Raw genomic sequence first — 55,084 nt, 5'->3', positions numbered from 1 at the left:
CTGTCTACCATGTCGATCTGTTCGATCGAGGATGTGCGCGAAAATACGAAGGCTCCGTTCTGGTTCCAGCTCTATGTCATGCGTGACGAGGAGTTCGTGGACAACATCATCCAGCGCGCCAAGAATGCAGGCGTCGATGCGCTGGTAATTACGCTGGATTTGCAGATCCTCGGGCAGCGTCACAAGGACCTGAAGAACGGTCTGTCCGCTCCGCCCAAGCTGACGGCGAAGTCGATCATCGACATGGGATGGCGCGTGCAGTGGGGGCTGGAGATGCTCCAGACCAAACGGCGCACGTTCCGCAATATCGTCGGCCACGCGAAGAGTGCCTCGGATATGTCGAGCCTGTCGGCGTGGACCGCCGAGCAATTTGAGCCGCGGCTCGATTGGTCGATGATAGCGCGGCTGAAGGAAAAGTGGGGCGGCAAGGTTATCCTCAAGGGCGTTCTGGACGTCGAGGACGCGAAGAAGGCCGTCGAGGTTGGCTGTGATGCCATCGTCGTGTCGAACCACGGTGGTCGCCAGCTGGACGGTGCGCTGTCGTCGATCCGCGTTCTTCCGTCGATTGTCGAAGCGGTCGGCGACCAGACCGAAGTTTGGCTCGATAGCGGCATCCGTTCGGGTCAGGACGTGCTGAAGGCGCTCTGCCTCGGCGCCAAGGGCGTCATGATCGGACGGGCCTATATTCACGGGCTCGGCGCGATGGGTGAGGCCGGTGTCACCAAGGCGCTCGAGGTCATCCACAAGGAGCTCGACATCTCCATGGCGCTCTGTGGTCGCCGTGATATCAACACCTTCGACCGCGATATGGTGCTGGTACCCGACGACTTCGAGGGCCGCTGGGCGTAACGCCATATAAAACAGGGCCACGGGCCGTTTTGGTCTTTCCAAAATAGGGATTCGCGTGTATGTGCGCGGCTTCATCGGGCCGCACACCCTTGGAGGGCGGCCCCACCTATATTGGAGATTATCAAGATGGCACGTGAGATTCCTGATCTTATCGCCACGGAACGTACGGGGACAGGCAAGGGGGCCGCTCGTCAAGCTCGCCGTGAAGGCAAAGTTCCGGGTATCGTTTACGGTGGTGGCGCAGAGCCCCTCGCAATCAACCTCGACTTCAACAAGCTACTGCAAAAGCTGAAAGCTGGCCGCTTCATGTCGACCCTCTTCAACCTCAAGGTTGAAGGTCAGGAAGACGTCCGCGTCATCTGCCGCGGCGTTCAGCGCGACGTGGTCAAGGACCTTCCGACCCACATCGACCTGATGCGTCTGAAGCGTACCTCGCGCGTGAACCTCTTCGTTCACGTCGAATTCGAGAACGCAAAAGCTGCTCCGGGCCTCAAGCGTGGCGGCGTTCTGACCGTCGTACGTCCGGAAGTCGAACTCAACGTTGTTGCCGGTGACATTCCGGAACAGATCGTTGTCGACCTGACCGGCAAGCAAATCGGTGACACCATCCACATTTCGGAAGTCACCCTTCCGGAAGGCGTCAAGACTGTCATCGACCGCGACTTCGTCCTCGCCAACATCCAGGCTCCGTCGGGCCTCGTGTCGGCTGACAACGCTGAAGAAGACGCTGCTGAAGAGGGCGGCGAAGAGTAATCTTTGCCCCTTTTCGGGACTGAATGAAACGGAGCCTTCGGGCTCCGTTTTTTATTGGCCGGACGCCAGCTGAAGAGCCAAAGAAAAAGGGGCCCGAAGGCCCCTTCCTGAATTACTTGCCGCGCTTGGGCTTTCCGCCAGCGGGCGAACCCTTGCGATGCGGACGGGCATCTGCGCCGCGATCCATACGCTTGCTGGTGTCCATCGCGTTGCGGCGTTTCTTGTCGTCACCGTTCCAGCGCTTCTTGCCGTCGCCGTCCGACTTAGGCGCCGGCTTCCCACCGCGATCTTCACGCGGCCTCCAGTCGCCCTTCGGCTTGCGGTCCTTGAAGTCGCCCTTGGGTTTGCGATCCTCGCGCGGCTTCCAATCGCCTTTCGGCTTATCGTTGTCGCGAGGCTTCCAGTCACCCTTCGGCTTGTCTTCGCGCGGTTTCCAGTCACCCTTGGGCTTGCGGTCTTCGCGCGGTTTGAAATCGCCGCGATCTTCGCGGGGCTTCCAGTCGCCTTTGGGCTTACGGTCTTCGCGCGGCTTGAAATCGCCACGGTCTTCGCGGGGTTTCCAGTCGCCGCGATTTTCACGCGGCTTGCGGTCACCACGGTCGAACGACTTCTTGCCGCCGCCTTTTGGGCCGCCACGGAACGAGAAATCAGGCGCAGAGGTCATGCGCTCGGCGGTGATGCCCTGCTCCAGACCATCGGCGGTCATGGTCGCGAAACTATCGGCGCTCTTCTCCGCGATTTCGACGTAGGTGACGTCGTCCTGAATGCGGATCGCACCGATCTCGTCCTTGCTGATACCGCCGCTCTTGGCGAGCATCGGGAGCATCCAGCGCGGGTCCGCGCGGCCTTCGCGACCGATCGACAGCGAGAACCAGACAGCGGGGCCGAATTCTTCGCGGCGCCTGGCCTTTGCTTGGTCACGGTCGTCGTCACGCGGCGACGGCGCGCCGAGGTCTTCTGGAGCCGAACGGCGCGCCTGATAGAGGCGCAGGTAAGCGGCAGCGATGGTTTCGGCGCTGTAACGCTCGAGCAGACGCTCTGCGAATGCGGCTTGGGTATCGGTCGGGGTCTCGTTCCACGCGTCGTCGTTCAGCAGACGCTCTTCTTCGCGCGACTGGACTTCTTCTGCGGACGGGGCTTCGGTCCATTCAGCCTCGACCTTCGCGCCTTTCAGAAGGCGGGTCGCTTTGCCTTTGGCCTTCGGGGGCACGATCAGAGCCGAGATACCTTTCTTACCAGCGCGGCCAGTACGGCCCGAACGGTGCAGAAGGGTTTCGGAGTTCGACGGCAGTTCGGCGTGGATCACCAGTTCCAGACCCGGAAGGTCGATACCGCGCGCCGCAACGTCGGTCGCCACACAAACGCGCGCACGGCCATCGCGCATCGCTTGCAGCGCGTGGGTACGTTCGGCTTGGCTCAGTTCGCCCGAAAGCGACACAACTTGGAAACCACGGTTCGACAGACGCGCGGTCAGGCGGGCCACAACGGCGCGGGTGTTCGCGAAGACGATGGCGTTTTCGGCATCGTGGAACAGCAGCGTGTTGATGATCGCGTTTTCCGCATCGCGCGGGCCGACGTTCATCATCTGATAGGTAATGTCGGTGTGCTGGCGCGCCTCGCCTGCGGTCTGAAGGCGCATCGCGTCGCGCTGGTAGCTCTTCGCCAGTTTGGCGATGCCAGCGGGAACGGTGGCCGAGAACAGCAGCGTGCGGCGTTCTTCGGGCGCTTCGCCCAGCAGGTATTCGAGGTCTTCGCGGAAACCGAGGTCCAGCATCTCGTCAGCTTCGTCGAGGACGATCGCTTTGACTTCGGACATGTCGAGCGCGCCGCGCTGGGTGTGGTCACGCAGACGGCCTGGCGTGCCGACAACGATATGCACACCGCGGTCGAGCTTGCGGCGTTCGTCGCGCGGGTCCATGCCGCCGACAGCCGAGCCAATCACGGCACCGGTCTGGCCGTAGAGCCATGTCAGTTCGCGCTGGACCTGAAGCGCCAGTTCGCGGGTCGGCGCAACGATAACCGCCAGCGGCAGACCGGCAGGTCCGACGCGGCCGTCGTCGTTGACGATCTGGGGTGCGATAGCAAGACCGAAGCCGACAGTTTTGCCCGACCCGGTTTGCGCCGACACCAGAAGGTCACGGCCGTCCACTTCGGGATCGAGCACGGCCTTCTGGACGGCGGTCAAGTTTTCATAGCCGCGTGCAGCCAGAGCATCGGCAAGGGTCGGGATCATGTCGGGGGACTTTCACAAAGAGAATAGCAGAAGGCGCGCCAATAGCTTCTTTTAAAGGACATGTATATGGCCTTTTTCGATGGTGCATGACTGAGTGCGCGATTAGTTTGCTATTATGAAACTTTTTGTCGGACTTGGAAACCCTGGCGCGAAATATGCGCGCAATCGTCACAACATCGGCTTTCTGGCCGTCGAGCGGATTGCCGAGGACCACGGATTTTCCCCGTGGCGCGCGAAATTTCAGGGACAGATTAGCGAAGGGCGGCTCGGCTCCGAGAAGGTGCTGCTGCTGAAACCCGAGACGTTCATGAACCTCTCCGGCCAGTCGGTCGGCGAGGCGATGCGCTTTCACAAACTCGATCCTGCCGACGTCGTGGTGTTCCACGACGAGCTCGATCTTGCCCCCGGAAAGTGTCGTTTGAAGACCGGCGGCGGCCACGCTGGCCACAATGGTTTGCGGTCAATTCACCAGCACATCGGGGCCGAATATGACCGCGTAAGGCTCGGAATCGGCCATCCAGGGCACAAAGATCGCGTTGCGGGCTATGTTTTGGCCGATTTCGCGAAGGTAGAGCAGGATTGGCTTGATGACCTGATGCGCGGCATTTCGGACGGTGCCTCTGCCCTCGCGGGGGGTGAGGGGCCGAAGTTCATGAATGCCGTTGCGCTGCGTGTTGCACCCCCGCGCTCGTCCACCACGACACCCAAAGCGGCCAAGCCCGCGAAGGTCGAGGCGGAACCCGAAGCCGTAGACAATCGTTCGCCTTTGCAGAAACTGGCGGACAAATTCAAATGACGGACAGGCTTCCTGAAGCGTTCAGAACCCAAGCCAAAGCGTGCGGCGACCTCGGCTCGCCGTTCATGCAGCGCCTGATGAATCTGATCGCCGATAGGCTGCAACCCGACCGTCCCGTCACGCGGAAGATGTTTAACTGGCCCGGAGACCTCGGTCCGTCGGGCGAATCGATTCCCCTCCGCTTTGCCTCCGCGCTTCACGCGCTGGCGCTGCTGGAACGCTGCGGAATGCAGGACGTGTTTCCGCCGCACGAACAGGATGACGAAACCATCTGGGGCGCGGTCGAGTGGGCGCTGACCGATGAGGCCGCGTTTATCTCGACGTGGATCGACAGCCCGCCGCAAACGAACGAGGTCCGCAGATCGGCCGCGTTGATCGCCGCAGGTCAGTGGATTTCGGAGCGCTACAAACTGCCCTTGGTCCTGCGCGAAATCGGGTCGAGCGCGGGCCTCAACCTGCATTTTGATCACTACGGGCTGGAGGTCGGGGAGACGGTCTTCGGCAACCCTGACAGCCCCGTCGTTTTCACTCCCGAGTGGACAGGTAATCCGCCGCCCCAAGCCGACATGCAGGTCATCGACCGCCAAGGCATCGACCTCATGCCCATCGACCCACGCAGTCCCGTCGATGCGACCCGCCTGCTGTCTTATCTGTGGGCCGACCAGACTTACCGGATGGAGCTAACCCGCTCGGCGATCACGCTCTGCGACACGCCCGTTCTTCAGGGCGATGCGGTTGACTGGCTGGACAGCCTGTCGCTGACCCAAGGCGCGATGACGATGATCTATTCGACCGTCGCGTGGCAGTACCTCAGCGGCCCGCAGCAGGAACGCGGCCGCGCTGCCATCGAAACACTGGGCAAGGCGGCGACAAAGAAAGCGCCGCTCGCGTGGTTCCGCATGGAGGCCGACGAGAAAGGAAAAGGCGCAGCTTTGACGCTACGCCTCTGGCCCGGAGACCTGTCACTGAAGATGGGCCGCGCCGATTTCCACGGGCGCTGGATCAGCTGGAAAGTACCGTATTAAAAAAGGCTCCTCGCGGAGCCTTTTGTTTTAGTCAGCGTCGCGACCGATTTTGGTGTCCGACATATCCACGCCCAGATGGCGGGCGACGGTGAAGATGTCTTTGTCACCGCGGCCACACATATTCATGACGATGATGTGGTCCTTCGGCAGGGTCGGCGCGATTTTCATTACATGTGCCAGCGCGTGCGATGGTTCGAGCGCCGGAATGATGCCTTCGGTGCGGCACGAGAACTGGAACGCTTCGAGCGCCTCTTTGTCGGTGATCGACACGTACTGCGCGCGGCCGATGTCGTGTAGCCATGCGTGCTCCGGACCGATACCCGGATAGTCGAGGCCAGCCGAGATCGAGAAGCCTTCGAGGATCTGACCGTCGTCGTCCTGAAGCAGATAGGTGCGGTTGCCGTGCAGAACGCCAGGACGGCCGCCGGTCAGCGACGCGCAGTGCTCCATCTTTTCGTTCACGCCTTTACCGCCGGCTTCGACGCCGATGATGTTGACCGACTTGTCGTCGAGGAACGGGTAAAACAGGCCCATCGCATTGGAGCCGCCACCGATCGCCGCGATCACCGTGTCGGGCAGACGGCCTTCGCCTTCCTGCTCGGGCAGCTGCCAGCGGACTTCCTTGCCGATGATCGACTGGAAATCGCGGACCATGGCCGGATAAGGGTGCGGACCGGCGACGGTGCCGATGCAGTAGAAGGTGTCGTCGATGTTGGTGACCCAGTCACGCAGCGCATCGTTCATCGCGTCCTTGAGCGTACCGCGACCCGAAGTCACCGGGACAACCTCGGCGCCCAGCAGGCGCATACGGAACACGTTCGGCGCCTGACGTTCGACGTCGTGGGCACCCATGTAGACCACGCACTTGAGGCCGAATTTCGCGCAAACGGTCGCGGTCGCAACGCCGTGCTGACCAGCGCCGGTTTCCGCAATGATGCGGGTCTTGCCCATGCGGCGCGCCAGAATGATCTGGCCGAGCACGTTGTTCACCTTGTGCGCGCCGGTGTGGTTCAACTCGTCACGCTTGAGGTAGATCTTCGCACCCCCGAGCTCTTCGGTCATGCGGGATGCGTAGTACAGCGGCGACGGACGGCCGACGTAGTGCTTCCACAGGTCGTCCATTTCAGCCCAGAAAGTGGGATCGTCCTTGGCTTTTTCGTACTCTTTCTGAAGTTCCAGAACGAGCGGCATCAACGTTTCGGCAACGAAACGTCCGCCGTAGTTGCCAAAGCGGCCTTGCTCGTCAGGTCCGTTCATGAAGCTGTTAAAAAGATCGTCTGCCATGACCCTACCTCCCTATACGGATTCGCCTTCGGACTTAGCGCCCGCAAGGTCTAGGGTAAATAGCAGGTCACGACACAAAGGTAATCCGATATGTTGAAGACGGTTGGTTTCGTCGCACTTGCCACTTTCTGCGCCACCATTGCCAGAGCGGACGTCCGCCTCCCCGACCAAGAAAGGTTGGCGAACAACGCCGACACCTACGCCGAAGCGTTGGCGAGTGCCGTCAGCGCCGCCAGCCAGTCGGAGCTCCGGCTTCTAGAGCAGATCGTGAACCCGCCCGAGATCGAACTGAGCAACGTAGAGGGCAACTGGAACTGCCGCACGGCGAAACTCGGCGGGCGCTTTCTGGAGATCGTCATTTATCAGGACTTCCGTTGCCGCATCACCAAGGTCGACGACGGCACCTACAATCTGGAGAAGCTGACAGGGTCGCAGCGGACCTCCGGCCAGTTCAGCAAGATCGAAGGCGGGAAGTGGCTCTACCTCGGTGTCGGCTACGTCGATGGTGGTCCTGCGGTGAGCTATGACGAACTGCCGACGGATACCAACACGCCCGTCGATCCCGGTTCGACCCATTCGGTTGTCGGCTATTTCGAAATGACGGGCGAGAACACGGCGCGCCTAATGCAGCCCTCGCCGCAGTACGAAAGCCAGTACGACATCCTCTATCTTACGAGGTAAGCGCTTTCTTGAAGCCAGCGTGGCTCTGTTTATAGCCAAGCCGGATGTAGAAACGGTGAGCCGCCTCGCGCTTTGCGTTCGAGGTCAGATTCATCACCGTGGCCCCTCCCCGCTTGGCACGCTCTTCGGCGTCGGCCACTAGCTGTTCCCCGATCTTCTGTCCTCGCAAATGCGAGGCCACGCGCACGCCTTCAAGGATCGCACGGCACGGGGCGGAGAGCGAAATCAGGTGGTTAATGGAAATCTGGTAGGTGGCGATGATTTCGCCATCCATCTCTCCGACGATCAGCTCGGTGCCTTGAAGCGCATCGAACATCGCCTCGCCGTCGAGGTCGGTGCGGGCCGTCCCGATCCAGTCCTCGGCCAGTAACTCCAGAATGGCAGGCACATCCGCCCGTGTTGCAGGGCGGAAGGCCAATGTCATGCTTGGACGGCTTTCATAAACGCGCGGATCATGTCGGGGTCTTTCACCCCCGGTGCGCTTTCAACGCCAGAGGACAGGTCCACCTGACGCGCGCCCGTGTAATCCACCGCCTGCGCCACGTTGCCCGCGTTCAGGCCGCCAGCCAGCATCCACGGACGGGTCCAGTATTTGCGGCGGGCCAGCGACCAGTCGAGCGTCACGCCATTGCCGCCCGGACGGTCAGAGCCCTTCGGCGCCTTCGGTTCGATCAGCAGTTGGTCGGCGACCTTGGCGTAGATGTCGATCTGCGGGGTGTCCTCGGGACCGGACAGGCCGATCGCCTTCATCACAGGCAGACCGTAGCGGCTGCGCACTTCGGCCACGCGCTCGGGCGTTTCCGTTCCGTGCAGCTGGATCATATCGAGCGGCACATTGCCCGTGATCTGGTCGAGCAGCTCGTCCGTCGGATCGACGACCAGCGCGACCTTGGCCACGCCGAGCTTCGTCGCGAGCGCCAGATCGGCGGCTTCGTCGATGGTCACATTGCGCGGGCTTTTGGGAAAGAAAACGAAGCCGACATAGGCGACTCCGGCTTCACATGCGGCATCGAGATTGGTGCGGTCCCGAAGGCCGCAAATCTTTACGCGAACATCAGACATCTTGTTTAGGACCGTTCGACCAGAGCCAGAACGTCGTCCTTGCTGTGACCGGTGCCATCGCTACGCGTGGCAAGTTCCTGACGCAGCTTTTTGGCTTCTTTGCCTTGGCGACGCGCCTGTTTGCGGACCGGATGCTCGCGCATCCATTCCCACAGGAATCCGATCAGCAGGCCGATGCCGACGCCAGCAAAGATCGCCACGAAGAGCGGCAGCTGAATGTCAGGTGAAATGTGAAGAAGGTCGGCCATAGCCTGAGGCATGGCGCGCAGGGTAACGATATCGCGGTTGGCGAGGCCAACCAGCACAAGAACCAGCGCCACCAGACCCCAGAATGCGTAACGGATTGTTTTCATAAATCTCTCTTACTCGTCGTCTTCGGTCCCTTCCAGACCGTTCAGGCGATCGCGCAAGAGCTTGCCTGTCTTGAAGAAAGGGACGTGCTTTTCCTCTACATCAACGGGTTCACCCGTGCGAGGGTTCCGTCCCATTCTTGCATCGCGCTTCTTGACTGAAAACGCGCCGAAACCGCGCAGTTCGACACGATTGCCTTCGGCCATGGCGTCGGTGACGGTTTCAAATACGGTATTCACGATCTTTTCGACGTCCCGCTGATAGAGATGCGGGTTCTCGTCTGCGATCTTCTGGATCAGTTCGGACCTGATCATGCTGTAGCTCCCCCCGAATAATCGGCTCAGAGTTAATCCCTGTCATAGAGAAAACTATACGTATTCAGTCCAACGCGGCAAAGGTTTCTCACAGGGCCTATGAAGAAATTCGCAGATGTTACGGGTGTTTGGCACCCTTTTACCGGCTCGACGCCGCACAATGTAGGCGCAGATGCACACGCGACCACCACTTAACGAAATTTGATTCGGCAAAGAAAAAGCCCCGCTACCGGCTGGTAGCGGGGCCTGATCTTGCGATCCGAAGGGAACGATTACTCGTCGCCGCCCTTCAGAGCTGCGCCGAGGATGTCGCCCAGCGAAGCGCCCGATTCGGACGAACCGTACTGTTCGACAGCTTCTTTTTCTTCAGCGATTTCACGAGCTTTGATCGACAGACCCAGCTTGCGCGACTTCGAGTCGACGTTGGTGACGCGAACGTCGACCTTGTCGCCTACGCCGAAGCGCTCAGGACGCTGGTCAGCACGGTCACGCGAGAGGTCCGAACGACGGATGAACGACTTCATGCCTTCGTATTCGACCTCGATGCCGCCGTCTTCGATAGCGGTCACGTTGACGGTGATGATCGAACCACGCTTCACGCCGCCGATAGCTTCAGCGAACGGGTCGCCTGCCAGCTGCTTGATCGAGAGCGAGATGCGCTCCTTATCAACGTCGACTTCGGTGACAACGGCTTTGACAACGTCGCCCTTGCGGTAGTTCTGGATGGCGTCTTCACCGCGCTCGTCCCACGACAGGTCCGAAAGGTGAACCATGCCGTCGATGTCGCCCGGCAGGCCGATGAACAGACCGAATTCGGTGATGTTCTTGACTTCGCCTTCGACCTGGGTGCCTTCCGGGTGGGTCTCAGCAAAGACTTCCCACGGGTTACGCTGGGTCTGCTTGAGGCCGAGCGAAACGCGACGCTTGGCCGAGTCGATTTCCAGAACCATGACTTCGACTTCCTGCGAGGTCGAAACGATCTTGCCCGGGTGGACGTTCTTCTTGGTCCAGGACATTTCCGAAACGTGTACCAGACCTTCGACGCCCGGCTCCAGCTCCACGAAGGCGCCGTAGTCGGTGATGTTGGTCACGCGGCCGGTGTGAACCGACTCGAGCGGGTACTTGTTTTCGACCGAATCCCACGGGTCGGCCTGAAGCTGCTTCATGCCGAGCGAGATGCGGTGGGTTTCCTTGTTGATCTTGATGACCTGAACTTTGATGGTCTCGCCGATCGACAGGATTTCCGACGGGTGGTTTACACGGCGCCATGCCATGTCGGTGACGTGCAGCAGGCCGTCAACACCGCCGAGGTCAACGAACGCACCGTATTCGGTGATGTTCTTGACGACGCCTTCGACGGTCTGGCCTTCAGCCAGGTTGCCGATGACTTCGGCGCGCTGTTCGGCACGCGATTCTTCGAGGATAGCGCGACGCGAAACAACGATGTTGCCACGACGACGGTCCATCTTGAGGATCTGGAACGGCTGCTTGAGACCCATGAGCGGGCCAGCATCGCGAACCGGACGTACGTCGACCTGCGAACCCGGCAGGAACGCAACTGCGCCGCCCAGATCCACGGTGAAACCGCCCTTGACGCGACCGAAGATTGCGCCTTCGACGCGCTCTTCTGCTGCGTATGCCTTTTCCAGACGATCCCAGGCTTCTTCGCGGCGAGCCATTTCACGCGAGATGACGGCTTCGCCACGTGCGTTTTCGGCAGCGCGCAGGAACACTTCAACTTCGTCGCCGACGTTGATGTTCGGAGCTTCGCCCGGGTTTGCGAATTCTTTAAGATCGACGCGGCCTTCCATTTTGTAGCCTACGTCAATGATGGCTTGGCCAGCTTCAACAGCGATGACTTTGCCTTTGACAACCGAACCTTCGCTCGGGGTGTCGATTTCGAAGCTTTCGTTAAGGAGGGCTTCGAATTCCTCCATCGATGCGTTAGCGCTCATCAGCGTACAGTTTCCTTTACAAGTGCTTTTCACGGGCCAGGCGGTTGGTTCCGCCGGTCTTAGTTTCGTTCATCCACGGACGCCTTGATTCGCAAAACAATGAGGGCCAGAGGTATGCCTCGGGCCCTGCTCATCTGTCTTGCGGCTCTTGAACGGCCTGCGGACGTGCGTGCGTTTAGCGAATGAAACCCAAGTTTGCAAGGCTAAAACGGCTGCCGCACATCCCTTCGGCCCGATCAGGCCGACACCGGCTTACTTGATCTCGGTGACGAACTGATCGCGCGGACGGCGGACCTTCTTCATCGGAGCGAGCCAGTCAGCGGTTTCGTCGCGGTAACCGACCGGAAGGATACAGACCGACTTGAGGCCCTTTTCGGTCAGACCGAGGATCTCGTCGAACTTGGCGTTGTCGAAGCCTTCCATCGGGGTCGCGTCGACTTCTTCCTCGGCGGCGGCCATGATCGAGAAGCCCAGACCGATATACGCCTGACGTGCGGCGTGCTGGAAGTTTACGTCGGCTTCGCGCGGCAGGTACATGCCTTTCAGGCGGTCGAAGTATTCCTTCAGGCCGTCCGAGCTACCGCGGACTTCGGCGGTCAGGTCGACGAATTCGTCGATACGCGCGTCGGAGTAGTTGTCCCAAGCCGCGAAGACCAGAACAGCGGTGCCGTCGACGATCTGACGTTGACCGAAAGCGGCTTCGGACAGTTGGGCGCGGATGCCGTCGTTATAGACAACGAAAATTTCGAACGGCTGGAGGCCCGAGGAGGTCGGCGCCATACGCGCAGCTTCGACGATGCGGTCGATCTTTTCAGCCGGAACCTGTTTCGCGGGATCCATAGCTTTGGTTGCGTAGCGCCAGTTCAGTTTCTCGTAGAACATTATAGTACCTTAAGGATTGGTATAAGAAAGATACTGGTATATATTGGGAACCGGAAACGAGCCGCAAGAAGGCACATTTCTGATACCCGGTATCATGGAGGGAACCGTGAAAGACATCGGCCATTGCCCCACACAATGCAGCAAAATCAACGGGTTACTGTCCCGCGTGGGTGACCGCTGGAGCATTCTGGTGATCATCTCTTTGGCGAGTCGCGATGTGATGCGTTTCAATGAGTTGAAACGGCATCTCGGAATCACGCAGCGCATGTTGTCGCGCACCCTGCGAGAACTGGAGCGTGACGGACTGGTGCTTCGGACCGCCTACGCAACCGTGCCGCCGACCGTCGAATACCGACTGACGGACCTCGGACGGTCGTTCGGGCGCGCGGCGGAAGTCATGGGAGAGTGGGCGGTCGAAAACGTCGCGGCCGTGGATCAGGCCCGCGCGGCTTTCGACGCAAAGGAAGTGGAGAAGGCTTAAGCCATCTTCGCCTTGATCGCGGCCACGGCGGCCGCGACGGCCTCTTCGATGCTCAAATCGCTAGTATCGACCAGAACGGCATCATCCGCCGGTTTGAGCGGTGCATCGGCGCGGTTCATATCGCGGTCGTCGCGCTCTTTGACTTCGGCCAGCACCTGAGCCTCGTCGCCGCCCACTTCGAGCCAACGGCGATGCGCGCGCACTTCGGCGGAGGCGGTTACGAAGAGCTTCACCTCGGCATCAGGACAAATCACGGTGCCGATGTCGCGGCCATCCAGAACAGCGCCGCCAGCCTGAGCCGCGAAACGGCGCTGGAAATCGACAAGAGCCGCGCGGACTTCGGGGATCACGGCGACCTTCGACGCCGCCTGCCCCGCTTCCATCGTGCGCAGATCGGTGCGCTTGAGGTCTTCGGGCGTCAGACCTTCGGCAGCGGCAATCGCTTCGGAACCATCGGTGACTTTGGCGCCGACAGCACGATAAAGAAGTCCGGTATCGAGGTGGGCAAAGCCGAAATCGGCAGCCACCGCCTTGGAGATTGTTCCTTTGCCGGCCGCTGCGGGACCGTCGATTGCTACCGTGAACTTCATATCGCTCTCCTAGTTCAGTCTACCGCCACCCTGCACCCACATCTCGAACAGGCGCATTCCGCCGAAAATCACCAGCAGGCCCGTCACGAAGATGGCCCGCCAGTTTCTTTTCGGCTTTTCGTCGCTCACTGGTTCGACCGCGAAACCGCTGCGCCCAGTTCGGCCATCAACGGCTCGAATATCGGGAACGAGGTCGCAATGGGCGAGCCGTCATCGACAGACATAGGCTTTTCGGTCGCCATGCCCATCACCATGAACGACATGGCAATGCGGTGGTCGAGGCGCGATTCAACGGTCGCACCGCCTGGCACGTTACCGAAACCTCGGCCCTTGACGATCCACCAATCATCGCCTTCGTCAACTTCGACGCCAGCGGCGCGCAGGCCCTTGGCCATTGCGTCGATACGGTCGGATTCCTTGACGCGGAGCTCCTTAACGCCCTTCATCACTGTGTCGCCCTCGGCAAAGGCCGCGACGACCGACAGCACCGGATATTCGTCGATCATCGACGCGGCGCGGGCGGGCGGGACTTCGATGCCCTTGAGGTTCGGGCTGTATTTCGCACGCAGGTCGGCAACAGGCTCGCCGCCCTCTTCGCGCATGTTTTCGTATTCGAGGTCCGCACCCATTTCGCGCAGCGTGGTGAACAGGCCGGCGCGGGTGTCGTTCAGACCGATGTTCGGCACCAGAACGTCAGAGCCTTCGGCGATGATAGCGGCACAGACAGGGAAAGCAGCCGAGGACGGATCGCGCGGAACGACGATGGTCTGGGCTTTCAGTTCGGGCTGACCGGTGAGGGTGATCTTGCGGCCCTCGTCGGTGTCCTCAACCGTGATCTCGGCACCGAAACCGGCAAGCATACGCTCGGTGTGGTCGCGGGTGGCTTCTTTCTCGATGACAACAGTCTGGCCCGGAGCGTTCAGACCAGCCAGCAGCACAGCCGATTTGACCTGAGCCGACGGAACCGGCGTAGTGTAGGTAACAGGCACGGGGTTCGCAGCGCCGACGATGGTCAGCGGCAGGCGGCCACCCTCGCGGCCGTAGGACTTCGCGCCAAACAGCGCCAGCGGATCGGTCACGCGGCCCATCGGGCGCGAACGCAGCGAGGCATCGCCGGTGAACGTGGCCGAAATCGGCGAGGTTGCCATGCAGCCCATGATCAGGCGCACGCCGGTGCCAGAGTTGCCGCAGTCGATCACGTCCTCAGGCTCTGCAAAGCCGCCGACGCCGACGCCTTCGACGGTCCAGTTGCCTTCGCCGTGGTCGGTGACGGTGGCGCCGAATGCGCGCATGGCCTTGGCGGTATCCAGAACGTCCTCACCCAGCAGCAGGCCCGAAATCTCGGTCTTGCCGACGGACAGCGCGCCGAGGATCAGCGAGCGGTGCGAGATGGATTTGTCGCCCGGAACATTGGCAACACCCGTCAGCGGGCCGCACTTGCGGGACGTCATTGGAATCGGGGTACCGTGGCCGGACATTCAAACCTCCTGAAGCTTCGGCAGCGTCTTAGCGCAACCCATTGTTAGCGTCCATCACCGCAGAGGCCCTTTGCACATTTGTATGTGATGGAACCCATCTGCGGCGGAGGCGATTGGTCTGGCAACACGTTTCCCGAAAGGAGGGCACGATGCCCAAGAACCAATACGACGCGACCGACCCGCGCGATTCCTACCCCCGCCCGCCGTTCCCTTCGCAGCCGCAGGACAGCACCGGCAGCATCTTCGACATGAAACCGCAGCCCGACCACGGCGAGGAAAGCTACAAGGGCTTCGGCCGCATGAAGGGCCGCAAGGCGCTCGTCACGGGCGGCGACAGCGGCATTGGACGCGCAGCGGCGATTGCTTTCGCCCGCGAAGGCGCCGACGTTGCAATCTCCTGTCTTCACGCCGATAGCGAGGACGCGAAGTCCACACTGGAGCTGCTGAAATCCGAAGGCGTCAACGCGCAGCTTTACGGCGCGGACAACAGCGACGAACAGGCGTGCATCCAGTTAATCGCGGACGTGGTGCGCGACCTCGGCGGGATCGACGTGCTGGTGAATAACGCAGGGATGCAGAAACAACAGCCAAAGATCGAAGACCTCGACAGCGATCAGTTCGTGAAGACATTCCAGACGAACGTTTTCGGCACGTTCTGGCTCTGCAAATCGGCGTTGAAGTACATGGAGGCAGGTGACGCGATCATCAACGTGACCTCGTCGCAGGCATACGATCCGTCGCCGCAGCTGCTGGACTACGCCTCAACCAAGTTCGCGCTGCGCGGATTTACCCAAGCGCTCGCCGCTCAGGTGATCGAACGCGGTATTCGCGTGAACGCCATCGCGCCGGGTCCGTTCTGGACGGCACTTCAACCGTCGGGCGGTCAGACCGACGAAAAGGTTCAGCATTTCGGGGAAGGTGCGGCGCTTGGCCGTCCGGGCCAGCCCGCGGAAATCGGGCCGGCGTTTGTTTTTCTCGCCACCAACGAGTCGTCCTACATGACGGGCGAAACCATCGGTCAGACCGGCGGCAAGCCCATCGCGTAAACGATCAGGGCCGGATGAACGTCAGGTAGTGCGGCGTCCGGCCCTCTTTCAGGGCCTTCTGCTCGTAACGAGTGGAGTGCCAGTCATCCCACGGGGTGCTCATGTCCTCGGGGCCTTTGCCCTGCCAGACAAAACCGGCCTTCGGCACCTCTTCGAGCGTCTGGCGCACGTAGTCGGGGATGTCGGTCGCCACACGGAATTCCGAACCCGGCTTCAGGACGCGGAATAGCGGCTCAAGGTGTTCTTGGGTCACGAACCGGCGACGGTGGTGGCGCTTTTTCGGCCACGGGTCGGGATAGTTCAGGAACGCCTTGGAAATCGAATGATCCGGTAGCACGTCGAACACATCACGCGCATCGCCCGGATGGACCGCCACGTTCTGCGTGCCCAGCTTGCGGATTTTACCCAGCAGCATCGCAACACCGTTCATGAACGGCTCGCACCCGATGATCTCGATCTCGGGGTAGGTTTCGCCCATGTGGACGAGGTGCTCACCGCCGCCGAACCCGATTTCCAGCCAGACGGGCTTGCCTTTGAAACGCGCTTCCATGTCGAGCGGTTTGCGGTCCGGGTTGGTTTCCCAGCTCACATCACCCGGAGACAGCGCCTCCAGATCTTCGTCGAGATAGTCCTTCTGCGCCTGATTCAGGGTCTTACCATGAATACGGCCATAGAAATTGCGCCAAGGCGCGTCGGGATGTTTGTTCGATGCGGTCATGGCGCGCCCCTTACAAAGAAAAAAGCGGCAGGTCGAGACCTACCGCTTCATCTTAGCCGCGTCCGCGATACGGCGGAACGCCCTGTTCGGGGATCCAGATGCCCTCGGGCTCCGGACCAGTGGCCCAGAACACGTCGATCGGGATACCGCCGCGCGGGTACCAGTAGGCACCAATGCGCAGCCATTCGGGATCGAGCAGATCGGCAATGCGCTTGCCGATCATGACCGAACAGTCTTCGTGGAAAGCACCGTGATTGCGGAACGAACCGAGGAACAGCTTGAGCGACTTGCTCTCGACCAGCCACTTGCGCGGCACGTAGTCGATCATGAGGTGAGCAAAGTCGGGCTGTCCCGTCAGCGGGCACAGCGAAGTGAACTCGGGCGAGGTAAACCGCACCACATAACGTTCGCCTTCGTGCGTATGGGGCACACGTTCGAGTTTTGCCTCCTCGGGCGAGGTGGGCAGATCGACGTGCGATCCAAGCTGGGTCAGTCCGGAAACATCGGTATTTGCCATCAGACGGCTCCTTTGAGTGCCTCTGCCAGATCGGTGCGCTCCCACGAGAAACCACCGTCGGTTTCCGGTGCGCGACCGAAGTGACCGTAGGCGGCAGTGCGAGCGTAGATCGGCTTGTTGAGGCCCAGATGGGTACGGATACCCCGCGGCGTCAAGTCCATGGCCTGCGAAACGGCACGTTCGATCGCAGCCTCGTCCACGGTATTGGTGCCGTAGGTGTTGGCGTAGATCGACAGCGGCTTGGCCACGCCGATGGCGTAGGACAGCTGGATCGTGCACTTGTCCGCGAGGCCCGCAGCAACAACGTTCTTGGCCAGATAGCGCGAGGCATAGGCTGCCGAACGGTCAACCTTGGTCGGGTCTTTGCCCGAGAACGCACCGCCGCCGTGAGGGGCCGCGCCGCCGTAGGTGTCCACGATGATCTTGCGGCCGGTCAGGCCAGCGTCGCCGTCAGGGCCGCCGATGACGAACTTGCCGGTGGGGTTGATCCACCATTCGGTCGCGTCCGACAGCCAGCCTTCGGGCAGGACTTCGCGGATGTAGGGTTCGACGATGGCGCGGACGTCTTCCGAGGTCAGCGATTCATCGAGGTGCTGGGTCGACAGAACCAGCGAGGATACGCCAACCGGCTTGCCGTCGCGGTACTGGATCGACAGCTGCGATTTCGCGTCGGGGCCCAGCGCGGGCTCGGTGCCGTTTTTACGCACTTCGGCCAGACGACGCAGGATCGCGTGGCTGTAGTGGATCGGCGCGGGCATGAGCGCATCGGTTTCGCGGGTCGCGTGACCGAACATGATGCCCTGATCGCCAGCGCCTTCGTCCTTGTCTTCGGACGCGTCGACGCCTTGGGCGATGTGCGCAGACTGTTCGTGCAGGAGGTTGGTGATCTCAACCGTTTCCCAGTGGAACTTGTCCTGCTCGTAGCCGATGTCCTTGATCGCGCCGCGCACGAGGTCCGGCACGCTGTTCATATATTCGGTCAGCTTGGACTGATCCGAAAGGCCAACCTCGCCGCCGATGACCACACGGTTCGTGGTGGCGAAAGTTTCGCAAGCAACGCGGGCTTCGGGCTCTTCGGCCAGAAATGCGTCGAGAATAGTATCCGAGATACGGTCGCAGACCTTATCGGGGTGTCCTTCGGAAACGGACTCCGAAGTAAAGATGTAGTCCAGTCGTGACATGAAGTGCTCCATTAGATTTGGCCCGCCACGCCAGGAAGCCGTTGTGGGGGCACGAATTAGGAACGGCTAAACCTACTGGCGTGTTAGGTCAACGCCGTTTTTCGCCTTGCGAGAACAGCGATACCCGCGGTCAAAACAATCAGGATAACTAACGGAATATTGGTTAATTTGCTGTAAACAGTGGGGGCGGAGGCCACCGGCAAGGGTGCGTCAATATAGCCCTCTTCGCCCATACCCATCGAAGCCGTGATCACCCCGCGCGAGTCGATCATTGCCGTCACACCGGTATTCGCGACGCGGATGAGGGGAAGACCTTGCTCGATCGCCCTGAGCCTTGCCTGCGCCAGATGCTGCATTGGACCGGCATCGGGGCCGAACCATCCGTCGTTGGTAATCAGCATGAGCGCGCGGGGGCGTTCACCGGAATGCGAGAGCGACGGGAAGATGCCCTCATAGCAGATTAGCGGAAGCACCTTACCGATATTGGCGAAGTCGATCAGGTGCGAACCCGTGCCTTCGCTGAAGCCCGACCCTTCGTTTGCCGCAAGTCCGTGGATGCCGAAATCGGCCAGCAGATTGCCGAACGGCACGTATTCCCCGAATGGCACGAGGTGGCGTTTGTCGTAAGAGTCCAGCAACTCTCCCCCCCGCCCCACGACGACCATGCTGTTGTAATAGCGCATGTCCTCTTCGCGGTTGATGCCGATGACTACGGGCGCACCGCGCGCGACGTCGGACACCTGCTCGATCACGTCGCCAGCGTAGTTCAGCAGATACGGCACCGAGGTTTCGGGCCAGACGACCAGATCGGGCGCCTCTCCCGCCATCGTCGACTGGATCAGGCGGCGATAGAACACCTGCATCTTGTCAGGGTCCCACTTGTCCTCTTGTCGCGCGTTGGGCTGGACAAGGCGCACGATAGGGTCGTCGCCGATGGTTGGCTCGGGGCTGTAAGGCAGCGCAATCGCTCCGCCAATCAGAACCGCAAGCAGCGCCGAAAAACGATGGCGAATAATCAGCGACGCCAGTGCCGCTGCGAGCATGATAATGAGGACCGTCAGCCCGTACGCGCCGACGAACGGCACCGCATGGATGGCGAAGGTGTCGAGGTAAGACTGCGCGAACTGCCCCCACGGGAAGCCTGTGAACAGATACGCCCGCCCCATCTCGCCGAGGATCAGGCCCAGCGCCCAAGCCGCCCTGCCCCGCCCGAGCCTGACCGCAATCCACATGCCGACCGCCCAGAATAACGCGAGGCCCATCGGCAGCAGAGCCGCCGCAAAGGGCGCCATCCAGCCGTAGATGTCGGCCTCCACGCGGAATGGGTATTCGATCCAGCGGAGCATCGGGCCAAAGTAAGCCACGCCCACCAGCCACGCCTGAAACGCGGCGACCTTCGGCACTTTGGACGAAACAACTGCCCAAAGCACCAGTGCAGGCACGATAAGATAGGCAAAATTCAGAGGCTCCTGACCGAGCATCATCAGGAGGCCGGCGAGAACCGGCGCTCCGAAAGTCATCAGATGCCTCATGAAGTGTTAAGCCTCGGCAGGTTTATTGACGCGCACGCGCAGACGCTTGATCCGGCGCGGATCGGCTTCGATCACCTCGAACTCCGGCCCGTCGGGGTGTTTGATCACCTCGCCGCGCGCAGGAACGTGGCCTGCCAGCATGAAGACAAGACCGCCAAGCGTGTCGATTTCCTCGTCGTCGATCTCTTCGTGCGCACCGAGATCGAGACCGATCTCCTGCTCGAAATCATCCAGATCGGTCTTCGCATAGACGAGGTAGACGCCCGGTCCTTCGCTCACAAAGGATGCGGCCTCTTCTTCGTCGTGCTCGTCCTCGATCTCGCCCACGACCTGCTCGATCAGATCCTCGATCGTCACGAGGCCATCGGTCCCGCCGTATTCGTCGATCACCAGCGCCATGTGGGTCCGCTCTGCCTGCATCTTCTGCAGCAGCACATGCAGCGGCATGGACGGCGGCACGTAGATCAGCGGGCGCAGCATCTGGTTGAGGTCATAGGTGTCTTCGTCGCAGTCGAAACCGAACTTCAAGGCAAAGTCCTTGAGGTTCACCAGACCCATCGGGCTGTCGAGCGTGTTGTCGTAGACAGGGATACGGGTCAGCCCGCTTTCGCGGAATGTCTGGACCAGCTCCTCTTTGGTGCTGGTAATCGGAACCGCCACGATATCCGTTTTGGGGATTGAGACGTCTTCGACACGCATCCTGCGCAGGTTGGATAGTCCCAACACCGGCTGCATGGGAACGACGTTCCCGTTGTGATGCATTTCCTCATCCTCTTCGGACGGGTTGAAAGCGTCGAATATGCGGCTGAGAAAACCGCTCTTGTTGCCGTCTATGGTGTCCGCTTGCGCGCTCTGCGCTGCGATAGAAGGACCCTCGTTGGTGTCGCCCATTGTCTCCAAACCTATAGCCCAGGCAGCGTTGCCGGACTTTCCAACTACGAATATGGGTCAGCCATACCCATTTTGCCAAGTATTTCGGTCTCAATTCCTTCCATCAGCGCAGCATCGCCGTCCCTGATGTGATCAAAACCCAACAAATGAAGAACGCCGTGGATCATCAGATGCATAGCGTGTTCGCGCAGCGGCTTGCCTGCGTCGGTGGCTTCGCGCTCGCACGTCTCGTAGGAAATCGCGATATCGCCGAGCTCAATGGTGCCGAAGACATCCGCTTCGGGCTCCTCGGGCATGTCGCCGTCACCCTCTGCGCCGCGCTCGTCGGCGGGCCAGGAAAGGACGTTCGTCGCTTTATCCTTCTCGCGGAAACCGGCGTTCAGTTCGCGGATGCGCGCATCATCGCAGCCCAGCACCGACAGCTCGCATTCCTCGGCATCGATACCCAACCGTTCGAGGACAGCATGCGCAGCCGTTTCGATGATGTCCTCAAGCCCGAGGTCCACCCAACGATCGTCGGTAATTTCAATGTCGATTTGCACGGGAACCGTCCTGATATTGTCGCGCGGCCCTTAACAGGCCGCGTGACAGGCTACCAGCGAATTACCTTTTCACGTCGTCGGCGTCGTATGCCTCGATAATCGCGGCAACGAGCGGGTGACGCACCACGTCCTTGGACGTGAAGTAGTTGAAGCTGATTTTCTTGATGCCCTTGAGCAGACGCTCCGCATCGACAAGACCGGAGTCCATGCCGCGCGGAAGGTCGATCTGGCTGCGGTCACCGGTAATGACCATGCGCGAGCCTTCGCCCAGACGGGTCAGGAACATCTTCATCTGCATGGACGTGGCGTTCTGCGCTTCGTCGAGGACGATGAACGCGCGGGACAGCGTACGGCCACGCATGAAAGCGAGCGGAGCGATCTCGATCTTCTTTTCTTCCATTAGCTTCTGCACTTGCTTGCTGGGAAGGAAATCGTTCAGCGCGTCGTAAAGCGGCTGCATGTAAGGATCGACTTTGTCCTTCATGTCACCCGGCAGGAAGCCGAGCTTTTCGCCCGCTTCGACAGCGGGGCGCGACAGGATGATCTTGTCGACCTGACCAGTGATGAACATCGACACCCCGACAGCGACCGCGAGGTACGTTTTACCGGTACCAGCAGGACCGATGCCGAAGGCCAGTTCGTTCTTGAACAGGTTCTTGACGTATTCCTTCTGCGCGTCGGTGCGCGGCTCGACCATTTTCTTGCGGGTCTTGATTTCGACCGCGCCGCCTTTGAACATCTCCATCTGGTCGCCGGCTTGCGTACCGGTTTCCTTTTCGGAGTGCCCCATGCGGAGCTCGCGATCAACGTCCGCCGGTTCTACCTGACGGCCCGATTCGAGACGGGCATAAAGAGCGTTGAGCACCTCTGCTGCTTTTTCGCGGGAGCCTTCCTCGCCGATCAGGATCAAGTGGTTCCCTCGTCGCGCAATCTGTATACCCAGGATTTCCTCGATTTTCGCAAGGTTGCGATCATATTCACCGCAGAGATCGATTAGCAGGAAGTTATCCGGGAATTCGATCACCAGCTCAGAGGGCGGGGTCAAGATGTCGACTGGCAAGCACGTCTCCTAACTAGAGGTGGTATAATTGGATGGTGGCAAGTTGCGGGCCATCTGGCAAGCGCTTCGTAACATCACCCTATATGCGCAACGTAACAGGCCGCGGAAAGTTCCGCGGCCTGCTGCAAATTTAGACGTTCTTTGAACTCAGAGAGTGTCGGGGATCGGCGTGCCAGCCTTGAACGGACCGACAGCCTGCTCCGGCGCACCAACGCCCGAACATACGGGAAGTCCATCCGGCGTCAGACGCGGCGACAGGTACCCTTCGACACCGTCGTCGATGATCCAGTGGTCGCAACCGTTCGGATCGATCCAGACACCCGCGACGAGGGTCGACAGGTGGTGGGAGTTGATGCCGCGGTCAATGCTCTTGTCGGGACCGTAGGAGCCCATTTCGAGGCCCTCAGTACATGCCGAAACAGTAGCAGCACCAGCGAGGAGGACGGCGACTTTAACGATGTTCATATCCATCTCTCCTTAGCGCAGGCAGTAAATGTCGACGCGGCGGTTCTCTGCCATGCCGGCAGCGGTCGCGTTCGATGCTTTCGGGTTACGCTCGCCAAAGCCGCGCACGTCAACGACGCGGGCACCGACGGTGCCGCCGATGTTCGCAACGGCGGTCGCACGGTTCTGCGAAAGCGTCATGTTGTATTCGTCCGAAGCGCGGCTATCGGTGTGACCGTAGATCAGGAAGCCGAAGACGCCATTCGCCATGCTGTCGCTGAAGAAACCTTCGAGACGCTGACGGCCCTGCGCGTTGATCGAGTATTTGTCGGTGTCGAAGTACTGGTCGGTCGGCACAACGCCGCAGATTTCGCTGCGGTGGCAGACAGCCGAGCCGTCGCGGCGACGGTTGGCGTCCATGTAACCTTCGGCACCGTCGTCCATGACCCAGTGCTCGCAACCATCGGGGTCGATCCAGATGGTCGGAATATATCGTTCGGAATCGACTGCACCGATGCCCTGCGCCATCGCCGCGCCGCCCATTGCCGTCGAGATAATCAAGATGGCTGCACCAACGCCCCCAAACGCTTTAGCAACCAGCGATCCCCATTTAGTCATCACAAATAAGCCCTTCATCCTGGGCAGGGGTTAGGCAGTTAACCCCCACAATATAATTAAGCTCTTGTGATGTTAGGGCGAGTTGTCAACAAGGGAAGCTGCTTTAAGGCAGAAATGTGGCACCAATTATCAGCAAAATAAACACAATCCCCCAAGGTCAGGGGATTGGTTCCGATCTGCGAATTAATTGGACTTCAGACCAACACGCCAGCCAGCGAATTCGGACCGCTTTCAACGATCTTCACGCGGCGGATCTGACCGATATCAGACTCAGGGCCGACCGCGTGGACAGCGTGCAGGTAGTTCGACTTGCCCACGATCTGACCCGGAAGGCGGCCTTTCTTCTCGAACAGCACCTCGACCTCGCGGCCGACCATGCTGTCCTGCGCAGCGCGCTGCTGCTTGGTGATGAGGGCCTGTAGCGCGTAAAGGCGCTCGTTCGCCACGTCGTCGGGCAGCTGCGGCTTCTCAGCGGCGGGCGTACCGGGACGGGTCGAATATTTGAAGGTAAAGGAAGCGCCGAATTCCACACGGCGGACGAGGTCCATCGTGTCCTCGAAGTCCTGATCGGTCTCACCGGGGAAGCCGACGATAAAGTCACTGGTCAGCAGCAGGTCCGGACGCTTTGCACGGATGCGGTCGATCAGATGGAAGTACTGATCGCGGGTGTGCTTGCGGTTCATCGCCTTAAGGATCTTGTCGCTGCCCGACTGCACGGGCAGGTGCAGGTACGGCATCAGCTTTTCACAAGTTCCGAAGGCATCGACCAGCGCGTCATCCATGTCGTTCGGGTGCGAGGTGGTGAAGCGGATACGGTCAAGGCCGTCGATCTCTGCCAGCTCCCAGATCAGACCTGCGAGGCCCTTCTCGTGGCCGTGATAGGCGTTGACGTTCTGGCCGAGCAGCGTGATCTCGCGGACACCTGCGTCCACCAGTTCCTGCGCCTCGCGGACGATGCGATCCTTGGGACGGCTGACCTCTGCGCCGCGGGTATAGGGCACCACGCAGAACGCACAGAATTTGTCGCAACCTTCCTGCACGGTGAGAAACGCAGTCGGGCCGCGCAGGGTGCGGGCACGCTTGTTCAGGTGCTCGAACTTGTCCTCTTCGGGGAAATCGGTGTCCACGGGCTTCTCGCCCTTCTGGATCGCTTTCTCCATCTCGGGCAGACGGTGGTAGCTCTGCGGACCGACGACGAGGTCGACAACAGGCGCACGCGCCATGATCTCCTGCCCTTCGGCCTGCGCAACGCAGCCCGCCACGCCGATTTTCAGGTCGGGACGCTCGTCCTTGATCAGCTTCAGGCGGCCAAGTTCGGAATAGACTTTCTCTGCTGCTTTTTCGCGGATGTGACAGGTGTTCAGCAGCACCATGTCGGCCTGTTCGGGCGAGTCCACTTCCACGTAACCGTTTCCGCCCAGCGCCTCCACCATCCGCTCGGAGTCGTAGACGTTCATCTGGCAGCCGTATGTTTTGATAAACAGTTTCTTCGGCTCTGACATGGCGCGTTTCCGGTATGCAGCAGTTTATGGAATGGCGCTAACTACCGTTTTGCCGCTCGTCTTGCAATGGTAGGCAAATTGATCGACTTTACCGGCGGAACAAGGGACGCCCGATGCGATTTGCCAGCCTCGACCAATACCTTCAAAAAGCGCCGGAAATTCTGTCTAAGGGTCCGATCTGCCTCATGCTGGCGGAGGACGAGACCGAAGTCGTGGCCACCATCCGGCACCACCTCGATCTGGGGTTCAAACACCTCGTGATGTTCGGCGCGACCGACATTGCCCTGCCCGAGGCGGTCGAGGCCAAGATCATCCGCGTCGACCACGACATGTTCCGCGACAATGCGCTGACAGATGCGGTGAACGGCACGATCGAGGCGGCGGCGGGTCAGTGGCTCTACTACTGCTATAACGCCGAATTCCTGTTCTATCCGTTCTGCGAAAACCGCGCGGTCGGAGAGATGCTGGCCTTCCATACCGAGGAACGCCGCGAGTCGATGCTGACCTATGTGGTCGACCTCTATGCCAGCGACCTCAAGAATGCTCGGAATGGAGTTTCGATCGAGGACGCCTGTCTGGACAAATCGGGCTACTATGCCCTCGCGCGCCTTGATGCGGCGAACCACAACCATCCGTTCGAACGGCAGCTCGATTTCTTCGGCGGCCTGCGTTGGCGCTTTGAGGAATACATCCCGCAGGAACGCCGCCGCATCGACCGTATCGCGATCTTCCGCGCGGCGAAGGGTCTGCGCCTGCGTCCCGACCACACGTTCAACATCGACGAGTACAACACCTACGCCTGCCCGTGGCACCACAACCTGACGGCGGCAATCTGTTCGTTCCGCACGGCAAAGGCGCTCTGCCGCAATCCGGGCTCGGCGTCCAAGATCAACACGTTCACGTGGTACAACTCGACCCCGTTTACGTGGCACTCTCAGCAATTGCTCGATTTCGGCCTGATGGAACCCGGCCAGTGGTTCTGATCCGATTCGCGGGTTAGTCGCGGCGGAGGCGGATCACCACGTCCACAGACGCCACGCGGGCACCGCTCGGTGCGGAGGGCAGACCTTCGATGCGAAGCTGGTCTGCCGGAGCATCCGTCAAAGTGCCGTCATCTTCCCAATAGAAGTGCGGGTGGTCGGTCATGTTGGTGTCGAAGTAGCTGCGCGATCCGTCCACGGTGATCTCACGCAGCAAACCGGCGTCGCAGAATGCTTTGAGCGTGTTGTAAACGGTGGCGAGCGAAACGCCCGCGCCTGCTTCCGAAGCGGCTTCGTAGAGCCATTCTGCGGTGACATGGCGGTCGCAACCGTCGCCGACCAGCAGAGCCGCCAGCGCGACTCTTTGACGTGTCGGGCGCAGTCCCGCCGAGGCGAGCCAGTCAGTTCCGCGATTTGTCAGGTCGTCGAGCATTCTACCGTCCTTTGGATTCTGGCAAGAATATCGTGGCAACTAAGGTTTTTTCAATGACAATCTGATAACGTGCTGTTGTCCGAAGCCCCGCCGCACTTGCTCTTGCAAAGGTCGGAGTGTTAGACGACCCCGAATTAATTGTGAGCCAACTGGAGAGAAAGAGACCCGATGGGCCAATATCCGAACAGCTTCGACAAAGAAGATCTTCTGAAATGCGCCCGTGGCGAACTCTTCGGTCCGGGCAATGCCCAGCTTCCGGCTCCGCCGATGCTGATGATGGACCGCATCACCGAAATCTCGGATGACGGCGGCGCGCACGGTAAAGGTCACGTTCTGGCAGAGTTCGATATCACGCCCGACCTGTGGTTCTTCGACTGCCACTTCCCCGGCAACCCGATCATGCCCGGCTGCCTTGGCCTCGATGGTCTGTGGCAGCTGACCGGCTTCAACCTCGGCTGGCGCGGCTGGCTGGGTCGCGGCTATGCGCTCGGCGTCGGCGAGGTCAAACTGACCGGCATGGTCCGTCCCGACCGCAAAATGCTCACCTACAAAATCGACTTCACCAAGGCCATTCAAACCCGCCGCCTGACCATGGGCGTTGCTGACGGTATTGTAGAGGCGGACGGTGAGGTTATCTATCAGGTTAAAGACATGAAAGTCGCTCTCTCGGAATCCTGAGAGCGACCGTTCCAACAGAATTAAGGGAGGCCCACCATGCGCCGTGTCGTCGTCACTGGTCTCGGAATTGTATCGCCTATCGGCAACAACGCCGCCGAAGTCGAAGCCTCGCTCCGTGCGGGCAAATCGGGTATCGAAGCCAGCCCTGAAATGGCAGAACGCGGATTCCGCAGCCAGATTGCGGGCACCGTCAAAATCGATGTCACCGAACACGTGGACAAGCGCGCGCTGCGCTTCATGGGTCCGGGTGCGGCTTATGCCTACATCTCCATGAAGCAGGCGATCGAGGACTCCGGTCTGACCGAAGATCAGGTCTCGAACGTGCGCACCGGCCTCGTTGCCGGCTCGGGCGGTCCGTCGACCAGCGCCATGTATGCCGCACACCAGATCGTCGATAAAAACGGCTCGCCCAAGCGGATCGGGCCGTTCGCTGTGCCGAAGTGCATGTCCTCGACCATCTCGGCGAACCTGTCGACCCAGTTCAAGATCAAGGGCATCAACTACTCGATCACCTCGGCTTGCTCGACCTCGCTGCACTGCATCGGCAACGCCGCAGAGCAGATCATGATGGGCAAGCAGGACGTGATGTTCGCTGGCGGCGGCGAAGAACTGGACTGGACCCTGTCCTGCCTGTTCGACGCGATGGGCGCTATGTCGTCCAAGTTCAACGACACTCCCGAAAAAGCCTCGCGCGCGTTCGACAAGGACCGTGACGGCTTCGTCATCGCGGGTGGCGGCGGCATCGTTGTCCTCGAAGACCTTGAACACGCCAAGGCGCGCGGCGCGAAAATCTACGCCGAAGTTACCGGCTTTGCCGCGACCTCGGACGGTCACGACATGGTTGCCCCGTCGGGTGAAGGCGGCGAGCGCGCGATGCGCCTTGCGCTGCAAACCCTGCCGGAAGGCCGCAAGGTCAGCTACATCAATGCGCACGGCACCTCGACTCCGGTCGGCGACGTGGGCGAGATCGAAGCCGTCCGCCGCGTCTTCGGCGATGGCAGCACCCCGCCGGTGTCCTCGACCAAGTCGATGACCGGTCACAGCCAGGGTGCGACGGGCGCGTCCGAAGCCATCTACTGCCTGCTGATGCTTCAGGGCGATTTCATCGCACCGTCGATCAACGTCGAAAACCTCGCCCCCGAACTGAAGCCCGAAGAGATCGCGACCTCGCTGGTCGAAAACGCGGGCCTCGATTCCGTGATGACCAACAGCTTCGGCTTTGGCGGCACCAACGGGTCGATGATCCTGTCGAAATACCGCGACTGATCCGATCAAAAATTTACGAAGCGGGCGCCCATCGCGGCGCCCGCTTTCGTTTCGCCCTCGGCCATTTACCTTTTTCGAGAGGTATTAACCTCGCATTAACCTACTTCATTTACATTCCGTGGAATGGTAGACACGCCCCACGGAATTGACGTTAGGACATCGAAAATGGCCTCCCCCAGCGTAGGCGAACTGATGACCCGCTTCGGGATGGCTGCGCAGCTTTTTCAGACAAAGCTCGAAGCCGGCCTCGCACCTTACGGGCTAACCATTCCGCAAATGTCCGTTCTTTCGCATCTTGTGGCATTGGCCAAACCGCTGCGCGTGACCGAAATCGCCCGCGCGGTCGAGGTTGGCCAACCTGCCGTGACGAAGATGTTGACGAAGTTCGAACATGCCGGATGGGTTGGTTTCATCACCAGCGCCGAAGACCGCCGCAGCAAAGCGGTCGTGGCAACAGACAACGGGCGCGAGCTCCTCGCGGAAGTCCAGCAGAGTATTTTTCCAACGCTGGGCGGCTTTTTTTCCGAATGGAAATCCGAGGACTTGGCCAATTTTAGCGAGTACCTTAAAAAGGTAATACAACTTATGGATGATCGGCCGCAGACCAACATCTGACTGCGCAAACATCCGGAAGAAACGAGGGAACACCATGCAATCAATGACAGGCAAGCGCGGCTTGATTATGGGCGTCGCGAACGAGCGCTCCATCGCTTGGGGCATCGCGAAAGCTCTGGCAGACGCAGGCGCGGAACTGGCCTTTACCTATCAGGGCGACGCTTTTGGCAAGCGCGTCGAACCGCTCGCCGCTTCGGTCGGCTCGAACACGCTGATCGACGTCGACGTGACCAATGACGAGAGCATGGACCTCGCCTTCAACACGGTTAAGGACAAGTGGGGCTCGCTCGATTTCGTCGTCCACGCCATCGCCTATTCGGACAAGAACGAACTTACCGGCCGTTTCATCAACACCACCCGCGCCAACTTCGGCCACTCGCTGGGGATCAGCTGCTATTCGTTCATTGACGTCGCCAAGCGCGCGTCCGAACTAATGCCGAACGGCGGCTCTTTGATCACGCTGACGTACGGCGGCTCCAACCGCGTGACCCCGAATTACAACGTGATGGGCGTTGCGAAAGCCGCGCTGGAAAGCTCTGTCCGCTATCTGGCGAATGACCTCGGCCCGCAGGGCATCCGCGTGAACGCGATCTCCCCCGGCCCGATGAAGACCCTTGCCGGTGCGGCCATCGGCGGTGCGCGCAAGACCTACCGTCACACCGAAGAGAACGCCCCGCTGCGCTCCAACGCGACGCTCGAAGCTGTCGGCGGCACCGCCGTTTACCTCGCTTCGGACGCGGGCGCGTTCACCTCGGGCGAGATCATCCACGTTGACGGCGGCTTCCACGTGCTGGGCATGCCGCAGCAGGAACACCTCTGATCAGATGCTGCTGACGGCGTTTGCGATAGCTCTCGCCGCCGCGCTCTGGTCGGCGACAAAGGGCGGATGGGCCGGACTGCAACCGCAGTTTCCGGCCCCTCGCTATTTGGCAACGGGCGTTCTGGGCTTCGCCGTGCTGATCTACATCTTCGGCGCGCTGGTCGCGGGGCCGCTGGTGTTCTGTTTCTACCTTTACGAACTGGGCACCGTGACGGCCCGCCGCGCGATGGGGCAAAACGCGGAATTCAGGGTGATCCCCGTCTTTGGCGAGAAGCCCGCAGTCATCGGCCAAGAGGTCCGCGCTCACACGGCGTACGCGCTGCTCATCGGGCCGTTCTTCCTGATCCTCGGCTCGATTTCTTCGAGCCTGCTGTCGATGTGGGTCACGCCCTATAGCATCCACCTCGCGAACTTCCTCGCGCTCCTCAGTATCATCGCGCCGATGTACGGGCTGATGCGGCTTCTGCCCTTCGACAAACTGGGCGGCGATGTCATCCTCGACACCGTATCGAATGCGATCTGGCCGATCCTCGGTCTGTTCCTGACAGGCCTAGCTTCGGCGATCGTCATGGTCGGAGCTATCGGCCTGAAGTCCCTCGGCCTCGGTTTTCTAGCGCTCTATGGCGTGAAAACTGCGGTCTACGGCCCGTCGATTCCGCCCGATCCCACCCGCCTGACGAAGCCTGCGGGCTGGCTGATGTTTGTATGTTATCTTGCTACCATTGGAGTTCTGGGCGTGCTCGGCTCTCCGTTGTTGATGGCGATGCTCCGGCCGTTTTAGACGGCACACCTTCCATATCTTGCATGGCTGCCTTGCGTTTCGCTCAATTGTAACAGCGGCCCTTAACGTGCATCCTGCACGGCAGGATGGGAGGAATCCGTTTGATCAATACTTGCATTTTCGATGCCTATGGCACCCTTTTCGATGTCAGCGCCGCCGCTCGCGAAGCCGCTGCCGAACCGGGGAACGAGGCACTCGCAGAGATTTGGCCGCAACTCGCGGCCGATTGGCGCTTCAAGCAACTACAGTACAGCTGGCTGCGCGCCGTTGCCCGCAAACATGAAGACTTCTGGCAGCTGACCAAGGACTCGCTCGATTGGGCACTCGAAGCGGCAAAGCTGGACGATCCGAAACTGCGCGAGCGACTGCTGAACCTCTACTGGGAACTGTCGCCCTACCCCGAGGTGGTCGAGGTTCTGACCTACCTCAAAGAGCGCGGCATCCAGACCGGCATTCTGTCGAACGGTACCCAGGAGATGCTGAACGGTGCGGTGAAACGCGCTGGCGTCGGCCATCTGCTCGACGCGGTGATGTCGGTCGAAACCGTGAAGGTCTTCAAACCCCACGACCTCGTTTACGAAATGGTCGAAAGCCGCTTCATCTGCGAGCGCAACGAAGTTCTCTTCGTGTCCTCGAACGGCTGGGACGCCGCAGGTGCCTCGAACTTCGGGTATCAGACCCTGTGGGTGAACCGCCAAAACGAGCCGGTTGACCGCCTTTACGCGCAGCCCCAGCAGATCGCGCCTGACCTGCGCGCCGTGCTCGACCTCGTCTGAGAATTCAACTGTACCAGCGCGAATTTCACCTTTGGCCCGCTTGCATCCTGCGGGCCAAAGCCTGATCCTCGGCCACCAGACAAATGGCGAGGACGACCGATGCGCGAACATTATATCCAACGCGATGATGTGACCCTTTACGCCCGCGAAGACGGCGTGATGGGCGACAGCGCACCGACCATCGTGTTCGCCAACTCGCTCGGCACGGCTATGAGCCTTTGGGACGACCTGCTGCCGCTGCTGCCCAAAGGACTGCGCATCGTCCGCATGGACAAACGCGGCCACGGCAAATCCTCCTGCCCCGATGCGCCTTACGCGATGGGCGCGCTGGTGAAGGATGCCGAGGCGGTTTGCGATCACCTCAACGTCCGCGACGCGATGTTCGTCGGCCTGTCGATCGGCGGCATGATTGCGCAGGGGCTGGCGGTCAAACGGCTCGACATCATCCGCACGCTGGTTCTGTCGAACACCGCCGCCAAGATCGGCATCCAGAAGCTCTGGGACGAACGGATCAACGCGGTCCGCACCAAGGGCCTCGACGCGATTGCTGATGGCGTGATGGAGCGGTGGTTCGCCAAGGATTTTGCCAATTCCCCCGCTGTGAAGAAATGGCGCGACCTGCTGTGCGCAACGCCGGTCGAAGGCTATACCGGTTGCTGTGCCGCGATCTCGGGCACCGATTTCTACACGCCGACCAGCGGTCTACGCCTGCCGACGATGGGTATCGTGGGTTCCGAAGACGGCTCCACCCCGCCGGATCTGGTGCGCGAAACGGTCGAACTGATCCCCGGCTCCACCTTCCACATCATTCGCAAGACAGGCCACCTGCCCTGCGTGGAGAAACCGCAGGAATATGCGGATCTGCTGAACCAGTTCATCAAGGACACCGGCCACATCTGAGGCTGGCCCCGCCCGCGTCCCGCCGTTAGTAAGGCGCAAACCAGACACCGGAGCTGACCCATGGCCGCTACGCTTTTCGACAGCACGATCTACCGTGACCTGATCCTCGACCGTGAATTCGGTGCGCTTTTCACTGACAGCGCCGAGGTTCGCGCGATGATGATCGTTGAAGGCGCACTGGCCAAAGCGCAAGGCACCGTCGGCGTCATCCCCGAGATCGCGGCCAAGGCGATCCACCGCGCCTCGCTGGAGCTTCAGATCGACCCCGCGGGCCTGTCGCCCGAAACGGGGAAAAACGCAGTGGTCGTGCCTGCGCTGGTGTCGTCGTTTCGCACACTGATGCAGGCGCCCGAATACGCGCAGTACGTCCACTTCGGCGCGACCTCGCAGGACATCATGGACACCGCGCTCGCGCTGCGTCTGCGCCAGATGCTGACGCTGACCGAAACGCGCCTGAAGCGTGTCGTCGCGGGCCTCGCGGCATTGGCTGAAGAACACGCCGAGACCCCGATGGCAGGCCGCACCTACGGTCAGGTCGCAACCCCCACCTCGTTCGGCGCAATGGCCGCAAGCTGGGGCAATCCGCTCGCCGACCTGTTGGAACAACTGCCCGCCATCCGCTCGCAAGTGCTACGGGTCAGCCTGGCGGGCGCTGCGGGCACGCTGTCGGCGATGGGTGATAAGGGCGACGAAGTGCGCGCCGAGCTGGCCAAGGGCCTCGGCCTCTCCGATCCAGAACACAGCTGGCACGCAGAGCGGAACGGCTTCGCCGCAATGGCCGCGTGGATGACGCAGGTCATCACACAACTGGCCAAGATGGGCGATGATCTGACACTGCTGACCCAAAGCGGCATTGGCGAGGTCCGCCTGCCCGCCGCCGGTGGCTCTTCCACCATGCCGCAGAAACAGAACCCCGTGATGCCGTCCATGCTGAGCGCGCTCGCGCGGGTCGCCGTTGGCCTGAACGCAACGCTGCAATACGCGCCCGTTCATCGCCAACAGCGCGATGGTGCTGCGTGGATTTCGGAATGGATGACTTTGCCGCAGCTGTGCCTTGCGACGGGCCGCGCCCTGCAAATCGGCGGCGATCTGGCGGAGGGACTGAAACCAGATACGGAATCGATGCTCGGACACATCGACGACGGCACGGGCCTGATCTACGCAGAGGCGCTTTCGTTCGAACTGGCGAAATCGATGCCGCGACCGGATGCGCAGGCAGCGGTCAAAGACATGTGCAAGCGGGTGATCGCCGGCGAAGGGACGCTGAAAGAACTGGCCAAGGCCGAGTGGACGGACCTGAACGCCGATGCGATCTTCGCACCGTCAAGTCAGTTGGGGCTCGCACCCCAAGATGCCCGCACGTTTGCTGCACGGGCCAAGGCGCTCGCCTGAGCGCCTTCGGAAATCTGTAAAATCAGAAAGAGCGGCGGAGTGCCGGCTGCGCAGTGATGCGGATCACTTCGCCTTCTTCGCGGAAGCTGCGAACGACCGACATCGTTGCGGTGATCAGGGTCGTGACCATGAAGAGGCCGATAACGCCCCAGAGGCCGACCAGGCCAACCATGTTCAGGCTAAGTGCACCGACGAGTACAGCGGCGCTCACCATGAAGCAGAGTCCCATTTATTCCATCCCAAGTCTTGTTCTTGTTGGGACGGAGTAGGCCACATCAACGTGACATTAATCAAACAGTTTGCATTTTAGTGAGTGGAAACTCGCCTACCGCCGGAAAAGTTCCGCCGATTTGCCCAAATTTTTCAACTTTTTTGAATTTGCGGAGGTGGCGATTCCCGTAAAAGCAAAACCGCGCCCCGATGGGACGCGGTTTCCGTTCACCGTATCTGATTGAATCAGCGGGTGAATTTCTTGTGCTTGAGTCGCTTCGGCTCCAGCGCATCGGCACCAAGACGGCGCTTCTTGTCTTCTTCGTAATCTTCGAAGTTACCCTGGAACCACTCGACGTGGGCTTCGCCTTCGAAAGCCAGAATGTGGGTACAGATACGGTCGAGGAAGAAACGGTCGTGCGAGATGACGACAGCGCAACCGGCAAATTCGGTTAGCGCGTCTTCGAGAGCACGGAGGGTTTCGACGTCGAGGTCGTTGGTAGGTTCGTCGAGGAGCAGAACGTTACCGCCCGACTTCAGCAGACGTGCCATGTGGACGCGGTTGCGTTCACCGCCCGAGAGCAGACCGACTTTCTTCTGCTGGTCGCCGCCTTTGAAGTTGAACGAAGAGCAGTACGCACGGCTGTTCACTTCGGCATCGCCGAGCTGGATGAGTTCGGCGCCGCCCGAGATGGCTTCCCATACGGTATCGTTGGCCGCGAGGTCGTCACGCGACTGGTCGACATAGGACAGCTGAACGGTGTCACCGTAGGATACGGTGCCCTCGTCCGGCGTTTCCTGACCGGTGAGCATCTTGAACAGGGTCGACTTACCGGCACCGTTCGGGCCGATGACGCCGACGATACCGCCTGGCGGCAGGTCGAACGACAGGTCTTCGATGAGGAGCTTGTCGCCCATCGCCTTTTTCAGGCCGTTGACCTCGATAACCTTGCCACCCAGACGCGGACCGTTCGGAATGACGATCTGTGCGCGGGTGATCTTTTCGCGCTCGGACGTTTCGGCCAGTTCGTTATAGGCGTTGATACGCGCTTTCTGCTTGGCCTGACGGGCTTTGGTGCCCTGACGCATCCACTCAAGCTCGCGCTCGAGGGTCTTTTGCTTGGACTTGTCCTCGCGGGCTTCCTGCGCCAGACGCTTGGCCTTCTGTTCCAGCCAGCTGGAGTAGTTGCCTTCGTAGGGGATGCCCTGACCGCGGTCGAGTTCGAGAATCCAGCCGGTGATGTCATCAAGGAAGTAACGGTCGTGCGTCACGCAGAGGATCGTGCCCTTGTAGTCGATCAGGTGCTGCTGGAGCCACGCGATAGTCTCGGCGTCGAGGTGGTTGGTCGGTTCGTCGAGCAGCAGCATGTCGGGCGCTTCGAGAAGCAGCTTACACAGTGCGACACGGCGACGTTCACCGCCCGAAAGGCTGGAGACGTTGGCATCGTCCGGCGGGCAGCGCAGAGCTTCCATAGCGACGTCGACCTGGCTGTCGAGATCCCACAGGTTCTGGCTGTCGATCTCGTCCTGAAGCGAAGCCATCTCGTCTGCGGTTTCGTCCGAGTAGTTCATAGCCAGTTCGTTGTAACGATCCAGCTTGCCCTTCTTTTCGGCCACGCCGAGCATGACGTTTTCGCGGACGGTCAAACCTTCGTCGAGCTGCGGCTCCTGCGGAAGATAGCCGACGCGCGCGCCTTCGGCGGCCCAGGCTTCACCTTGGAAGTCCTTGTCCATGCCGGCCATGATCTTGAGCAGCGACGATTTACCGGCGCCGTTGACACCGACGACACCGATCTTCACGCCCGGAAGGAAGTTCAGACGGATGTTCTCAAAGACCTTTTTTCCGCCAGGATAGGTCTTTGACACGCCGTCCATGAAATAGACGAACTGATAATTGGCCATTGCTGATCCTTTGATTGCTTGGCCCCTAAATAGCGATGCCACCCGCAAGGGGCAATCCGTCCGGCCAGCCTTATTTTTCAAGGGACGGAACATGTATCGCAGCACGCGCGTTGCCGATGGGTAGTGTGCTGGGTCTGGGATCGCGATGAACGAACGACACGAAGACGAATTCGAAACTGCGATTTTCTATCTCGGCTCCATTCGCCGCCTCCTTTTCGGACTCACCATCATCGTCCTGCTGACGACTGCCTATTTTGCGCGGGGCATCATTCTGCCTGTCATGCTCGGCGTTTTGATGGCGCTTCTTCTGAGCCCGCTGGTGCGGGGGATGAAGCGCGTCGGCTTTTCCGCCCCCATCGCCGCGATGCTGATTGTGTTCGTCGTGACCTCGCTGACGGTCGCGGGCGCGCTTGCGCTGAAACAGCCGGTGACCGACCTGCTTGCCAATGCGCCGCAGATCGCTCTGGATGTGAAAATCAAAGGGCGCGAAGTCATCGAAAAGATCGCCGAAGTCCGCGAGATGGGCGAAAACATTGCCGATATGGCGTCGGGTGACGGCGCATCGGACGCCCCTGCGCCTGTTGCGGACGAACGCATCGACATCCTAGCGATGGTCACGAACCAGATGGTTACGATTGCATCGACCTTCGGCGGCGCGATGCTGCTGGCGCTGTTCATCCTCGCCTCCGACGACCTTGTTCAAAGGCGCATCGTCGAGGTCATGCCCCGTTTCTCGGACAAGCGCCGCGCGCTGGCTGTGGCGCGGGATGTTGAGCACCAGATTTCCCGCTATCTTGCCTCGATCACCTTAATCAACATGTTGCTCGGCTTCTCGGTCGGCGTGGCCTGCTGGTATCTCGGCCTGCCGATGCCTGCGGTTTGGGGCGTTGCTGCGGCGCTCCTGAACTACCTGCCGTTCGTGGGCCCGATCATCGGCATGATCGGCGTGGGCATGGTCGCACTCGTGTCCTTTGACACAGTCGGCGAAGCGTTCCTTCCTCCCTTCTCATACTTCGTCCTCAACGCGATCGAAGCGAACTTCGTCACGCCGCTGTTCGTCGGCAAACGGCTGGAGCTGAACACCATCGCTGTTTTCCTCATGGTGATGTTCTGGATCTGGCTCTGGGGCTTTGCGGGCGCGTTCCTTGCCGTTCCATTCCTGGTTGTCGTGCGGGTTCTGTGCGCAAATATAGAGGAATGGCACAATTTCGGCCGTTTTCTTGCCAGCAGAGATGGGTAGTCTTGCCTGAAGTGGTCTAAATCGTTTTAGTGACCACGGGGAGGATTCCAGATGACGAAATATACACCCGCCGAAGACCGCTATGAAAAGATGGTCTACCGCCGCTGCGGCAACTCGGGCGTGAAGCTGCCCGCCGTTTCCATCGGCCTGTGGCACAACTTTGGCCACGACACACCGCACCAGACCAAGCGCGCGATCTGCCAGACCGCATTCGACAACGGCATCACGCACTTCGACCTCGCGAACAACTACGGCCCGCCTCCGGGCAGTGCCGAAGAAGCGTTCGGCGACATCCTCGCGAACGACTTTGCAGGCTACCGCGACGAGCTGATTATCTCGTCCAAGGCGGGCTATCACATGTGGGACGGCCCCTACGGCGAGTGGGGCAGCCGCAAGTACCTCGTGTCGTCCTGCGACCAGTCGCTCAAGCGCATGGGCCTCGATTACGTCGATATCTTCTATTCGCACCGCTTCGACCCCGACACGCCGCTCGAAGAGACGATGATGGCGCTCGATTACATCGTGCGTTCGGGCCGTGCCCTTTATGCAGGTATCTCGTCCTATAATTCGGAGCGCACCCGCGAGGCTGTCGCGATCCTCCAGGACCTCGGCACGCCCTGCCTCATCCACCAGCCCAGCTACAACATGCTGAACCGCTGGGTAGAGACCGATGGGCTGAAGGACACGCTGAAAGAACTCGGCGTCGGTTCGATTGCCTTCACCCCGCTCGCGCAGGGGATGCTGACCAAAAAGTACCTCGGCGGCATTCCCAAGGACAGCCGCGCGGCGCAGGACAAATCGCTCGACCCGAACATGCTGTCGGATCAGGCGATCGACAATATCCGAGCACTGAACGAGATCGCTGCCAAGCGCGGGCAGACCCTCGCCCAGATGGCGATTGCATGGGTGCTGCGCGACGGCGGCATCACCACCGCCCTCATCGGCGCATCCCGCCCCGAGCAGGTCACCGACTGCTGCGGCGCGATCGGCAATCTGGAGTTCACAGCAGAGGAACTCGCCCAGATCGACGAATACGCCGACGAAGAGAAGATCAACCTCTGGGCCAAATCGGCCGAACTTGAGGATTGATGTCCTGACGGACAGCGGGGGGCTCTGCCCCCGCACCCCCGAGGTATTTTTATCAGAATGAAGGGGCGGGGAGGCCCTGATTTCATGATCCGCAATCCGGTTTTACCGGGGTTCAACCCCGATCCGTCATTCCTGCGCGTGGGCGAGGATTACTACCTCGCGACCTCCACTTTCGAGTGGTATCCGGGTGTTTGCATTTACCATTCGCGCGATCTGGTGAACTGGGATCTGGTGGCGCGTCCGCTGAGCCGCGCGGCGCTACTGGATATGCGCGGCAATCCCGATAGCTGCGGAATCTGGGCGCCGTGTCTGAGCCACGACGGCGAGAAGTTCTGGCTGGTTTATACCGACGTGAAGCGCTTCGACGGCAGTTTCAAGGATGCGCATAACTACATCACCTGCTGCGAGAGCGTGGACGGGGAGTGGAGCGATCCGTGGTATGTGAACAGCTCCGGCTTCGATCCGTCGCTGTTCCACGATGACGACGGGCGGAAGTGGTTCGTCAACATGCGTTGGAATCACCGCCCCAAGGGGTGCAATCCGGCTCATGCGGCGTTTGACGGGATACTCTTGCAGGAGTGGTCGCCGGAGCGTGGGCTGAGCGGTGAGGTGACGAATATCTATGCGGGTACGGACCGCGGGCTGACCGAGGCGCCGCATTTGTTCAAACGGGGTGGCTACTATTACCTGACCACGGCAGAGGGCGGCACGGGGTATGACCACGCTGTCACGATGTCGCGGGCGCGGGACATTCGCGGGCCGTATGAGGACCATCCGGCGAAGCATGTGATTTCAGCCAAAGGGACTGACAACCCCATTCAGCGGACCGGTCATGGGCAGTATGTGGAGACGCATTGGGGCGAGCATTACCACTCGTTTCTGATGGGGCGGCCGCTGTGGAAAGACGGGAAGCCGTACTGCCCGCTCGGGCGGGAGACGGGGCTGGAGAAGGTTGTCTGGGAGGACGGCTGGCTGTGGCTTGAACAGGGCGGGATGCTGGCGCGGGAAGAGGTGCCGTCGCCTGTCGCGGTGGAGCCGCGTGCTCGTCAGGCGGTGAAGCGGACGCTGGGTGATGCGCTGCCGCCCGAGTTCCAGTGGTTGCGGACGCCTGAGACGGAACGCATTTTCCGCGAGGATGTCGATGCACTGACGCTGATCGGGCGGGAAAGCATCGGCTCGTGGTTCGAGCAAGCGCTGGTCGCGCGGCGGCAGGAGGATCACTTCTATACTGCAGAGACCACCGTTAAGTTCGCGCCTGAGACCTATCAGCAGTCGGCGGGCCTCACGACCTACTACAACCGTTTCAAATTCCACGCGTGCCTTGTCAGTCATGAAGAGGGCATCGGGCGGGTGCTACACATCTATTCCTGCCTCGGCGATCCGGATGGCGCGCTGACGTGGCATGGTGATCCGATTGCGATCGGTGACGGGGCGGTCGATCTGCGGGTGACGGTCGATGGCACCACCCAGCAGTTCTGGATCAAACGGGGCGACTGGGAAAAGGTCGGGCCGGAGCTGGATGCGACACTGGTCTCGGACGAAGGCGGACGCGGCGAGCATGGATCTTTCACCGGCGCTTTCGTCGGGATGATCTGCATGGATATCACAGGACAGGCCCGCGAGGCGCGGTTTACCCGCTTTGACTATGTGCCGCGTTCGGGCGACAGCGGCTGAGGGGTTTGCTTTGCCCTCTTGCGCTATCACGTAGGCGCGATAATGAGGCGGAATGGTTCTAGGATACCCCATAGCAAAGCCGGGACAGGTCATTGGTCTGCTTGGCGGATCGTTCGATCCTGCGCACGAAGGGCACGTCGCGATTACGCTCGCGGCGCTACGCCGTTTCGGGCTGGACCGCGTGTGGTGGATGGTATCGCCGGGCAATCCGCTTAAAGAACACGGGCCTGCCGCGATCGAGCGGCGCATCGCGGCTGCGACGGATATCATGGATCATCCGCGAGTGACCGTGACGGGGATCGAACAGAGGCTCGGCACCCGCTACACCGCTGAAACCATCGCGGCGCTGCGCAGGCGGTATCCGGGGGTAAAGTTCGTCTGGCTGATGGGGGCCGACAACCTCGTGCAATTCGACAAATGGCAGGACTGGAAGACGATCATGGACAGCGTTCCTGTAGGCGTGATCGCACGTCCGGGGTATCTGCTGGCTGCAAAGACGTCCAAAGCAGCGCGGGTCTACTCCGATGCGCGGCTTTCGGCGCGGCGGTCGTGGCAGCTTGGCCGCTCGGATGCGCCGAAGTGGTGCTATGTGAACCTCCCGCTCTCGGAAGCGTCATCGTCCGCGATCCGTGCGCGAGGAGAATGGACATAACCTGTCATTGATTGGCTATGGGGTGCGAGCTAGCTTCAGGCCATGAAAACACAATTGTCCCGACGCGCGGCCCTTGGCGGGCTTCTGAGCCTGTCCGCAACCGCGGCGCTGGCCAATGCTCCACTGACTTCGATGCCGCCGCTGGCGCGTGCGCCGGACGTTCCCGAACGCCCGCGTCTGAGGCCGAACCTCGACCAGTATATCTTCGAGGCAGGGCTGACGGGACTGACCGGTGTCATCGTGACGGACACTGCGACGGGCGAGATACTCGAACAGTACCAGCCGCTCACCGCCATGCCGCCCGCGAGCGTGGCGAAAGTTGTGACCAGCCTTTATGCGCTGGAGACGCTGGGCGCGGAGTACCGGTTTACCACGCAACTGGTCGCAACGGGTCCGATCAGCGAAGAAGGCGTGCTGGACGGTGATCTGGTGCTTGTCGGCGGCGGGGATCCGACGCTGACCACGGATAATCTGGGCGAGCTTGCGCAGATGCTGGTGGATGCGGGCGTCAAGGAAGTGACCGGCGCGTTTCAGGTCTGGGGCGGCGCCCTGCCCTACGTCGAAGAGATCGAGCCCGAGCAGCTTGATCACCTTGGCTATAACCCCGCCGTTTCGGGGCTGAACCTGAATTATAACCGCGTGTTCTTCGAATGGGCGCGGACGGGCAGCAGCTACGATGTGACCATGGACGCGCGGTCCGAGAAATTCAGCCCCTCCGTCGAGGTCGCGCGGATGGAGGTCATCGACCGCTCCACCCCGATCTACACCTATGAGAACGACGACGACCACGATGATTGGACCGTGTCGAAGGCGGCGCTTGGCGAAGGCGGCGGCTATTGGCTACCTGTGAGGCATCCTGACCTCTATGCGGGCGACGTGTTCCACAGCATTGCGCGCAGCAAGGGCATCAAGCTGTCCGAGCCGGTAAGGGCCGAGGCTGCGCCGACGGACGAGCCGTTCCTCCAATACCTCAGCGAGCCGCTGGATGTCGTGGTGAAGGACTGCCTGAAGTATTCGACCAACCTGACTGCCGAAGTGCTTGGCCTCACCGCGACCGCCCAGCGCACGGGGATTCCGGCTGATCTGAAATCCTCCGCCGCCGAGATGCGGCAGTGGATTTTCGAGCGGACGGGCGCGACGGTGCGGCTGATGGATCATTGCGGCCTCAATCCGGACTCGCGGATTACGCCAGCGTCTCTGGTCGGCCTGCTGAATGCGCCGGACGTGCAGGATCTGCTGCGACCGCTTCTGAAGAACATCGTGCTGCGGGATGTCGAAGGAACGCCGATCAACACCGCCGCACATGTCGAGGCGAAGACAGGTACGCTGAACTTCGTTTCCGCATTGGCGGGCTATGTGCATACCAAGGATGGCCGCGAGCTGTCGTTTGCCATCTTCAGCGGCGACCTGCCGCGGCGCGAAGCCTTTGCCGAAACGGAAGCTGGCCGCCCACAGGGAGCGGCCAGCTACAACGGTAAGGCCAAGCGGCTACAGCAGGTGCTGCTCCAGCGCTGGGCCGATTTCTAAGGCTTACATGGTCATGTGACGCGCACGGGCGCCGCGTTCGATCGCGGCGGCGTGCAGGCGGTCGACGGCCATCTCGTGACGGATCTCTTCGAGCATACGTGCCTCTGCGCCTTCGATACGGCCATCTGCGGCGGCGACGTCACAGGCCAGCGCGTAGGCGGTTTCGCTCATACGCTCGGGCAGCGCGTCGCGGATCAGACCGAACAGCGCGTCGAGGCCGTCTTCTTCGCCCAGCAGGTCGAAAACGGTGCGCGATACGGCGGGCAGACGCTCTTCGTCGTAGTCGTGAAACACCGGTAGGTGGTTGATCATGTTGTTGATCCGGACGAGTTCGGCGGTGCGGATATCCTCGTCACTGGCGGAAACGGCGATCATCAGGGCGACGAGTGCATCCTGGGCGGTCAGTGAACTGTCGGCGGTCATGGTCTTCTCCGTTGTGTTACACCCTTCATTTATTGACGCCGGAGCACTCCCGCAATAGGGAGAGCGCTTGAGCCTGCCGTGGTGGCAGTAGACCGATGGAGTGAAACAGATGACCGACGTGCGCGAAGTAGCGATGGAAAGTAAGGCCTGGCCGTTCGAAGAAGCCCGCGCCCTGCTGAAACGCTATGAGAAAGCACCGCCCGAAAAGGGCTACGTTCTGTTTGAAACCGGCTACGGCCCGTCGGGTCTGCCGCACATCGGCACCTTCGGCGAAGTGCTGCGCACGACCATGATCCGCAATGCTTTCCACAAGATTTCGGACATCCCGACCCGCCTGATTTGCTTCTCGGACGACCTTGACGGTATGCGCAAGGTGCCGGGCAACGTGCCGAACCAGGACATGCTGAAAGAGCACGAGCAGAAGCCGCTGACCTCGGTTCCCGACCCGTTCGAGGAATTCCCGTCGTTTGGCGAGCATAACAACGCGATGCTGCGCCGCTTCCTCGATACCTTCGGGTTCGATTACGAATTCTATTCGGCAACCGAGTTCTACAAGTCGGGTCAGTTCGACGAAGTGCTGAAGCGCGCCGTCGACAAGTACGATGACATCATGAAGGTCATGCTGAAGTCCCTGCGCGAAGAGCGTCAGGCGACCTACTCGATCTTCCTGCCGATCCACCCCGAAACCGGCCGCGTTCTGTACGTGCCGATGAAGGAAGTGAACAAAGAGAACTACACCATCACGTTCGACGACGAGGACGGCAAGGAATGGACCCTGCCCGTCACTGGCGGCAACGTGAAATTCCAGTGGAAGCCGGACTTCGGTGCGCGCTGGGCTGCGCTGAACGTCGATTTCGAGATGTACGGCAAGGACCACTCCACCAACACCGCGATCTACGACCGCATTTCGGAGATCCTCGGCGCGAAGAAGCCGAACCACATGGTGTACGAGCTGTTCCTTGATGCGAACGGCGAGAAGATCTCGAAGTCCAAGGGCAACGGCATCTCGATCGACGAGTGGCTGACCTACGCCTCGACCGAGTCGCTGTCGTACTTCATGTTCCTCAAGCCCAAGACCGCCAAGCGCCTGCATTTCGATGTGATCCCGCGCATGGTGGACGAGTATCACCAGCAGCTGAAGGCCTATCCGACGCAAGACGAGAAGGGCCAACTCGCGAACCCCGTCTACCATATTCACAACGGCGACGTGCCGGAGTCGAAGATGGTCGTGCCGTTCGCCATGCTGCTGAACCTCGCGTCTGTTTCGGGTGCCGAAGACAAAGAAACCATGTGGGGCTTCATCAAGCGCTATGCACCCGAAGCCGCTGCGGACACCCATCCGGACCTCGATCAGGCCGCCGGATTTGCCGTCCGCTACTACCACGACTTCGTTAAGCCGACGAAAACCTTCCGCGCGCCGACCGATCAGGAACGCGCTGCGATGGAAGACATGCTGGCCCGCCTCAAGGCATGGGACGGCGCTGCGGACGGCGAAGAGCTTCAGTCGATGGTGTTCGCCGTCGGCAAGGAGCATGGCTTCGAGAACCTGCGCGAATGGTTCAAGGCGCTCTACGAAGTGCTGCTCGGCGACAGCCAAGGCCCGCGCTTCGGCGGCTTCATCGCGCTCTACGGCATCGAGAACTCGATCCGCCTGATCGAGGATGGCCTCGCAGGCAAACTGGTTTCGGCCAGATAAATCAGCGGCTGCGGGCGGAAAATCGCCCGCAGCGCCACTTTCGGGCCCGTGCCTGAACCAAAACCGGATTTCCGGCGTATCCTTTGGTATCGGAGGATACAGACATGATCAGAACGACAAGTCTCCTACTCGCGCTCGTTGCCAGCCCGCTGGCCGCGCAGGATACCGACGGCATTCAAGGCATCATCGACCAGCAGATGGACGCGTTCATTGCGCGCGACATCCCGACGGCGTTCGGCTTTGCCAGCCCCGGTCTTCAACAGATGTTCCAGACCCCGCAGAACTTTGGCCACATGGTCGAATACGGCTACGAGACGATCTGGAACAACGAGGACGTCCGCTACCTCGACCTGCGGCAGGATGCAGAACATTGGGTCCAGCGTGTCATGGTCAGCGATGGCCAAGGCTCGGTGATGGTCTTCGACTATTTCATGGTCGAAACGGACGGCGTCTGGCGCATTGATGCGGTGCAACCCGTCATCATGCCGCAAGGGATGGCCTGAGCACCGTACGGTGCGCTGAGCGGATATTTACCGCGCCTTGTTACACCCTTTCCCGAACCGCCGGATGACCTCCGGCTACGGGATACGAAGGGGTGAACATGAACAAGGCGATTACTGACGGGCTGCAACTGATGCCGCCCGCGTTTGCGGATGGTCTTTCGGTCTGGTCGAGCGGCGACGGTACTCCGGGATCGGACACCTATGCGGGCTCCGGCAACGGCGTCTATGTGCAGTCGGACCAGAACTTTGCCGGTTGTCTGGAAATACTGAAAACGGCCTCCACGCAGAAACTGCGCTACATGGGCGAAACGCCGATCATTCCGGGGTGCTATCTGCGCGTATCGGCCAAGGTCAAGGCGCTGTCCGGTCCCTTCCCGACCGTGCGCGTGGCGGGCTGGGCGGGAGGCGCTGGCGGCACCCATGTGAGCGGGCTGACAGAGGTCGGTCCGGAGGTGACGCTGACCAGCTACGGCGAAGTAGTCGAGGTGTCGGCCATCATAGGCACAGGACCGCGCGGCGGCGTGGATATGGTCTGGAAGGACGTGATCTACGGACATTTCGGCCTCGATTTTACCGGCCCGACGGGCGGGATCGTGCGCGTCGATGATCTGGTGATCGAGGATGTGACCTCGGTCTTTCTGCGCGACATGCTCGGGCTGGTCGACGTGCGCGACTACGGCGCTGTGGGTGACGGCACGACCGACGACAGCGCAGCGTTCGAGGCTGCCGATGCTGCGGCGGACGGGCGCACCGTCTTCGTGCCTGCGGGCGCCTATCGCCTGAATAACCACGTCACGATCGAGAACCACATCCGTTTCGAAGGCACCGTGACGATGGCGGCGGGGCACCGGCTGGTGCTGCAAAAGAACTTCGACCTGCCGACCTATATCGACGCGTTCGGGGACGAGCAGATCGCGTTCAAGAAGGCGTTTCAGGCGCTGCTGAATAACTCCGGCCACGAGTCGCTCGATATGGGCGGGCGCCGTGTTCAGTTGACCGAACCGGTGGACATGCAGGCCGCCGAGGGGAGCCGCACGAGCTTTGCCACCCGCCGTGTGATCCGCAATGGCCAACTGGAGGCCGTTGATAGCCAGAAGTGGGACACGCAGACCGTGACCTCAAAGGGCACCTATTCGGCGTCGAACGACCGCACGCTGACCGAAGTGACCAATGCCGCGAATATACGCGTCGGCTCGCTGGTGACGGGTAACGGCGTGGGCCGCGAGATTTACGTTCGGGACGTCAACGTCGCGGCAAAGACCGTGACGCTGAACAAGGCGCTTTATGACGCGGAAGGCACGCAGACGTTCACTTTTGAGCGCTTCCAGTACATGCTGGATTTCTCGGGTTTCGAGGCGCTGACGAACTTCATCCTCGACGATATCGAGATGAACGGCGTAGGCCGCGCGTCGTGCATCATGCTGGCCAAGGGCGGCGGCATTTTCCATGTGCGTGACTGCTTCATCAACCGTCCCAAGGATCGCGGCCTGACCTCGATCGGGAGTGGCTGTCAAGGCCTGACCATCGACCGCTGCCAGTTCCTTTCTGACGAGATGTCCCTGCCCGTGTCGCAGCGCGTCTCCATCGGGTTCAACGCCAACCACAACGACGTCAAAATCCGCGATACCCGCGTGGTGCGGTTCAAGCACTTCTGCATTCTGGGCGGTGCGGGCAACCTGATCACCGGCAACCACTGGTTCCACGGGGACGGCGAGGACCTCGGCGTGCGCAAGGGCGGGATCATCTTCACCACGCCGAATACCAAGTCGGTCATCACCGGCAACTATATCGACAACAACTTCATCGAACTGACCAACGAGCACGATGCGACGCCTGCCCTAGGGCAGCAGTATTCGTTCGGCGGCCTTACGGTGACGGGCAATATTTTCCACGTCAACGACACCGGCGACTGGTTCAGCTTTATCATCGTAAAGCCCTATGGCCCGAACCATTACATCCACGGGCTTTCTGTGACAGGGAACACGTTCCGCTCGCTCAACGGCAATATCGACCGTGTGGAGAAAGTGGACACGACCTTTGCCGACCTCGACTACACGCGAATGCGCAATGTCCTGTTTTACGGGAATACCTTCAACGGCGTGAACGAAGAAATAGTGAACCCGTCGATGATCGAACACGACCAAGGCACGCGGTCGGACAAGTGGACCGTGGCAACGAAACCGAGCCTACCGTTCGGCGGTCGCGCACGCGTGGTCGAAGGGGTGACGATGTCGGGCAAGGTGACGGACGCGCAGGGCAACGCCGTAACCGCGCTGCCGTGGTCGCTGACAGAGCAAGGCTCCGACGGCACGAAGGTGGAGCTGAACTGGCCGACAGCGTGCAAGGGCAAGATCTGGCTGCGGGTGCGGATGGACCGCCCGCTTTAGCGGATGCCTCTGAGCTTCCACAGATAGAGGATATTGGCACCGACCTCGCGCAGGACCAGCCGCGGCTTTAAGCGGTGCGGCACCGGCGCGGGGTGCGCCTCGATCCCGACAGCCCGCGCGGTGCGCATCGCGCGGGGCATATGCAGGCGGTCGGTGACAACGATGACCGGACCGCTGACGAGCGACTTGGCGAAGCGGAAATTCTGGACGGTATCGACCGATTTGTCCTCAAGCGTGATCGCGGTGGCCGGCACGCCATTCGCCAGCAGGATCACCCTGATCGCCTCGGCCTCGGTCGGGGGAAAGGTCACGCAACCGCCGCAGGCCACCAGATGATCGACCTGCCCCGCCAGATACAGACCCGCCGCGTGTTCGGCCCGCCTGACCAGCGCGGGCGACGGGCCGTCTTTGCGCATCGCAGCGCCGAGGATCAAAGCAGTTGTCATGAGCTACGACCTAGCACACCCGCGCTAGGGTGACATGGATCAAAGCGCGCAACTCTGCGCGATGTCATGCTGGCTTCAAGAACAAAGGAGTTCGGTCATGTATAAAAATATCCTCGTCCCGATTGCCTTCGATCATGCCTACGACGGCTTTGACCCTGTCGAAGTCGCGAAACGTCTGGCGGCTCCCGATGCGCAGATCACGCTGATCCATGTGATCGAAGAAATGCCGTCCTACGCGCTGTCCTACATGCCGATGGACATGATGGCGGAAACGCGTGAAGCCATCAGCAAAGAGCTCGGCGCGCGCGCTGCGAGCACGCCCAACTGTCAGGCTTATGTGATTGACGGCCATGCCGGTCGCTCGATCCTCGACTGGGCGGAAGAGCACGGTGTCGATCTGATCGTGATGGCATCACACCATCCGGGCCTTGGAGACTATCTGCTGGGCTCGACGGCAGCGCGAGTCGTCCGTCATGCACAGTGTGCTGTTCACGTCATGCGCTAATTATTCACGAAAGCTCGAACTTTTCGCGGAACGGAATCGCCAAGTCGTGAGTTTGATCTGCAACAAGTGCATAGAACCACGAAAGGTTTAAGTCATGAAAAGTGTGTGGGCCATTGTAGGCGCAATCGTAGTCGTTCTTCTTATCGCAGTCGGCATCTATATGGTCGACGTCGACCAGACCCAAGAAACCGTCCTGCCGGAAGTTTCTGTCGAAGGCGGCCAGATGCCTGAATTCGACGCAACCGTCGGTTCGGTTGAAGCCGGCACCAAGACTGTTGAAGTCGAAGTTCCGACCATCGAAGTAAATCCGCCGGAAGACGCTGAAGGCGAGCCGGTACTGGGCGACGCTGCCGAAGATGCAGCTGCTGCTACCGAAGAAGCTGCTGATGCGACTGCAGAAGCCGCTGATCAAGCTGCCGACGAAGTTACCGAACAGCAGTAATCACGGTAAAGTTTAAGAGTTTTCTAGCCCCCTGCTCTGTGCAGGGGGCTATTTTGTTTGTAGAACGCCCCGATCAAAATTGGAGCCTGACATGAAACGCCTGCTACTAGCTGTAGCCTTACTCACCGGATTGAGCGGTTGCGTCGGCAAGGTCGCAAAGACCGCCGTCAAAGCGGGCGTGATCGCCGCAGCTGTGATGTAAATGCGTTGCCGCGCCCCTTAGCGGGACTTGCGGCTCCTTTTGTTGCCACCGCGCTGGCCGGCACGGCCCGCGGATGAACGGCCCGAAGCCTTGCGGCTCTCCTCCACCGCCGAATCCACTGCCGACTGACGGGCCAGCGGATCGTCGGACACCACCAGATCGACAGCTTCGAGGCGTTTGACCTCGTCCCGCAGGCGGGCGGCTTCCTCGAATTCGAGGTTTTCGGCAGCTTTGCGCATCTGGTCGCGCAGACCATCGAGCACCGCTTCGAGGTTGGCACCGTGCATCGGTTTGTCGACCTTTGCGGTGACGCGGCTCTGGTCGGTATCGCCCTGATAGAGACCAGCGAGGATGTCCTCGACGTTCTTTTTGACGGTCGCCGGCGTGATGCCGTGCTCTTCGTTGTAAGCCATCTGGCGCGCACGGCGGCGTTCGGTTTCCTTCAGCGCGCGGTCCATAGAGCCCGTGATCCGGTCAGCGTACATGATCACGCGGCCTTCGGCGTTACGCGCCGCACGGCCAATGGTCTGCACCAGCGACGTTTCGGAGCGCAGGAAGCCTTCCTTGTCCGCATCGAGGATCGCCACGAGACCACATTCGGGAATATCGAGGCCCTCACGCAGAAGGTTAATCCCGATCAGCACGTCAAAAGCGCCAAGACGCAGGTCGCGCAGGATTTCGATCCGCTCGATCGTATCGATATCGGAGTGCATGTAGCGGACCTTGATGCCCTGCTCGTGCATGTATTCGGTGAGGTCCTCGGCCATCCGTTTCGTCAGCGTGGTGACAAGCGTGCGGAAGCCGTCGGCGGAGACTTTGCGCACTTCGTCCAGCAGATCGTCGACCTGCATATCGACAGGGCGGATTTCGACGACGGGGTCCAAGAGGCCCGTCGGACGGATGATCTGTTCGGTGAACACGCCGCCCGTTTGCTCCAGCTCCCACGGTGCGGGGGTCGCGGACACAAAGACCGACTGCGGGCGCATGGCGTCCCACTCCTCGAACTTCAGCGGGCGGTTGTCCATGCACGACGGCAGGCGGAAGCCGTGTTCGGCCAGCGTGAATTTACGACGGTAGTCGCCTTTGTACATCGCGCCGATCTGCGGCACCGAGACGTGGGATTCGTCAGCGAAAACAATGGCGTTATCGGGAATGAACTCGAACAGCGTGGGCGGCGGCTCACCAGGAGCGCGGCCCGTCAGATAGCGTGAATAGTTTTCGATGCCGTTGCAGACGCCAGTTGCCTCCAGCATTTCGAGGTCGAAGTTGGTCCGCTGCTCAAGACGCTGCGCTTCGAGCAGTTTGCCCTCGTCCACGAGCTGTTTCAGGCGGACCTGAAGCTCTTCCTTGATGCCTTTGATCGCCTGATTCATCGTCGGGCGCGGCGTGACGTAGTGGCTGTTCGCGTAGATGCGGATTTTGTCGAAACTACCGGTGCGTTCGCCCGTCAGGGGATCAAATTCGTTGATCGCCTCCAGTTCCTCACCAAAGAACGACAGACGCCATGCGCGGTCCTCAAGGTGGGCAGGCCAGATTTCAAGGCTGTCGCCGCGCACACGGAAACAGCCGCGCTGGAAGGCAGCATCGTTGCGGCGGTACTGCTGCGCCACAAGGTCCGCCATCACCTGACGCTGGTCGTAGATTTTCCCGACGTGCAAATCCTGCGACATGGCCGAATAGGTTTCGACCGAGCCGATACCGTAGATGCACGACACCGAGGCCACGATAATCACGTCATCGCGTTCAAGCAACGAGCGGGTGGCCGAGTGGCGCATCCGGTCGATCTGCTCGTTAATCTGCGATTCCTTTTCGATGTAGGTGTCGCTACGCGGCACATAGGCTTCGGGCTGGTAGTAGTCGTAGTACGACACGAAATATTCGACCGAGTTTTCGGGGAAGAACCCTTTGAATTCGCCGTAAAGCTGGGCCGCGAGCGTTTTGTTCGGCGCAAGGATAATCGCGGGGCGCTGCGTTTCCTCGATGACCTTGGCCATCGTGAACGTCTTACCCGTACCCGTCGCACCCAGCAGAACCTGATCGCGGTCGCCGTCCAGAACACCGCCCGCAAGCTCCTTGATCGCCGTCGGCTGGTCACCGGCGGGCGCAAAGTCTGTCTTCATCACGAACTTCTTGCCGCCTTCCAGCTTCTCGCGCTGCTGCGGAGAGCGGTGCATCATCGGCATGTCGTCGGGACGGTTGTTATGCATCGGGGTGCTCCTTTGTCGTCCTAATAATGTGCGCTATTTGTTCTTGTTCAAGGGCCGTTCGGACATATGCCTTTGTTCAGGCACGCAAACAGCGTTCCTAGCTTGAACAATCGTCCGTTTTTCGGGATAAGGGGGCCACCTAGAAGGAGACTTCCGATGCGCGCACGAATCTACCGTCCGGCCAAGACCGCCATGTCCTCGGGCACTGCCAAAACCAAACGCTGGATTCTGGAATACGCCGCATCGTCCGCACGTGAAGTCGACCCGCTGATGGGTTGGACCTCCTCGACCGACACCCAGAGCCAAGTGAAGATGTATTTTGACACCAAAGAAGCCGCTCTGGAATACGCGGCCGAGAAGAAGCTCGACGTTGTTGTTCAGGAACCCCATGGCCGCAAAGCCAACATCCGCACCGGCGGTTATGGCGAAAACTTCGCGACTTCGCGCCGTCAGGTCTGGACGCACTGATTAAACAGAGCTTTGCTCCGACTTTTCGAAAGGCGCCCACTGGGCGCCTTTTCTGTTTTCAGAAGGGCCTCAGAACCTCAGGGTCGCGTCGACGGCCCGCTGCCACGCGCCGTATTTCTCGGCACGGGTGTCTTCGTCCATCTTTGGCATGAAGCTGCGATCCAGCGCCCATTGCGCGGCGAATTCCTCTTGGCCCGGATAGATGCCCGCGCGTTGCCCTGCCAGCCACGCCACGCCGAGCGCCGTGGTTTCCAGCACCTTGGGGCGGTCCACCTGCGCGCCGATGATGTCCGACAGGAACTGCATGGCAAAGTCCGAGGCACTCATCCCGCCATCAACGCGGAGCATGGCATCGCTGACCTCTCCAATGTCGGCCTGCATCGCGGCGAGCAGATCGCGCGTCTGGTAGCCAACGCTTTCCAAGGCCGCGCGCGCGAACTCCTCGGGGCCGGAATTGCGGGTAAGGCCAAAGACCGCGCCGCGGCACTCGGCGTTCCAATAGGGCGCACCGAGGCCAGTGAACGCGGGCACAAGGACGACATTCTGCATGGGGTCGGCACGTTCAGCGAGCGGTTGGGTTTCTTTTGCGTCGCGGATGATCTTCAGCCCGTCGCGCAGCCATTGCACCACCGCGCCCGCGATGAAAATCGACCCTTCGAGCGCGTAGGTCGGTTTGCCCTCCAGCTGATAGGCAATCGTGGTCAGCAGGCGGTTTTGCGAACGGACGGGCGTGTCGCCCGTGTTGATCAGCGCGAAACATCCGGTGCCGTAGGTGGACTTCATCATGCCAGGTTCAAAGCACGCCTGACCGATGGTCGCGGCCTGCTGGTCGCCCGCGATACCGAGGATCGGAATGGGGTGGCCAAAGAGATCGGGCCGCGTCTCACCAAAATCGGCGGCGCAGTCGCGCACTTCGGGCAGCATCGACATCGGGATGTTGAGGCGCTCACAGATCGTCTTGGACCAACGCCCCTTGCGGATGTCGTAGAGCATTGTACGGGCAGCGTTCGTCGCGTCCGTCACATGCACGGCGCCGCCGGTGAGGTTCCACACCAGCCACGTGTCTACGGTGCCGAAAACCAGCTCGCCAGCCTCGGCGCGACTGCGGGCGCCTTCGACGTTATCGAGGATCCACGCCAGCTTGGTCGCGCTGAAATAAGGATCGAGCAGAAGGCCCGTGCGGTCGGTGATAACCTCCTCGAAGCCGTCCTCTTTGAGCGCCCTGCACATCTCGGCTGTGCGGCGGTCCTGCCAGACGATGGCCTTGTAGACGGGCGCGCCGGTCTTGCGATCCCAGACAAGCGTCGTTTCGCGCTGGTTGGTGATGCCGATGGCCGCGATCTCTGCACCGCCGGACTTTTCAATGGCAGAGCGGCAGGTTGCGGCGGTGCTGGCCCAGAGGTCTGCGGGATCGTGTTCGACCCAGCCGCTATTGGGGAAATACTGCTGGAATTCTTCCTGAGCCGAGGCAACGGCCTTCATCGCGCTGTCGAAAACAATGGATCGCGTGGATGTAGTGCCCTGATCAATGGCCAGAATATGTGTCATCGCCGCCCCTCCTCGGTAATGTCTGTAAATGCCCCAATGGGGCACTGAAAACGGATGGATTACAAGGCGGCAAGCGGAGCGACCGGCATATTGCCCTATCTCGCATCAAAGTTTACCCCTAAAAATCGGATATCCCGCAGGAGTGGAAAATGGCTCTGTCTGAAATTCTGACTTTCGCGTTCGTCGCCAGCCTGCTGGTCATGTCACCCGGCCCGAACGGGGTGCTGATCGCCAAGACGGTGCCGACCTCGGGCCGCGCGGCGGGATTTGTGAATATTGCGGGGTTGGTGACGGGTTTCTATATCCACGGCGCGATGGCGATCTTCGGCCTTTCGATGGTTCTGGTGCAGTCAGCCACTGCCTTTGCCGCCGTGAAATACATCGGCGCGGCATATCTGTGCTGGGTCGGGATCAAGGCGCTGATCGCCGCTTGGCAAGGTGTGAACGTCGCCTCGGTCAAACCCGCCGAGCGCAAACGCACCCTGCGCAAAGCCTACATCGAGGGCGTTTTGACGAACGCGCTGAACCCGAAAGTGTCGATGTTCTACCTCGCGGCCTTCCCGCAGTTCATCCATATCGGCGAGACGACGCCGCTCGCCTCTTTCACGTTGGTGTTTATCCATTCGATGATCAACGCGGTCTGGTTCACGGCAATGGTGCTACTGATGTCCCGCCTGACCAAGGCTGCGCAAAACGGGACATTCCAACGCTGGCTCAAGGGCGTGACAGGCGCGGTGTTCATCGGCTTCGGCGCGAAACTGGCGCTCTACAAACCGTCGCTTTAGTCCTCGCGGGTGAGCACCCCGGCGCGGAGGCGATAGGCCGAGGGGGCGACGCGCGCGCGGAATTTGGGATCGTGGCTGATGAGCAGCATGGCCTGCGGCAGGCCAGAGAGGATTTCGACCAACCGCTCCTCGTTTTCCTCGTCCAGCGCGTTTGTCGGCTCATCGAGGAGCAGCACTTCCGGCTCCATCACCAGCACAGTCGCCAATGTCACAAGGCGCTTCTCACCGCCAGACAGGCGGTGCGTGATGCGGTCACGCAAGTGGGTCAGCGCGAGCTTGGCGAGGATGTTGTCGACAAGCGCCAGCGCCTCGTCGCGCGATTTGCCGAGGTTCAGCGGACCGAAGGCGATGTCTTCGGCCACAGTCGGGCTGAAGAGCTGGTCGTCGGGGTCCTGAAACACGAAGCCCACGCGGCGGCGGACGTCGTGGAAATCGGCTTCTTGGTCGCGCGTTTCGCCAAAGACCGACACCTGCCCCGCGTCGGGCTTGAGCAGGCCGACAATCATCTTGAGCAACGTCGATTTGCCTGCGCCATTGGGGCCGAGGATCGACAGGCGCTCACCGGCTTCGAGCGACAGCGAGGCACCGTTCAGGATCGGGTCGTGGCCAGGATAGGCGAACTTGATATCGCTCAGTTCAAGCAATGGCATGTCTCAGCTCCACAGCGATGAGGGCGAGGATTGCCAAACCTGTCAGCGCGACAAATGTCCAGTCGCGTTTTTGCATCTTGAACCGTTCGAGCAGCACGAACCGCCCCGTGAACCCGCGACATTTCATGGCGCCAAGGATCCGCTCGGACCGCTCGAGCGCACGGACCAGCATGATCCCGACGAGGTAACCGAAGCTGCGGTAGGTGTGCCAATTGGTGCCAGGACGGAAGCCGCGCACCTTCATTGCGGCGCGCAGGCGCATGTATTCTTCGCGCAGCACTTCGATGTAGCGGATGGTGAACATCATCAGTTGCACAAGCCGTTCAGGCACGCGCAGCGCGTGGAGGCCATGGCCCATCGCGACAGGCTCCATCGAGCCGACAAGGCACATCAACCCCAGGATCGCAGCGTTCGCAGTCAGCGCGATTTCGATGGCCTGCCAGAGGCCTTCGTAGCTGGCGACGAAGCCCCAGACGGTAAAGATCGGCGTGCCGGGAACGGAGAACGGCAGGATCAGCAGCGTAAAGATGATGAAGCTGTCCATCCCGATCATACGCTTCAGCGTGCGCTTGATCGGCAGACCGGACAGCGGCAGGAGGCAGAACGCAAAGCCCAGCGCGAGACCCAGCGCAGCGAAGTCCGACAAGCTAACCACGACGATAGCGTAGATGGCCGCGACCACGATCCGCATACGCGGATCGAGCGCAGCCAGAGAGCCGCGCGACAGCAGGCTGTCACTCGTACTCTTTTCGCTACCGGCGGCAAGAAGGGGTTGAGACATCGGTCAGGCGGCCAGTTTGCGGAGCGCCGCGAAGTAAAATCCGACCCCGAACAGACCGACGATATAGCCCAGACCGCCCAGAATAGTCTGGAGGTTATTGTGCTCTTTATAGGCCGTAATCTCGCGGCGGAGCGGGCGGATTTCGTCGCGCACGATCTCTGCGATTGCGAGCTTTTCCTCCAGCGTCAACGCAGCAACAGTCATGCCGCCCGCGCTATCGGAGTCAACCGGCGCAGCTTCGCGCAGTGCTTCCTCTTTGGCGGCGATGCCGAGGACTTCACCCACTTCGGCGGCGGGCATTTCGACCTCACCGACGTGGCC

General features: G+C 60.8%; 57 protein-coding genes, 1 pseudogene and 1 riboswitch (1 of these 59 cut by a window edge). Of the genes and pseudogenes, 28 read left to right on the top strand and 30 right to left on the bottom strand.

Going from position 1 to position 55,084, the window contains the following annotated elements; genetic code table 11:
* Positions 1-849, top strand: partial view of an alpha-hydroxy acid oxidase gene (locus HCZ30_RS05520; protein ID WP_167637244.1) — the 3' portion only. Its footprint begins 315 nt before the window's first position; the window shows 849 of its 1,164 coding nt (coding positions 316-1,164); its start codon lies beyond the left edge, outside the window; it ends in the stop codon at positions 847-849.
* A 126-nt stretch (positions 850-975) separates the two neighbouring features.
* Entirely contained in the window at positions 976-1,602 is a 627-nt protein-coding gene (locus tag HCZ30_RS05515; protein ID WP_167637242.1) for a 50S ribosomal protein L25/general stress protein Ctc, read from the top strand.
* A gap of 112 nt (positions 1,603-1,714) precedes the next feature.
* On the opposite strand, the gene HCZ30_RS05510 is transcribed toward HCZ30_RS05515, so the two are convergent.
* Positions 1,715-3,835 (bottom strand): DEAD/DEAH box helicase, encoded by a 2,121-nt coding sequence (locus tag HCZ30_RS05510; RefSeq protein WP_167637240.1) that lies wholly within the window; start codon positions 3,833-3,835, stop codon positions 1,715-1,717.
* Between the two features lie 115 nt (positions 3,836-3,950).
* On the opposite strand from HCZ30_RS05510, the gene pth reads away from it, so the two are divergent.
* Both pth and HCZ30_RS05500 read left to right on the top strand, forming a co-directional pair.
* Positions 3,951-4,631: an aminoacyl-tRNA hydrolase gene (gene pth / locus HCZ30_RS05505; RefSeq protein ID WP_167637238.1), complete on the top strand. Its 681-nt coding sequence runs from the start codon at positions 3,951-3,953 to the stop codon at positions 4,629-4,631.
* A complete protein-coding gene (locus HCZ30_RS05500; protein WP_167637236.1) occupies positions 4,628-5,656 on the top strand; it encodes a DUF2332 domain-containing protein in 1,029 nt (342 codons plus the stop codon). Before pth ends, HCZ30_RS05500 begins: the two co-directional genes overlap by 4 nt.
* A gap of 27 nt (positions 5,657-5,683) precedes the next feature.
* Here HCZ30_RS05500 and trpB read toward each other — a convergent pair whose 3' ends face one another.
* Positions 5,684-6,940 carry a tryptophan synthase subunit beta gene (gene trpB / locus HCZ30_RS05495; RefSeq protein ID WP_167637234.1) on the bottom strand — a complete coding sequence of 419 codons (1,257 nt, stop codon included), beginning with the start codon at positions 6,938-6,940 and terminating at the stop codon, positions 5,684-5,686.
* A 90-nt stretch (positions 6,941-7,030) separates the two neighbouring features.
* Here trpB and HCZ30_RS05490 point away from each other — a divergent pair, with 90 nt between their 5' ends.
* Positions 7,031-7,621 carry a DUF4893 domain-containing protein gene (locus HCZ30_RS05490; RefSeq protein WP_167637231.1) on the top strand — a complete coding sequence of 197 codons (591 nt, stop codon included), beginning with the start codon at positions 7,031-7,033 and terminating at the stop codon, positions 7,619-7,621.
* Here HCZ30_RS05490 and HCZ30_RS05485 read toward each other — a convergent pair.
* From HCZ30_RS05485 to HCZ30_RS05460, 6 genes are all read right to left on the bottom strand, one after another.
* Positions 7,611-8,045 carry a GNAT family N-acetyltransferase gene (locus HCZ30_RS05485; protein ID WP_167637229.1) on the bottom strand — a complete coding sequence of 145 codons (435 nt, stop codon included), beginning with the start codon at positions 8,043-8,045 and terminating at the stop codon, positions 7,611-7,613. The genes HCZ30_RS05490 and HCZ30_RS05485 overlap by 11 nt on opposite strands.
* On the bottom strand, positions 8,042-8,683 hold the full coding sequence (locus tag HCZ30_RS05480) for a phosphoribosylanthranilate isomerase (protein ID WP_167637226.1): 642 nt from the start codon (positions 8,681-8,683) through the stop codon (positions 8,042-8,044). Before HCZ30_RS05480 ends, HCZ30_RS05485 begins: the two co-directional genes overlap by 4 nt.
* A 5-nt stretch (positions 8,684-8,688) precedes the next feature.
* Positions 8,689-9,036, bottom strand: a complete 348-nt coding sequence (locus HCZ30_RS05475; RefSeq protein WP_167637224.1) for a LapA family protein — start codon at positions 9,034-9,036, stop codon at positions 8,689-8,691.
* Between the two features lie 9 nt (positions 9,037-9,045).
* Complete coding sequence (ihfB, locus tag HCZ30_RS05470) at positions 9,046-9,348, bottom strand: integration host factor subunit beta (RefSeq protein WP_167637222.1); 303 nt, start codon at positions 9,346-9,348, stop codon at positions 9,046-9,048.
* A 272-nt stretch (positions 9,349-9,620) separates the two neighbouring features.
* On the bottom strand, positions 9,621-11,303 hold the full coding sequence (gene rpsA, locus HCZ30_RS05465) for a 30S ribosomal protein S1 (RefSeq protein WP_167637219.1): 1,683 nt from the start codon (positions 11,301-11,303) through the stop codon (positions 9,621-9,623).
* Between the two features lie 252 nt (positions 11,304-11,555).
* Positions 11,556-12,185, bottom strand: coding sequence for an NAD(P)H-dependent oxidoreductase (locus HCZ30_RS05460; RefSeq protein ID WP_167637217.1), 630 nt, complete (start codon positions 12,183-12,185; stop codon positions 11,556-11,558).
* 106 nt (positions 12,186-12,291) lie between these two features.
* Between HCZ30_RS05460 and HCZ30_RS05455 the strand changes: the two genes are divergently transcribed.
* Complete coding sequence (locus tag HCZ30_RS05455) at positions 12,292-12,666, top strand: winged helix-turn-helix transcriptional regulator (RefSeq protein ID WP_348640352.1); 375 nt, start codon at positions 12,292-12,294, stop codon at positions 12,664-12,666.
* On the opposite strand, the gene HCZ30_RS05450 is transcribed toward HCZ30_RS05455, so the two are convergent.
* Both HCZ30_RS05450 and aroA read right to left on the bottom strand, forming a co-directional pair.
* A complete protein-coding gene (locus HCZ30_RS05450) occupies positions 12,663-13,256 on the bottom strand; it encodes a (d)CMP kinase (RefSeq protein WP_167637214.1) in 594 nt (197 codons plus the stop codon). The genes HCZ30_RS05455 and HCZ30_RS05450 overlap by 4 nt on opposite strands.
* Positions 13,257-13,381: 125 nt before the next feature.
* Positions 13,382-14,734 (bottom strand): 3-phosphoshikimate 1-carboxyvinyltransferase, encoded by a 1,353-nt coding sequence (gene aroA, locus HCZ30_RS05445; protein ID WP_167637212.1) that lies wholly within the window; start codon positions 14,732-14,734, stop codon positions 13,382-13,384.
* Between the two features lie 149 nt (positions 14,735-14,883).
* Between aroA and HCZ30_RS05440 the strand changes: the two genes are divergently transcribed.
* Positions 14,884-15,780 (top strand): SDR family oxidoreductase, encoded by an 897-nt coding sequence (locus HCZ30_RS05440; RefSeq protein ID WP_167637210.1) that lies wholly within the window; start codon positions 14,884-14,886, stop codon positions 15,778-15,780.
* A 4-nt stretch (positions 15,781-15,784) separates the two neighbouring features.
* On the opposite strand, the gene trmB is transcribed toward HCZ30_RS05440, so the two are convergent.
* The 10 genes from trmB to miaB all read right to left on the bottom strand — a co-directional run bounded on the left by trmB (position 15,785) and on the right by miaB (position 24,785).
* Entirely contained in the window at positions 15,785-16,498 is a 714-nt protein-coding gene (trmB, locus tag HCZ30_RS05435; protein ID WP_167637208.1) for a tRNA (guanosine(46)-N7)-methyltransferase TrmB, read from the bottom strand.
* A 52-nt stretch (positions 16,499-16,550) separates the two neighbouring features.
* Positions 16,551-17,015 carry a preQ(1) synthase gene (gene queF / locus HCZ30_RS05430; protein ID WP_167637206.1) on the bottom strand — a complete coding sequence of 155 codons (465 nt, stop codon included), beginning with the start codon at positions 17,013-17,015 and terminating at the stop codon, positions 16,551-16,553.
* On the bottom strand, positions 17,015-18,196 hold the full coding sequence (gene metK, locus HCZ30_RS05425; RefSeq protein WP_167637204.1) for a methionine adenosyltransferase: 1,182 nt from the start codon (positions 18,194-18,196) through the stop codon (positions 17,015-17,017). Before metK ends, queF begins: the two co-directional genes overlap by 1 nt.
* Positions 18,197-18,200: 4 nt before the next feature.
* Positions 18,201-18,249, bottom strand: a riboswitch (SAM-SAH riboswitch).
* Between the two features lie 30 nt (positions 18,250-18,279).
* Positions 18,280-19,716 carry an apolipoprotein N-acyltransferase gene (gene lnt, locus HCZ30_RS05420; RefSeq protein WP_167637202.1) on the bottom strand — a complete coding sequence of 479 codons (1,437 nt, stop codon included), beginning with the start codon at positions 19,714-19,716 and terminating at the stop codon, positions 18,280-18,282.
* 18 nt (positions 19,717-19,734) lie between these two features.
* Entirely contained in the window at positions 19,735-20,619 is an 885-nt protein-coding gene (locus tag HCZ30_RS05415; protein ID WP_167637200.1) for a transporter associated domain-containing protein, read from the bottom strand.
* Between the two features lie 44 nt (positions 20,620-20,663).
* On the bottom strand, positions 20,664-21,161 hold the full coding sequence (gene ybeY, locus HCZ30_RS05410) for an rRNA maturation RNase YbeY (RefSeq protein ID WP_167637198.1): 498 nt from the start codon (positions 21,159-21,161) through the stop codon (positions 20,664-20,666).
* 61 nt (positions 21,162-21,222) lie between these two features.
* Positions 21,223-22,221, bottom strand: coding sequence for a PhoH family protein (locus HCZ30_RS05405; RefSeq protein ID WP_167637187.1), 999 nt, complete (start codon positions 22,219-22,221; stop codon positions 21,223-21,225).
* Between the two features lie 147 nt (positions 22,222-22,368).
* Positions 22,369-22,686 (bottom strand): hypothetical protein, encoded by a 318-nt coding sequence (locus HCZ30_RS05400; RefSeq protein ID WP_167637185.1) that lies wholly within the window; start codon positions 22,684-22,686, stop codon positions 22,369-22,371.
* 12 nt (positions 22,687-22,698) lie between these two features.
* On the bottom strand, positions 22,699-23,283 hold the full coding sequence (locus tag HCZ30_RS05395) for an OmpA family protein (protein ID WP_432442755.1): 585 nt from the start codon (positions 23,281-23,283) through the stop codon (positions 22,699-22,701).
* A gap of 194 nt (positions 23,284-23,477) precedes the next feature.
* Entirely contained in the window at positions 23,478-24,785 is a 1,308-nt protein-coding gene (miaB, locus tag HCZ30_RS05390; RefSeq protein ID WP_167637183.1) for a tRNA (N6-isopentenyl adenosine(37)-C2)-methylthiotransferase MiaB, read from the bottom strand.
* 113 nt (positions 24,786-24,898) lie between these two features.
* On the opposite strand from miaB, the gene HCZ30_RS05385 reads away from it, so the two are divergent.
* Positions 24,899-25,768, top strand: a complete 870-nt coding sequence (locus HCZ30_RS05385) for a glycosyltransferase family 2 protein (RefSeq protein WP_167637181.1) — start codon at positions 24,899-24,901, stop codon at positions 25,766-25,768.
* A 13-nt stretch (positions 25,769-25,781) separates the two neighbouring features.
* On the opposite strand, the gene irrA is transcribed toward HCZ30_RS05385, so the two are convergent.
* A complete protein-coding gene (gene irrA / locus HCZ30_RS05380; protein ID WP_167637179.1) occupies positions 25,782-26,198 on the bottom strand; it encodes an iron response transcriptional regulator IrrA in 417 nt (138 codons plus the stop codon).
* Between the two features lie 168 nt (positions 26,199-26,366).
* Between irrA and fabA the strand changes: the two genes are divergently transcribed.
* The 8 genes from fabA to HCZ30_RS05340 all read left to right on the top strand — a co-directional run bounded on the left by fabA (position 26,367) and on the right by HCZ30_RS05340 (position 33,426).
* Positions 26,367-26,876 (top strand): bifunctional 3-hydroxydecanoyl-ACP dehydratase/trans-2-decenoyl-ACP isomerase, encoded by a 510-nt coding sequence (fabA, locus tag HCZ30_RS05375; protein ID WP_167637177.1) that lies wholly within the window; start codon positions 26,367-26,369, stop codon positions 26,874-26,876.
* Between the two features lie 36 nt (positions 26,877-26,912).
* On the top strand, positions 26,913-28,142 hold the full coding sequence (gene fabB, locus HCZ30_RS05370) for a beta-ketoacyl-ACP synthase I (protein WP_167637174.1): 1,230 nt from the start codon (positions 26,913-26,915) through the stop codon (positions 28,140-28,142).
* A gap of 165 nt (positions 28,143-28,307) precedes the next feature.
* A complete protein-coding gene (locus tag HCZ30_RS05365) occupies positions 28,308-28,757 on the top strand; it encodes a MarR family winged helix-turn-helix transcriptional regulator (protein ID WP_167637172.1) in 450 nt (149 codons plus the stop codon).
* Between the two features lie 34 nt (positions 28,758-28,791).
* Positions 28,792-29,577 (top strand): enoyl-ACP reductase FabI, encoded by a 786-nt coding sequence (locus tag HCZ30_RS05360; protein ID WP_167637168.1) that lies wholly within the window; start codon positions 28,792-28,794, stop codon positions 29,575-29,577.
* Positions 29,578-29,581: 4 nt separating this feature from the next.
* On the top strand, positions 29,582-30,358 hold the full coding sequence (locus tag HCZ30_RS05355; protein ID WP_167637164.1) for a hypothetical protein: 777 nt from the start codon (positions 29,582-29,584) through the stop codon (positions 30,356-30,358).
* Positions 30,359-30,444: 86 nt separating this feature from the next.
* On the top strand, positions 30,445-31,134 hold the full coding sequence (locus HCZ30_RS05350) for a haloacid dehalogenase type II (protein WP_167637162.1): 690 nt from the start codon (positions 30,445-30,447) through the stop codon (positions 31,132-31,134).
* A gap of 99 nt (positions 31,135-31,233) precedes the next feature.
* Positions 31,234-32,034, top strand: a complete 801-nt coding sequence (pcaD, locus tag HCZ30_RS05345) for a 3-oxoadipate enol-lactonase (RefSeq protein ID WP_167637160.1) — start codon at positions 31,234-31,236, stop codon at positions 32,032-32,034.
* Positions 32,035-32,094: 60 nt separating this feature from the next.
* A complete protein-coding gene (locus HCZ30_RS05340; protein ID WP_167637158.1) occupies positions 32,095-33,426 on the top strand; it encodes a lyase family protein in 1,332 nt (443 codons plus the stop codon).
* Between the two features lie 22 nt (positions 33,427-33,448).
* On the opposite strand, the gene HCZ30_RS05335 is transcribed toward HCZ30_RS05340, so the two are convergent.
* Entirely contained in the window at positions 33,449-33,655 is a 207-nt protein-coding gene (locus HCZ30_RS05335; protein WP_167637156.1) for a hypothetical protein, read from the bottom strand.
* Between the two features lie 227 nt (positions 33,656-33,882).
* Positions 33,883-35,538 (bottom strand): energy-dependent translational throttle protein EttA, encoded by a 1,656-nt coding sequence (ettA, locus tag HCZ30_RS05330; RefSeq protein ID WP_167637154.1) that lies wholly within the window; start codon positions 35,536-35,538, stop codon positions 33,883-33,885.
* A gap of 145 nt (positions 35,539-35,683) precedes the next feature.
* Here ettA and HCZ30_RS05325 point away from each other — a divergent pair, with 145 nt between their 5' ends.
* The 5 genes from HCZ30_RS05325 (at position 35,684) to dacB (ending at position 41,720) form a co-directional block, all read left to right on the top strand.
* Entirely contained in the window at positions 35,684-36,778 is a 1,095-nt protein-coding gene (locus tag HCZ30_RS05325; protein ID WP_167637152.1) for an AI-2E family transporter, read from the top strand.
* 51 nt (positions 36,779-36,829) lie between these two features.
* Entirely contained in the window at positions 36,830-37,867 is a 1,038-nt protein-coding gene (mgrA, locus tag HCZ30_RS05320; protein ID WP_167637150.1) for an L-glyceraldehyde 3-phosphate reductase, read from the top strand.
* 84 nt (positions 37,868-37,951) lie between these two features.
* Complete coding sequence (locus HCZ30_RS05315; RefSeq protein ID WP_167637147.1) at positions 37,952-39,541, top strand: glycoside hydrolase family 43 protein; 1,590 nt, start codon at positions 37,952-37,954, stop codon at positions 39,539-39,541.
* Between the two features lie 52 nt (positions 39,542-39,593).
* The gene (locus tag HCZ30_RS05310; protein WP_167637145.1) at positions 39,594-40,193 is read left to right on the top strand and encodes a nicotinate-nucleotide adenylyltransferase; all 600 of its coding nucleotides are present in this window, start codon (positions 39,594-39,596) and stop codon (positions 40,191-40,193) included.
* A 54-nt stretch (positions 40,194-40,247) separates the two neighbouring features.
* The gene (dacB, locus tag HCZ30_RS05305; RefSeq protein WP_246212624.1) at positions 40,248-41,720 is read left to right on the top strand and encodes a D-alanyl-D-alanine carboxypeptidase/D-alanyl-D-alanine endopeptidase; all 1,473 of its coding nucleotides are present in this window, start codon (positions 40,248-40,250) and stop codon (positions 41,718-41,720) included.
* Positions 41,721-41,723: 3 nt separating this feature from the next.
* Here dacB and HCZ30_RS05300 read toward each other — a convergent pair whose 3' ends face one another.
* On the bottom strand, positions 41,724-42,143 hold the full coding sequence (locus HCZ30_RS05300) for a tellurite resistance TerB family protein (protein WP_167637140.1): 420 nt from the start codon (positions 42,141-42,143) through the stop codon (positions 41,724-41,726).
* Between the two features lie 109 nt (positions 42,144-42,252).
* On the opposite strand from HCZ30_RS05300, the gene HCZ30_RS05295 reads away from it, so the two are divergent.
* The 3 genes from HCZ30_RS05295 to HCZ30_RS05285 all read left to right on the top strand — a co-directional run bounded on the left by HCZ30_RS05295 (position 42,253) and on the right by HCZ30_RS05285 (position 46,729).
* The gene (locus tag HCZ30_RS05295) at positions 42,253-43,839 is read left to right on the top strand and encodes a lysine--tRNA ligase (protein ID WP_167637138.1); all 1,587 of its coding nucleotides are present in this window, start codon (positions 42,253-42,255) and stop codon (positions 43,837-43,839) included.
* 104 nt (positions 43,840-43,943) lie between these two features.
* Positions 43,944-44,342, top strand: coding sequence for a DUF4864 domain-containing protein (locus tag HCZ30_RS05290; protein ID WP_167637135.1), 399 nt, complete (start codon positions 43,944-43,946; stop codon positions 44,340-44,342).
* Between the two features lie 98 nt (positions 44,343-44,440).
* Positions 44,441-46,729, top strand: a complete 2,289-nt coding sequence (locus tag HCZ30_RS05285) for a glycosyl hydrolase family 28-related protein (RefSeq protein ID WP_167637133.1) — start codon at positions 44,441-44,443, stop codon at positions 46,727-46,729.
* On the opposite strand, the gene HCZ30_RS05280 is transcribed toward HCZ30_RS05285, so the two are convergent.
* On the bottom strand, positions 46,726-47,175 hold the full coding sequence (locus tag HCZ30_RS05280) for a YdcF family protein (protein ID WP_167637130.1): 450 nt from the start codon (positions 47,173-47,175) through the stop codon (positions 46,726-46,728). The genes HCZ30_RS05285 and HCZ30_RS05280 overlap by 4 nt on opposite strands.
* A 97-nt stretch (positions 47,176-47,272) precedes the next feature.
* On the opposite strand from HCZ30_RS05280, the gene HCZ30_RS05275 reads away from it, so the two are divergent.
* Positions 47,273-47,680, top strand: coding sequence for a universal stress protein (locus tag HCZ30_RS05275; protein ID WP_167637128.1), 408 nt, complete (start codon positions 47,273-47,275; stop codon positions 47,678-47,680).
* A gap of 94 nt (positions 47,681-47,774) precedes the next feature.
* Positions 47,775-48,122 (top strand): hypothetical protein, encoded by a 348-nt coding sequence (locus HCZ30_RS16810; protein WP_167637125.1) that lies wholly within the window; start codon positions 47,775-47,777, stop codon positions 48,120-48,122.
* Between the two features lie 219 nt (positions 48,123-48,341).
* Here the strand turns inward: HCZ30_RS16810 and uvrB are convergent, their stop codons facing one another.
* Positions 48,342-50,531: an excinuclease ABC subunit UvrB gene (gene uvrB, locus HCZ30_RS05265; RefSeq protein WP_167637123.1), complete on the bottom strand. Its 2,190-nt coding sequence runs from the start codon at positions 50,529-50,531 to the stop codon at positions 48,342-48,344.
* 156 nt (positions 50,532-50,687) lie between these two features.
* On the opposite strand from uvrB, the gene HCZ30_RS05260 reads away from it, so the two are divergent.
* Positions 50,688-50,999, top strand: a complete 312-nt coding sequence (locus HCZ30_RS05260) for an ETC complex I subunit (protein WP_167637121.1) — start codon at positions 50,688-50,690, stop codon at positions 50,997-50,999.
* Positions 51,000-51,068: 69 nt separating this feature from the next.
* Here the strand turns inward: HCZ30_RS05260 and glpK are convergent, their stop codons facing one another.
* Positions 51,069-52,547, bottom strand: coding sequence for a glycerol kinase GlpK (gene glpK, locus HCZ30_RS05255; protein WP_167637116.1), 1,479 nt, complete (start codon positions 52,545-52,547; stop codon positions 51,069-51,071).
* A gap of 149 nt (positions 52,548-52,696) precedes the next feature.
* On the opposite strand from glpK, the gene HCZ30_RS05250 reads away from it, so the two are divergent.
* Positions 52,697-53,332 (top strand): LysE family translocator, encoded by a 636-nt coding sequence (locus HCZ30_RS05250; protein ID WP_167637114.1) that lies wholly within the window; start codon positions 52,697-52,699, stop codon positions 53,330-53,332.
* Here HCZ30_RS05250 and HCZ30_RS05245 read toward each other — a convergent pair.
* The 3 genes and pseudogenes from HCZ30_RS05245 to HCZ30_RS05235 form a co-directional block, all read right to left on the bottom strand.
* Positions 53,329-53,982, bottom strand: coding sequence for an energy-coupling factor ABC transporter ATP-binding protein (locus HCZ30_RS05245; protein ID WP_167637112.1), 654 nt, complete (start codon positions 53,980-53,982; stop codon positions 53,329-53,331). The genes HCZ30_RS05250 and HCZ30_RS05245 overlap by 4 nt on opposite strands.
* On the bottom strand, positions 53,969-54,763 hold the full coding sequence (gene cbiQ, locus HCZ30_RS05240; protein WP_167637109.1) for a cobalt ECF transporter T component CbiQ: 795 nt from the start codon (positions 54,761-54,763) through the stop codon (positions 53,969-53,971). Before cbiQ ends, HCZ30_RS05245 begins: the two co-directional genes overlap by 14 nt.
* Positions 54,764-54,766: 3 nt before the next feature.
* Positions 54,767-55,084, bottom strand: a pseudogene (locus HCZ30_RS05235) (cobalt ABC transporter permease); the annotation flags it as partial.

The organism is Marivivens donghaensis, from assembly GCF_011806565.1.
In the GTDB taxonomy this organism is placed as follows: domain Bacteria; phylum Pseudomonadota; class Alphaproteobacteria; order Rhodobacterales; family Rhodobacteraceae; genus Marivivens; species Marivivens donghaensis_A.
The sequence above is the reverse complement of the archived record's forward strand: the minus strand, read 5'-3'. Positions and strand labels throughout refer to the sequence as shown.

What these genes read in the sequence shown, in the direction of transcription:
- fabA (WP_167637177.1), top strand. Translation starts at nt 26,367, where the DNA reads ATGGGCCAATATCCGAACAGCTTCGACAAAGAAGATCTTCTGAAATGC.
- HCZ30_RS16810 (WP_167637125.1), top strand. Translation starts at nt 47,775, where the DNA reads ATGAAAAGTGTGTGGGCCATTGTAGGCGCAATCGTAGTCGTTCTTCTT.
- lnt (WP_167637202.1), bottom strand. Translation starts at nt 19,716, where the DNA reads ATGACTTTCGGAGCGCCGGTTCTCGCCGGCCTCCTGATGATGCTCGGT.
- glpK (WP_167637116.1), bottom strand. Translation starts at nt 52,547, where the DNA reads ATGACACATATTCTGGCCATTGATCAGGGCACTACATCCACGCGATCC.
- ihfB (WP_167637222.1), bottom strand. Translation starts at nt 9,348, where the DNA reads ATGATCAGGTCCGAACTGATCCAGAAGATCGCAGACGAGAACCCGCAT.
- HCZ30_RS05285 (WP_167637133.1), top strand. Translation starts at nt 44,441, where the DNA reads ATGAACAAGGCGATTACTGACGGGCTGCAACTGATGCCGCCCGCGTTT.
- HCZ30_RS05355 (WP_167637164.1), top strand. Translation starts at nt 29,582, where the DNA reads ATGCTGCTGACGGCGTTTGCGATAGCTCTCGCCGCCGCGCTCTGGTCG.
- metK (WP_167637204.1), bottom strand. Translation starts at nt 18,196, where the DNA reads ATGTCACGACTGGACTACATCTTTACTTCGGAGTCCGTTTCCGAAGGA.
- HCZ30_RS05450 (WP_167637214.1), bottom strand. Translation starts at nt 13,256, where the DNA reads ATGAAGTTCACGGTAGCAATCGACGGTCCCGCAGCGGCCGGCAAAGGA.
- ettA (WP_167637154.1), bottom strand. Translation starts at nt 35,538, where the DNA reads ATGGCCAATTATCAGTTCGTCTATTTCATGGACGGCGTGTCAAAGACC.
- HCZ30_RS05315 (WP_167637147.1), top strand. Translation starts at nt 37,952, where the DNA reads ATGATCCGCAATCCGGTTTTACCGGGGTTCAACCCCGATCCGTCATTC.
- aroA (WP_167637212.1), bottom strand. Translation starts at nt 14,734, where the DNA reads ATGTCCGGCCACGGTACCCCGATTCCAATGACGTCCCGCAAGTGCGGC.
- HCZ30_RS05260 (WP_167637121.1), top strand. Translation starts at nt 50,688, where the DNA reads ATGCGCGCACGAATCTACCGTCCGGCCAAGACCGCCATGTCCTCGGGC.
- HCZ30_RS05295 (WP_167637138.1), top strand. Translation starts at nt 42,253, where the DNA reads ATGACCGACGTGCGCGAAGTAGCGATGGAAAGTAAGGCCTGGCCGTTC.
- trpB (WP_167637234.1), bottom strand. Translation starts at nt 6,940, where the DNA reads ATGGCAGACGATCTTTTTAACAGCTTCATGAACGGACCTGACGAGCAA.
- queF (WP_167637206.1), bottom strand. Translation starts at nt 17,015, where the DNA reads ATGGCAAATACCGATGTTTCCGGACTGACCCAGCTTGGATCGCACGTC.
- HCZ30_RS05335 (WP_167637156.1), bottom strand. Translation starts at nt 33,655, where the DNA reads ATGGGACTCTGCTTCATGGTGAGCGCCGCTGTACTCGTCGGTGCACTT.
- HCZ30_RS05245 (WP_167637112.1), bottom strand. Translation starts at nt 53,982, where the DNA reads ATGCCATTGCTTGAACTGAGCGATATCAAGTTCGCCTATCCTGGCCAC.
- HCZ30_RS05395 (WP_432442755.1), bottom strand. Translation starts at nt 23,283, where the DNA reads ATGACTAAATGGGGATCGCTGGTTGCTAAAGCGTTTGGGGGCGTTGGT.
- HCZ30_RS05460 (WP_167637217.1), bottom strand. Translation starts at nt 12,185, where the DNA reads ATGTTCTACGAGAAACTGAACTGGCGCTACGCAACCAAAGCTATGGAT.
- irrA (WP_167637179.1), bottom strand. Translation starts at nt 26,198, where the DNA reads ATGCTCGACGACCTGACAAATCGCGGAACTGACTGGCTCGCCTCGGCG.
- HCZ30_RS05480 (WP_167637226.1), bottom strand. Translation starts at nt 8,683, where the DNA reads ATGTCTGATGTTCGCGTAAAGATTTGCGGCCTTCGGGACCGCACCAAT.
- HCZ30_RS05275 (WP_167637128.1), top strand. Translation starts at nt 47,273, where the DNA reads ATGTATAAAAATATCCTCGTCCCGATTGCCTTCGATCATGCCTACGAC.
- HCZ30_RS05350 (WP_167637162.1), top strand. Translation starts at nt 30,445, where the DNA reads ATGGGAGGAATCCGTTTGATCAATACTTGCATTTTCGATGCCTATGGC.
- HCZ30_RS05485 (WP_167637229.1), bottom strand. Translation starts at nt 8,045, where the DNA reads ATGACATTGGCCTTCCGCCCTGCAACACGGGCGGATGTGCCTGCCATT.
- HCZ30_RS05490 (WP_167637231.1), top strand. Translation starts at nt 7,031, where the DNA reads ATGTTGAAGACGGTTGGTTTCGTCGCACTTGCCACTTTCTGCGCCACC.
- HCZ30_RS05440 (WP_167637210.1), top strand. Translation starts at nt 14,884, where the DNA reads ATGCCCAAGAACCAATACGACGCGACCGACCCGCGCGATTCCTACCCC.
- HCZ30_RS05365 (WP_167637172.1), top strand. Translation starts at nt 28,308, where the DNA reads ATGGCCTCCCCCAGCGTAGGCGAACTGATGACCCGCTTCGGGATGGCT.
- HCZ30_RS05310 (WP_167637145.1), top strand. Translation starts at nt 39,594, where the DNA reads ATGGTTCTAGGATACCCCATAGCAAAGCCGGGACAGGTCATTGGTCTG.
- pth (WP_167637238.1), top strand. Translation starts at nt 3,951, where the DNA reads ATGAAACTTTTTGTCGGACTTGGAAACCCTGGCGCGAAATATGCGCGC.
- HCZ30_RS05400 (WP_167637185.1), bottom strand. Translation starts at nt 22,686, where the DNA reads ATGAACATCGTTAAAGTCGCCGTCCTCCTCGCTGGTGCTGCTACTGTT.
- HCZ30_RS05250 (WP_167637114.1), top strand. Translation starts at nt 52,697, where the DNA reads ATGGCTCTGTCTGAAATTCTGACTTTCGCGTTCGTCGCCAGCCTGCTG.
- HCZ30_RS05500 (WP_167637236.1), top strand. Translation starts at nt 4,628, where the DNA reads ATGACGGACAGGCTTCCTGAAGCGTTCAGAACCCAAGCCAAAGCGTGC.
- HCZ30_RS05290 (WP_167637135.1), top strand. Translation starts at nt 43,944, where the DNA reads ATGATCAGAACGACAAGTCTCCTACTCGCGCTCGTTGCCAGCCCGCTG.
- HCZ30_RS05510 (WP_167637240.1), bottom strand. Translation starts at nt 3,835, where the DNA reads ATGATCCCGACCCTTGCCGATGCTCTGGCTGCACGCGGCTATGAAAAC.
- fabB (WP_167637174.1), top strand. Translation starts at nt 26,913, where the DNA reads ATGCGCCGTGTCGTCGTCACTGGTCTCGGAATTGTATCGCCTATCGGC.
- rpsA (WP_167637219.1), bottom strand. Translation starts at nt 11,303, where the DNA reads ATGAGCGCTAACGCATCGATGGAGGAATTCGAAGCCCTCCTTAACGAA.
- miaB (WP_167637183.1), bottom strand. Translation starts at nt 24,785, where the DNA reads ATGTCAGAGCCGAAGAAACTGTTTATCAAAACATACGGCTGCCAGATG.
- trmB (WP_167637208.1), bottom strand. Translation starts at nt 16,498, where the DNA reads ATGACCGCATCGAACAAACATCCCGACGCGCCTTGGCGCAATTTCTAT.
- mgrA (WP_167637150.1), top strand. Translation starts at nt 36,830, where the DNA reads ATGACGAAATATACACCCGCCGAAGACCGCTATGAAAAGATGGTCTAC.
- HCZ30_RS05385 (WP_167637181.1), top strand. Translation starts at nt 24,899, where the DNA reads ATGCGATTTGCCAGCCTCGACCAATACCTTCAAAAAGCGCCGGAAATT.
- pcaD (WP_167637160.1), top strand. Translation starts at nt 31,234, where the DNA reads ATGCGCGAACATTATATCCAACGCGATGATGTGACCCTTTACGCCCGC.
- HCZ30_RS05415 (WP_167637200.1), bottom strand. Translation starts at nt 20,619, where the DNA reads ATGGGCGACACCAACGAGGGTCCTTCTATCGCAGCGCAGAGCGCGCAA.
- HCZ30_RS05475 (WP_167637224.1), bottom strand. Translation starts at nt 9,036, where the DNA reads ATGAAAACAATCCGTTACGCATTCTGGGGTCTGGTGGCGCTGGTTCTT.
- HCZ30_RS05515 (WP_167637242.1), top strand. Translation starts at nt 976, where the DNA reads ATGGCACGTGAGATTCCTGATCTTATCGCCACGGAACGTACGGGGACA.
- uvrB (WP_167637123.1), bottom strand. Translation starts at nt 50,531, where the DNA reads ATGCATAACAACCGTCCCGACGACATGCCGATGATGCACCGCTCTCCG.
- HCZ30_RS05360 (WP_167637168.1), top strand. Translation starts at nt 28,792, where the DNA reads ATGCAATCAATGACAGGCAAGCGCGGCTTGATTATGGGCGTCGCGAAC.
- HCZ30_RS05325 (WP_167637152.1), top strand. Translation starts at nt 35,684, where the DNA reads ATGAACGAACGACACGAAGACGAATTCGAAACTGCGATTTTCTATCTC.
- HCZ30_RS05300 (WP_167637140.1), bottom strand. Translation starts at nt 42,143, where the DNA reads ATGACCGCCGACAGTTCACTGACCGCCCAGGATGCACTCGTCGCCCTG.
- HCZ30_RS05280 (WP_167637130.1), bottom strand. Translation starts at nt 47,175, where the DNA reads ATGACAACTGCTTTGATCCTCGGCGCTGCGATGCGCAAAGACGGCCCG.
- HCZ30_RS05340 (WP_167637158.1), top strand. Translation starts at nt 32,095, where the DNA reads ATGGCCGCTACGCTTTTCGACAGCACGATCTACCGTGACCTGATCCTC.
- cbiQ (WP_167637109.1), bottom strand. Translation starts at nt 54,763, where the DNA reads ATGTCTCAACCCCTTCTTGCCGCCGGTAGCGAAAAGAGTACGAGTGAC.